At 37.6% G+C, this 48,760-nt stretch carries 48 protein-coding genes, 14 tRNA genes and 1 rRNA gene; 60 read left to right on the top strand and 3 right to left on the bottom strand.

Annotated elements, in window-relative coordinates:
- The first annotated feature begins 54 nt into the window (after positions 1 to 54).
- From EPL02_RS20410 to rocF, 4 genes are all read left to right on the top strand, one after another.
- A tRNA-Lys gene (locus EPL02_RS20410) sits at positions 55 to 127 on the top strand.
- A gap of 9 nt (positions 128 to 136) precedes the next feature.
- A tRNA-Gly gene (locus EPL02_RS20405) sits at positions 137 to 211 on the top strand.
- 22 nt (positions 212 to 233) lie between these two features.
- A tRNA-Ala gene (locus EPL02_RS20400) sits at positions 234 to 309 on the top strand.
- 151 nt (positions 310 to 460) lie between these two features.
- A complete protein-coding gene (gene rocF / locus EPL02_RS20395; RefSeq protein ID WP_094913149.1) occupies positions 461 to 1,360 on the top strand; it encodes an arginase in 900 nt (299 codons plus the stop codon).
- A 38-nt stretch (positions 1,361 to 1,398) separates the two neighbouring features.
- On the opposite strand, the gene EPL02_RS20390 is transcribed toward rocF, so the two are convergent.
- Complete coding sequence (locus tag EPL02_RS20390; RefSeq protein ID WP_131888589.1) at positions 1,399 to 1,548, bottom strand: aspartyl-phosphate phosphatase Spo0E family protein; 150 nt, start codon at positions 1,546 to 1,548, stop codon at positions 1,399 to 1,401.
- A 169-nt stretch (positions 1,549 to 1,717) separates the two neighbouring features.
- Between EPL02_RS20390 and sigW the strand changes: the two genes are divergently transcribed.
- The 29 genes from sigW (at position 1,718) to uvsE (ending at position 34,920) form a co-directional block, all read left to right on the top strand.
- Entirely contained in the window at positions 1,718 to 2,281 is a 564-nt protein-coding gene (sigW, locus tag EPL02_RS20385; RefSeq protein WP_094913151.1) for an RNA polymerase sigma factor SigW, read from the top strand.
- 12 nt (positions 2,282 to 2,293) lie between these two features.
- Complete coding sequence (locus tag EPL02_RS20380) at positions 2,294 to 2,911, top strand: anti-sigma factor family protein (protein ID WP_094913152.1); 618 nt, start codon at positions 2,294 to 2,296, stop codon at positions 2,909 to 2,911.
- A 191-nt stretch (positions 2,912 to 3,102) separates the two neighbouring features.
- Positions 3,103 to 3,924, top strand: a complete 822-nt coding sequence (gene cdaA, locus EPL02_RS20375; RefSeq protein ID WP_061786223.1) for a diadenylate cyclase CdaA — start codon at positions 3,103 to 3,105, stop codon at positions 3,922 to 3,924.
- Positions 3,917 to 5,383 carry a CdaR family protein gene (locus EPL02_RS20370; RefSeq protein ID WP_094913153.1) on the top strand — a complete coding sequence of 489 codons (1,467 nt, stop codon included), beginning with the start codon at positions 3,917 to 3,919 and terminating at the stop codon, positions 5,381 to 5,383. Before cdaA ends, EPL02_RS20370 begins: the two co-directional genes overlap by 8 nt.
- Before the next feature lie 33 nt (positions 5,384 to 5,416).
- On the top strand, positions 5,417 to 6,763 hold the full coding sequence (gene glmM / locus EPL02_RS20365; RefSeq protein ID WP_094913154.1) for a phosphoglucosamine mutase: 1,347 nt from the start codon (positions 5,417 to 5,419) through the stop codon (positions 6,761 to 6,763).
- A 426-nt stretch (positions 6,764 to 7,189) separates the two neighbouring features.
- Positions 7,190 to 8,992 (top strand): glutamine--fructose-6-phosphate transaminase (isomerizing), encoded by a 1,803-nt coding sequence (gene glmS / locus EPL02_RS20360; RefSeq protein WP_094913155.1) that lies wholly within the window; start codon positions 7,190 to 7,192, stop codon positions 8,990 to 8,992.
- Positions 8,993 to 9,422: 430 nt separating this feature from the next.
- The gene (locus tag EPL02_RS20355) at positions 9,423 to 9,977 is read left to right on the top strand and encodes a hypothetical protein (protein ID WP_131888588.1); all 555 of its coding nucleotides are present in this window, start codon (positions 9,423 to 9,425) and stop codon (positions 9,975 to 9,977) included.
- A gap of 249 nt (positions 9,978 to 10,226) precedes the next feature.
- Positions 10,227 to 11,807: an L-lactate permease gene (locus EPL02_RS20350; RefSeq protein WP_131888587.1), complete on the top strand. Its 1,581-nt coding sequence runs from the start codon at positions 10,227 to 10,229 to the stop codon at positions 11,805 to 11,807.
- A 79-nt stretch (positions 11,808 to 11,886) separates the two neighbouring features.
- Positions 11,887 to 12,594, top strand: a complete 708-nt coding sequence (locus tag EPL02_RS20345) for a FadR/GntR family transcriptional regulator (RefSeq protein WP_131888586.1) — start codon at positions 11,887 to 11,889, stop codon at positions 12,592 to 12,594.
- 41 nt (positions 12,595 to 12,635) lie between these two features.
- Positions 12,636 to 13,352, top strand: coding sequence for a (Fe-S)-binding protein (locus EPL02_RS20340; protein WP_094913160.1), 717 nt, complete (start codon positions 12,636 to 12,638; stop codon positions 13,350 to 13,352).
- Positions 13,353 to 13,369: 17 nt separating this feature from the next.
- On the top strand, positions 13,370 to 14,800 hold the full coding sequence (locus tag EPL02_RS20335) for a LutB/LldF family L-lactate oxidation iron-sulfur protein (protein WP_094913161.1): 1,431 nt from the start codon (positions 13,370 to 13,372) through the stop codon (positions 14,798 to 14,800).
- Complete coding sequence (locus EPL02_RS20330) at positions 14,794 to 15,495, top strand: LutC/YkgG family protein (RefSeq protein ID WP_205687737.1); 702 nt, start codon at positions 14,794 to 14,796, stop codon at positions 15,493 to 15,495. Before EPL02_RS20335 ends, EPL02_RS20330 begins: the two co-directional genes overlap by 7 nt.
- A 98-nt stretch (positions 15,496 to 15,593) precedes the next feature.
- Complete coding sequence (locus EPL02_RS20325) at positions 15,594 to 16,001, top strand: GNAT family N-acetyltransferase (protein WP_094913163.1); 408 nt, start codon at positions 15,594 to 15,596, stop codon at positions 15,999 to 16,001.
- Between the two features lie 109 nt (positions 16,002 to 16,110).
- Positions 16,111 to 16,728 carry an HAD family hydrolase gene (locus EPL02_RS20320; RefSeq protein WP_094913164.1) on the top strand — a complete coding sequence of 206 codons (618 nt, stop codon included), beginning with the start codon at positions 16,111 to 16,113 and terminating at the stop codon, positions 16,726 to 16,728.
- A 177-nt stretch (positions 16,729 to 16,905) separates the two neighbouring features.
- Positions 16,906 to 18,801 carry a PTS mannitol transporter subunit IICBA gene (locus EPL02_RS20315; protein WP_094913165.1) on the top strand — a complete coding sequence of 632 codons (1,896 nt, stop codon included), beginning with the start codon at positions 16,906 to 16,908 and terminating at the stop codon, positions 18,799 to 18,801.
- A gap of 88 nt (positions 18,802 to 18,889) precedes the next feature.
- A complete protein-coding gene (locus EPL02_RS20310) occupies positions 18,890 to 20,977 on the top strand; it encodes a BglG family transcription antiterminator (protein ID WP_094913166.1) in 2,088 nt (695 codons plus the stop codon).
- Between the two features lie 5 nt (positions 20,978 to 20,982).
- On the top strand, positions 20,983 to 22,125 hold the full coding sequence (locus EPL02_RS20305; protein WP_131888584.1) for a mannitol-1-phosphate 5-dehydrogenase: 1,143 nt from the start codon (positions 20,983 to 20,985) through the stop codon (positions 22,123 to 22,125).
- Positions 22,126 to 22,200: 75 nt separating this feature from the next.
- The gene (locus EPL02_RS20300) at positions 22,201 to 22,746 is read left to right on the top strand and encodes a GNAT family N-acetyltransferase (RefSeq protein ID WP_131888583.1); all 546 of its coding nucleotides are present in this window, start codon (positions 22,201 to 22,203) and stop codon (positions 22,744 to 22,746) included.
- Between the two features lie 77 nt (positions 22,747 to 22,823).
- Positions 22,824 to 23,525, top strand: coding sequence for an acetolactate decarboxylase (gene budA / locus EPL02_RS20295; protein WP_131888582.1), 702 nt, complete (start codon positions 22,824 to 22,826; stop codon positions 23,523 to 23,525).
- Positions 23,526 to 23,725: 200 nt separating this feature from the next.
- On the top strand, positions 23,726 to 24,268 hold the full coding sequence (locus tag EPL02_RS20290; protein WP_094913170.1) for a helix-turn-helix domain-containing protein: 543 nt from the start codon (positions 23,726 to 23,728) through the stop codon (positions 24,266 to 24,268).
- 26 nt (positions 24,269 to 24,294) lie between these two features.
- Complete coding sequence (locus EPL02_RS20285) at positions 24,295 to 25,404, top strand: ABC transporter ATP-binding protein (RefSeq protein WP_094913171.1); 1,110 nt, start codon at positions 24,295 to 24,297, stop codon at positions 25,402 to 25,404.
- Positions 25,394 to 26,194 (top strand): ABC transporter permease, encoded by an 801-nt coding sequence (locus EPL02_RS20280; protein WP_094913172.1) that lies wholly within the window; start codon positions 25,394 to 25,396, stop codon positions 26,192 to 26,194. The genes EPL02_RS20285 and EPL02_RS20280 overlap by 11 nt, the downstream gene beginning before the upstream one ends.
- Before the next feature lies 1 nt (position 26,195).
- Positions 26,196 to 26,999, top strand: a complete 804-nt coding sequence (locus EPL02_RS20275) for an ABC transporter permease (RefSeq protein WP_131888581.1) — start codon at positions 26,196 to 26,198, stop codon at positions 26,997 to 26,999.
- Positions 26,996 to 28,069: an ABC transporter substrate-binding protein gene (locus tag EPL02_RS20270; protein ID WP_094913174.1), complete on the top strand. Its 1,074-nt coding sequence runs from the start codon at positions 26,996 to 26,998 to the stop codon at positions 28,067 to 28,069. Before EPL02_RS20275 ends, EPL02_RS20270 begins: the two co-directional genes overlap by 4 nt.
- 247 nt (positions 28,070 to 28,316) lie before the next feature.
- On the top strand, positions 28,317 to 29,417 hold the full coding sequence (locus EPL02_RS20265; RefSeq protein WP_094913175.1) for an acyltransferase: 1,101 nt from the start codon (positions 28,317 to 28,319) through the stop codon (positions 29,415 to 29,417).
- Between the two features lie 231 nt (positions 29,418 to 29,648).
- Positions 29,649 to 30,734, top strand: coding sequence for a D-alanine--D-alanine ligase (locus tag EPL02_RS20260; RefSeq protein WP_094913176.1), 1,086 nt, complete (start codon positions 29,649 to 29,651; stop codon positions 30,732 to 30,734).
- A 66-nt stretch (positions 30,735 to 30,800) separates the two neighbouring features.
- Positions 30,801 to 32,174: a UDP-N-acetylmuramoyl-tripeptide--D-alanyl-D-alanine ligase gene (locus tag EPL02_RS20255; protein ID WP_094913177.1), complete on the top strand. Its 1,374-nt coding sequence runs from the start codon at positions 30,801 to 30,803 to the stop codon at positions 32,172 to 32,174.
- 193 nt (positions 32,175 to 32,367) lie between these two features.
- Positions 32,368 to 33,876, top strand: a complete 1,509-nt coding sequence (gene cshA, locus EPL02_RS20250; protein WP_094913178.1) for a degradosome RNA helicase CshA — start codon at positions 32,368 to 32,370, stop codon at positions 33,874 to 33,876.
- A gap of 75 nt (positions 33,877 to 33,951) precedes the next feature.
- Complete coding sequence (gene uvsE / locus EPL02_RS20245; RefSeq protein WP_131888580.1) at positions 33,952 to 34,920, top strand: UV DNA damage repair endonuclease UvsE; 969 nt, start codon at positions 33,952 to 33,954, stop codon at positions 34,918 to 34,920.
- Positions 34,921 to 34,955: 35 nt separating this feature from the next.
- Here the strand turns inward: uvsE and EPL02_RS20240 are convergent, their stop codons facing one another.
- The gene (locus EPL02_RS20240) at positions 34,956 to 35,543 is read right to left on the bottom strand and encodes a rhomboid family intramembrane serine protease (protein ID WP_222582624.1); all 588 of its coding nucleotides are present in this window, start codon (positions 35,541 to 35,543) and stop codon (positions 34,956 to 34,958) included.
- A 96-nt stretch (positions 35,544 to 35,639) separates the two neighbouring features.
- Between EPL02_RS20240 and acpS the strand changes: the two genes are divergently transcribed.
- The 14 genes from acpS to EPL02_RS20170 all read left to right on the top strand — a co-directional run bounded on the left by acpS (position 35,640) and on the right by EPL02_RS20170 (position 46,621).
- The gene (gene acpS, locus EPL02_RS20235) at positions 35,640 to 36,008 is read left to right on the top strand and encodes a holo-ACP synthase (protein WP_131888579.1); all 369 of its coding nucleotides are present in this window, start codon (positions 35,640 to 35,642) and stop codon (positions 36,006 to 36,008) included.
- Between the two features lie 113 nt (positions 36,009 to 36,121).
- On the top strand, positions 36,122 to 37,138 hold the full coding sequence (locus EPL02_RS20230) for a LolA family protein (RefSeq protein WP_094913181.1): 1,017 nt from the start codon (positions 36,122 to 36,124) through the stop codon (positions 37,136 to 37,138).
- Between the two features lie 188 nt (positions 37,139 to 37,326).
- On the top strand, positions 37,327 to 38,499 hold the full coding sequence (gene alr / locus EPL02_RS20225) for an alanine racemase (protein WP_094913182.1): 1,173 nt from the start codon (positions 37,327 to 37,329) through the stop codon (positions 38,497 to 38,499).
- A gap of 175 nt (positions 38,500 to 38,674) precedes the next feature.
- A complete protein-coding gene (locus EPL02_RS20220; protein WP_025910605.1) occupies positions 38,675 to 38,956 on the top strand; it encodes a CopG family ribbon-helix-helix protein in 282 nt (93 codons plus the stop codon).
- Between the two features lie 4 nt (positions 38,957 to 38,960).
- Positions 38,961 to 39,311, top strand: coding sequence for a type II toxin-antitoxin system PemK/MazF family toxin (locus EPL02_RS20215; protein ID WP_025910606.1), 351 nt, complete (start codon positions 38,961 to 38,963; stop codon positions 39,309 to 39,311).
- Positions 39,312 to 39,484: 173 nt separating this feature from the next.
- Positions 39,485 to 40,321, top strand: a complete 837-nt coding sequence (locus EPL02_RS20210; RefSeq protein ID WP_094913183.1) for an RsbT co-antagonist protein RsbRA — start codon at positions 39,485 to 39,487, stop codon at positions 40,319 to 40,321.
- Positions 40,318 to 40,680, top strand: a complete 363-nt coding sequence (locus EPL02_RS20205) for an STAS domain-containing protein (RefSeq protein ID WP_094913184.1) — start codon at positions 40,318 to 40,320, stop codon at positions 40,678 to 40,680. The genes EPL02_RS20210 and EPL02_RS20205 overlap by 4 nt, the downstream gene beginning before the upstream one ends.
- Positions 40,681 to 40,683: 3 nt before the next feature.
- Positions 40,684 to 41,085: an anti-sigma regulatory factor gene (locus EPL02_RS20200; protein ID WP_094913185.1), complete on the top strand. Its 402-nt coding sequence runs from the start codon at positions 40,684 to 40,686 to the stop codon at positions 41,083 to 41,085.
- An 11-nt stretch (positions 41,086 to 41,096) separates the two neighbouring features.
- Positions 41,097 to 42,110, top strand: a complete 1,014-nt coding sequence (locus EPL02_RS20195) for a PP2C family protein-serine/threonine phosphatase (protein WP_094913186.1) — start codon at positions 41,097 to 41,099, stop codon at positions 42,108 to 42,110.
- A 62-nt stretch (positions 42,111 to 42,172) separates the two neighbouring features.
- Positions 42,173 to 42,505, top strand: coding sequence for an anti-sigma factor antagonist (locus EPL02_RS20190; RefSeq protein ID WP_094913187.1), 333 nt, complete (start codon positions 42,173 to 42,175; stop codon positions 42,503 to 42,505).
- Positions 42,502 to 42,987, top strand: a complete 486-nt coding sequence (gene rsbW / locus EPL02_RS20185) for an anti-sigma B factor RsbW (protein ID WP_094913188.1) — start codon at positions 42,502 to 42,504, stop codon at positions 42,985 to 42,987. The genes EPL02_RS20190 and rsbW overlap by 4 nt, the downstream gene beginning before the upstream one ends.
- Positions 42,953 to 43,747: an RNA polymerase sigma factor SigB gene (gene sigB / locus EPL02_RS20180; RefSeq protein WP_094913189.1), complete on the top strand. Its 795-nt coding sequence runs from the start codon at positions 42,953 to 42,955 to the stop codon at positions 43,745 to 43,747. The genes rsbW and sigB overlap by 35 nt, the downstream gene beginning before the upstream one ends.
- Positions 43,744 to 44,355 carry a PP2C family serine/threonine-protein phosphatase gene (locus EPL02_RS20175; protein ID WP_222582626.1) on the top strand — a complete coding sequence of 204 codons (612 nt, stop codon included), beginning with the start codon at positions 43,744 to 43,746 and terminating at the stop codon, positions 44,353 to 44,355. Before sigB ends, EPL02_RS20175 begins: the two co-directional genes overlap by 4 nt.
- 118 nt (positions 44,356 to 44,473) lie before the next feature.
- Positions 44,474 to 46,621 (top strand): Tex family protein, encoded by a 2,148-nt coding sequence (locus tag EPL02_RS20170; protein ID WP_094913193.1) that lies wholly within the window; start codon positions 44,474 to 44,476, stop codon positions 46,619 to 46,621.
- 60 nt (positions 46,622 to 46,681) lie between these two features.
- Here the strand turns inward: EPL02_RS20170 and cmpA are convergent, their stop codons facing one another.
- Positions 46,682 to 46,801, bottom strand: a complete 120-nt coding sequence (gene cmpA, locus EPL02_RS20165; protein WP_090752704.1) for a cortex morphogenetic protein CmpA — start codon at positions 46,799 to 46,801, stop codon at positions 46,682 to 46,684.
- A 96-nt stretch (positions 46,802 to 46,897) separates the two neighbouring features.
- Between cmpA and EPL02_RS20160 the strand changes: the two genes are divergently transcribed.
- The 13 genes from EPL02_RS20160 to EPL02_RS20100 form a co-directional block, all read left to right on the top strand.
- On the top strand, positions 46,898 to 47,356 hold the full coding sequence (locus EPL02_RS20160) for a SprT family protein (RefSeq protein WP_094913190.1): 459 nt from the start codon (positions 46,898 to 46,900) through the stop codon (positions 47,354 to 47,356).
- A 127-nt stretch (positions 47,357 to 47,483) separates the two neighbouring features.
- Positions 47,484 to 47,558: transfer RNA gene (locus tag EPL02_RS20155), tRNA-Asn, on the top strand.
- A 7-nt stretch (positions 47,559 to 47,565) separates the two neighbouring features.
- A tRNA-Ser gene (locus EPL02_RS20150) sits at positions 47,566 to 47,656 on the top strand.
- Between the two features lie 9 nt (positions 47,657 to 47,665).
- A tRNA-Glu gene (locus EPL02_RS20145) sits at positions 47,666 to 47,737 on the top strand.
- Positions 47,738 to 47,768: 31 nt separating this feature from the next.
- A tRNA-Val gene (locus EPL02_RS20140) sits at positions 47,769 to 47,841 on the top strand.
- A 29-nt stretch (positions 47,842 to 47,870) separates the two neighbouring features.
- A tRNA-Asp gene (locus tag EPL02_RS20135) sits at positions 47,871 to 47,946 on the top strand.
- Between the two features lie 13 nt (positions 47,947 to 47,959).
- A tRNA-Gln gene (locus EPL02_RS20130) sits at positions 47,960 to 48,034 on the top strand.
- Positions 48,035 to 48,038: 4 nt separating this feature from the next.
- A tRNA-Lys gene (locus EPL02_RS20125) sits at positions 48,039 to 48,114 on the top strand.
- A gap of 18 nt (positions 48,115 to 48,132) precedes the next feature.
- Positions 48,133 to 48,215: transfer RNA gene (locus EPL02_RS20120), tRNA-Leu, on the top strand.
- A gap of 27 nt (positions 48,216 to 48,242) precedes the next feature.
- A tRNA-Leu gene (locus EPL02_RS20115) sits at positions 48,243 to 48,329 on the top strand.
- Between the two features lie 89 nt (positions 48,330 to 48,418).
- Positions 48,419 to 48,495, top strand: a tRNA-Arg gene (locus EPL02_RS20110).
- A 3-nt stretch (positions 48,496 to 48,498) separates the two neighbouring features.
- Positions 48,499 to 48,572: transfer RNA gene (locus EPL02_RS20105), tRNA-Gly, on the top strand.
- Positions 48,573 to 48,659: 87 nt separating this feature from the next.
- Positions 48,660 to 48,760: ribosomal RNA gene (locus tag EPL02_RS20100) — 16S ribosomal RNA — on the top strand; the annotation flags it as partial.

The following is a 48,760-nucleotide window of genomic DNA, read 5'->3' as shown; positions in this document are numbered from 1 at the left end:
ACGGACTTTGACTCCGTCATGCGTTGGTTCGAATCCAGCTAGCCCAGCCATTAAGAGCCATTAGCTCAGTTGGTAGAGCATCTGACTTTTAATCAGAGGGTCGAAGGTTCGAGTCCTTCATGGCTCACTCTTATATGCGGAAGTAGTTCAGTGGTAGAACACCACCTTGCCAAGGTGGGGGTCGCGAGTTCGAACCTCGTCTTCCGCTCCAATTATTATTATTTGCTTTTGTTGGGGCCTTAGCTCAGCTGGGAGAGCGCCTGCCTTGCACGCAGGAGGTCAGCGGTTCGATCCCGCTAGGCTCCACCAATTACATAAATCATTCACCTCTAAACTATCGTTTAGAGGTTTTTTTGTCCCTTTTAAATTTGTATATATATTCAGAAAAATGTCGAGTTGAGCCATTCATACTTTTAGCTATACAATAGAAGTATAAAAGGTAAAAAGGGGAGAAAGAGAAATGAAAAATGTATCAATTATTGGTGTACCAATGGATTTAGGGCAAACACGTCGAGGGGTAGACATGGGGCCAAGTGCTATTCGTTATGCTGGTGTAGTAGAGCGTATTGAAAGCATTGGATATGTTGTGGAAGATGAAGGCAACATTGAGATTGCTCCTGCAGAAAGAGTACATAATGATGTAAAAACTAACTTAAAAAATCTAACGGCCGTAGCAGATGCTAGTGAGCGGCTAGCTTCTAAAGTAGATCATGTAATTACAAACGGTAATTTTCCACTTGTACTTGGTGGTGACCATAGTATTGCTATTGGAACGTTAGCTGGTGTGAGCAAGCATTATGAGAATCTAGGAGTTATTTGGTATGATGCACATGGAGATTTGAATACAGCTGATACTTCTCCATCAGGAAACATACATGGAATGCCATTAGCAGCTAGCTTAGGAATTGGACACCCAACACTAATCAATATTTTTGGATATATGCCAAAAATTAAACCTGAAAATGTTGTAATTATTGGTGCACGTTCTTTAGATGAAGGAGAAAGGGCTTTAATTAAAGAGATTGGTATTAAGGTATACACAATGCATGAGGTTGATCGTCTTGGAATGGCACACGTTATGGAAGAAACAATTGCTTATCTAAAAGATAAAACAGATGGGGTACATTTGTCACTTGATTTAGATGGTTTAGATCCTCATGACGCACCTGGAGTAGGAACACCTGTTATTGGAGGAATCAGCTACAGAGAAAGCCATTTAGCTATGGAAATGCTAGCTGAATCTAACGTCATTACTTCCGCTGAATTTGTAGAAGTAAATCCTATTTTAGATGAGCGCAATAAAACAGCAACGGTGGCTGTTGCATTAATGGGCTCCTTATTTGGTGAAAAATTATTATAAAAAAGAATCAGCTCTTGTTTGTAAAAGCAAGAGCTGATTTAGTTTGATTGTTTTGTGTATTGATTTAATAGTGTGTCTAACTCTGAACTTAGCCTCAGTACCTCTTTAGAACATAGAGAAGTTTGTTGTGCGGTACTTAACATCATGTGACGATGTTCTTCAATTCTTTCCAGTAAATTTTTCTCCATCAGCGACATTCCTCCACTTTATAATAGTCTTTTTCTTCATAAATAACCCAATTTGCAAAATCTTAAACATAGGCAGCAAATTTTTGTTAAAATAATTAAGCATGAATGAAACTTTAACTAGAAGTAAACGTATATATACTATCCCGCAATGGGCGGAGGTCACTGTTACATGGATTTATTATTAAAACGGAAAATAAAAAAAGTAAAAAAAGGCGATCAAGATGCGTTTGCTGATATTGTAGAATATCATAAAGATAAGCTCTATCAGCTGTGTTATCGAATGTTAGGGAATCGTGAAGAAGCGCAAGATGCGGCTCAGGAAGCTTTTATTAGAGCCTATGTTAATATTCATAGTTATGATTCATCCAAGAAATTTTCCACATGGCTATATCGGATTGCCACAAACCTTTGTATCGATAAAATTCGTAAAAAGAAGCCAGATTACTATTTAGATGCAGAAGTAGCTGGAACGGAAGGTCTGAATATGTACTCACAGATTGCTGCAGATCAAGCACTTCCTGAAGATGAATTAGAAAGAGGAGAGTTGCAAGATTTAATTCAATCTGAAATTCTAAAGCTACCTGAGAAATATCGTACAGTTATTGTGCTGAAATATATTGATGAGCTTTCTTTGAAGGAAATTAGTGAAATCTTAGAGCTACCGATTGGTACTGTAAAGACAAGAATTCATAGAGGACGGGAAGCCTTAAGAAACAGACTTCGCCATTTGTAAGGAGTGAAAATAATGAAATGCTCAAGTTCCTATGTAAATCTAATCCATGAATACTTAGATGGAGATCTTACAAAAGAGAATGAACAATTACTGAAGCAGCATTTACAGGAATGTGATGCATGCCAAGAACATTTTAAACAATTAAAGCGAACAATTGCTTTTGTTCAAAGCACTTCTCATATTGATACACCTATGAACTTTACGGCTAATATTATGGCGGGTCTTCCTAAAGAGAAGAACGCTGTAAGAATGAATCGTTGGTTTACCAATCACCCATTTTTAACGGCAGCTGCTGTATTTACGTTATTAATGTCTGGAGCGACTTTTTCAGCTTGGAATACAAATGAAGAGTTTGCAGTCTCTAAGCAAGATAATCTTGTAATTGAAAATAAGACTGTTATTGTGCCAGCTGGCGAAGTAGTTAAAGGAGATGTTACTGTACGTAATGGTGATATAAAGGTAGAAGGAAAGGTCGATGGAAATATTACTATTATTAATGGTGATCAGTATCTTGCATCTGCGGGAGAGGTTACCGGTGATATTGAAGAATTAGACCAAATGTTTGAATGGATTTGGTACAACGTAAAGAATGGTGTTAAAGACGCAGTTAACCTATCAAATCATCAATAAAAAGAAGTTTGGTTGACGGTAACAACATAGATTTGCTAAAGAATCGTCCTCGGTCATCAAGACTATTGGACGATTCTTTTTGTAAATGAAAACCAATTGTTATTATGTCTAGCTAGTAGGAAATTTTAAATTTGTGATATAATAAAAAAGTTATGTTTAATTGACTACATATAAATAGAGGAAGTGAGACGATGCCTTTTGGAGAGCTACCGATCTTTGCATATTTAGGAAATATAATCGATGTTCTCCTTGTTTGGTTTGTTATATATAAATTGATAATGGTCATCAGAGGTACGAAAGCTGTACAGTTACTCAAAGGAATAATCGTCATCGTTGTTGTACGCTTTATTAGTAACTTCCTGGGCCTAAACACATTACAATGGTTAATGGATCAAGCCTTAACATGGGGATTTTTAGCAGTTATTATTATTTTCCAACCTGAAGTTCGCAGAGCGTTGGAACAGTTAGGAAGAGGAAGTTTGTTTTCTAAAGCTAGTCTTCCTGAAGAGGATGAACGCGCATTAACAATCGAAGCTATTACAAAAGCTACACATTATATGGCAAAGCGTCGTATAGGAGCTTTAATCTCGATTGAGCGAGAAACAGGAATGAATGATTATATTGAAACCGGCATTCCGTTAAATGCCAATGTGTCATCAGAACTATTGATTAATTTATTTATTCCTAATACGCCATTGCATGATGGAGCCGTTATTTTACAGCGCAATCAAGTTTCAGCTGCCGCTTGCTACTTGCCACTTTCCGAAAGCCCTTTTATTTCAAAGGAGCTAGGGACTCGTCACCGAGCAGCTGTTGGTATTAGTGAAGTAACAGATAGTATAACGGTTATAGTATCTGAAGAAACAGGTGGTATTTCTGTGACAAAGAATGGTGAGTTATACCGTGAGTTAACAATCGATACGTTAAAAGAAATGCTTGAGAAAGAGTTGGTTAATACTTCAAGAGCATCTTCTTCAGCTCGTTGGCAATGGAGGTCGAAGAAGAATGGATAGATTATTAAACAATCCTTGGATCATGAAAATAATTGCGCTTCTTTTAGCCTTAATGCTTTATTTATCTGTTAGCATCGATAATCAAGATACAAATACAATTCTTGGCACAAGTAAATCGTCAGGAACAGGTACAGAAACCATTACAAATGTTCCTGTAGAAGTTTCTTATGATCAAGATAATATGATCATTAGCGGTGTTCCAGATACGGTTAACGTTACTTTAGAAGGTTCTAAGAGTGCCCTTCAACAAGAAAAGCTAAAGCAAGACTTGGAAGTGTATGTGGATTTAAATAACTATGGTTTGGGAGAGCACCAAGTAGAGTTGCAGCACCGAAACATTTCAGATCGTTTGGATGTCAAAATTGATCCACAAGTTGTAACGGTCAGTATTGAAAATCAACAATCACAAGAATTTCCGGTAGAAGCAAGCTTTGATAAAAATCAGGTGAAAAAAGGCTATAAAGCGGGATCAGCACAAATTAGCCCAGAGACGGTAACGGTTACTGGAGCGAAGAGTCAGCTATCACAAGTAGCCTATGTAAAAGCACTTGTTGAATTAGATAATGTAAGTAAAGATGTAAATGAACAAGCAGAGGTAGTAGCATTTGATAAAAATCTGAATAAGCTAGATGTATCTATCGAACCAGAAGTAGTTAATGTTACAATCCCAATTGAAAATAGAAGTAAAAAGGTACCAATTAGCCTTGAGCAAACTGGTACCCTAGGCGAAGGTATTGAAATTACAGGTATTTCTTTAGATAGAGATGAAGTAACTGTTATTGGTGAGAAAGACGTATTAGATTCTATCTCATCAATTGATAATATTCCGGTCGACGTAACGGGGATTTCTAAAACGTCCGATATAAAAGTTGATGTGCCTGTTCCAGAAGGTGTAGATAGTGTTCAGCCTAAGCAGGTGACAGTAAGTGTAAAAGTCAAAAAGCTGGATGAGGAAGCAGAAGAAGAAACTGACGCAGAAGAAACCTCTGTAGCCGAAGAAGAGAAAGATGGAAAAAAGTCGTTTGAAAGCTTGTCAGTGACACTAAATGGGCAAAACTCAAAATATAGATATGAAATTTTATCTCCTAAAAACGGAGTGGTGGGGGTTGACCTGTTAGGACCACAACAACAGCTAAGAAACGTTACCCGAAGTGATATTAGTATAACTGCTAATGTTGCAAGGCTAACACCTGGTGAGTTTTCGGTTCCTATTTCTCTAACGGTTCCAAATGGTGTTGAAGGCACCCTTTCTACAAAGACACTAAGAGTAAAAGTTAGTGAAAAAAATCCTTCAAATGAAGAAGAACAAAACCCTTCTGAACCACCAGAAGAAGGTGGTAATAATAATCCGGACGAGCCTTCTGATCCATCTGATAACACGGGGTCTAACGAAGAGGATGAAGGTAATGGCGACAACAGTACAAATAATGAAGAAAATGATTCATCATCGGCAAACTAATATACACAATGGATATAAAAGGAGAGAACAAGAATGGGTAAGTATTTTGGAACAGACGGTGTAAGGGGTGTTGCAAACAGTGAATTAACACCTGAGCTTGCATTTAAAATTGGTCGTTTTGGCGGGTACGTATTAACAAAAGACACTGAAAGACCAAAAGTCCTAATAGGTCGCGATACTCGTGTATCAGGTCATATGTTGGAGGGAGCTTTAGTAGCGGGTCTTCTATCAATTGGAGCTGAGGTGATGCGCTTAGGTGTAATTTCAACGCCAGGTGTTTCCTACTTAACGAAAGCGTTAGGTGCGCAAGCAGGTGTTATGATTTCTGCGTCACACAACCCAGTGCAAGATAACGGTATTAAATTTTTTGGACCGGATGGATTCAAGCTATCTGATGCTCAAGAAAATGAGATTGAAGCATTAATTGATGCTTCAAAAGATGAACTACCAAGACCTGCAGGTAAAGACCTTGGACAAGTAAATGACTACTTTGAAGGTGGTCAAAAGTACCTTCAGTACCTCAAGCAAACAATTGATGAAGATTTTTCTGGTTTGCACGTTGCGCTAGACTGTGCGCATGGTGCCACTTCATCTTTAGCAGCACATTTATTTGCAGACTTAGATGCTGATATTTCAACAATGGGTGCATCTCCAAATGGATTAAATATTAACGAAGGTGTGGGTTCTACTCATCCGGAAGCATTAGCAGCATTTGTAAAAGAAAAAAATGCAGACGTAGGGTTAGCCTTTGATGGTGATGGGGATCGACTAATTGCAATCGATGAAAATGGCGACATTGTAGATGGTGATCAAATTATGTTCATCTGTGCAAAGTATCTATTCGAACAAGGTCGTTTAAAGCATAATACGCTTGTTTCTACGGTGATGAGTAACCTTGGGTTTTACAAAGCTCTTGAGGCAAACGGAATTCAAAGTGCTCAGACAGCGGTGGGTGACCGCTACGTAGTAGAAGAAATGAAAGCACATCAATATAATTTAGGTGGAGAGCAATCAGGCCATATTATTTTCCTTGACTACAATACAACAGGAGATGGTATGTTGTCTGCGATTCAGCTTGTAAACATTATGAAAGCAACAAATAAAAAGTTATCTGAATTAGCGAGTGAAATGAAAAAGTTCCCGCAGCTTCTTGTGAACGTGAGAGTAACGGATAAGCATCACGTAACTGAAAATGAAAAGGTAAAAGAAGTAATTACAGAGGTAGAAAAAGAAATGGCTGGAAACGGTCGTGTTCTTGTTCGTCCTTCAGGTACAGAGCCACTTGTGCGCGTAATGGTTGAAGCACCAAGCCAAAATGAGTGTGATGTGTACGTAAATCGTATTGTTGAAGTAGTAAAAGCAGAAATGGGACTAGAGTAATTCATCATTCTATGCATAAGCAGTGACCACAAGGGCTGCTTATGCATATTTTTATATTATGCCAATTGTACACAGCGGCACGCAAAAAGCCCTGTTTTTACTATTGGTAATAAAGATAATTGACGATTTCTTATGCTTTGTTGTAAGATTAAATCTGTTCGTCTCTAATTTACAAAAGGAGGGAATGTTAAAAGCAGTTTATAATTTAAATAAAAGCGCCTGAACTAGGTCTGAGACGACAGTGACTTAGTTGACGAGGAGGAGGTTTATCGAAGTATCGGCGGATGCCTCCCGGTTGTTGATTATCACAATCGAAAGCTTGATGTGAAAAACAAAGGGGTGACTTTTTGGACAAACGCATTAAGAAGATAATCGTTATTGTGAAGAAGGTAACGTTCTTCATTACTTTAAGGAGGATTACAATCTATGTGCGGAATTGTAGGTTATATTGGAACTCAAGATTCAAAGGAAATTTTATTACGAGGTCTTGAAAAATTAGAATATCGTGGATATGACTCAGCAGGTATTGCAGTTGTTAATGACGGTGGCGTACACGTATTTAAAGAAAAAGGACGTATTGCTGAACTACGTCAATCAGTGGATAACAATGTTGTAGCACCAGCTGGTATCGGTCACACGCGCTGGGCAACACACGGTGTTCCAAGCCGTGAAAATGCTCACCCACATCAAAGTAATAACGGGCGCTTTACGTTAGTTCACAATGGAGTTATTGAGAACTACGCAATTTTAAAGCGTGAGTATTTACAAGGTGTTGAATTCAAAAGTGAAACGGATACAGAAGTAATCGTTCATTTAATTGAAAAAATCGCAAGCGAAGGATTAGGAGTAGAAGAAGCATTCCGTAAAGCGGTAAGCTTACTACACGGTTCTTATGCACTAGCATTAATTGATAATGAAGATAAAAATACAATTTATGTTGCTAAAAATAAAAGTCCATTACTTGTTGGTTTAGGCGAAGGCTTTAACGTTGTAGCAAGTGATGCAATGGCGATGCTGCAAGTAACAAACCAATATGTAGAGTTAATGGATAAAGAAACAGTAATTGTAACAAAAGAAGCAGTTACAATTAAAACATTAGATGGTCAAGTAGTAGAGCGTGAACCTTACACTGCTGAATTAGATGCAAGTGATATCGAAAAGGGTACGTATCCTCACTACATGCTAAAAGAAATTGACGAGCAGCCTCTAGTAATGCGTAAAATCATTCAGCAATACCAAGGTGATGACAATGAGCTTCACGTGGATGAGGACATTGTAAAAGCTATGAATAACTCTGATCGCGTATACATCGTTGCTTGTGGAACAAGTTACCATGCTGGACTAGTAGGAAAACAATTCATTGAAACATGGGCGAAAGTACCTGTTGAAGTGCACGTAGCAAGTGAATTCTCTTACAACATGCCGCTTTTATCTGAAAAACCACTATTCATCTTTATTTCTCAAAGTGGTGAAACAGCAGATAGCCGTGCAGTCCTTGTTCAAATTAAAGAGCTTGGCCATAAAGCATTAACAATTACAAACGTTCCTGGTTCAACTTTATCTCGTGAGTCAGACTACACGCTGTTATTACACGCTGGTCCAGAGATTGCTGTTGCTTCTACAAAAGCATATACAGCTCAGTTAGCAGTGCTTTCAATTTTAGCAGCAGTAACTGCACAAGCACGCGGCATTAAGCTTGATTTCGACTTAATGCAAGAACTAGCAATCGTTGCTAATACAATGGAAGTTCTATGTGATGATAAGGAAGAAATGGAAAGCATTGCTCTTCAGTTCTTAGCAACAACGCGTAACGCATTCTTTATCGGGCGTTCTGTAGACTATTACGTTGGATTAGAAGGTGCATTAAAGCTTAAAGAAATCTCTTACATCCAAGCAGAAGGATTTGCTGGTGGAGAGCTGAAGCACGGAACAATTGCTTTAATTGAAAACAATACGCCTGTTATTGCCCTTGCAACACAAGAGCACGTAAATTTAAGCATTCGCGGAAACGTAAAAGAAGTAGTAGCGCGCGGAGCGAATCCTTGCATTATCTCTATGAAGGGCTTAGAAACGGAAGAAGATCGCTATGTAATTCCAAAGGTACACGAAACATTAGCACCTTTAGCAGCGGTTATTCCATTACAATTAATTTCCTACTACGCAGCTCTACACCGTGATTGTGACGTAGATAAACCACGTAACTTAGCTAAGTCTGTTACGGTTGAGTAATAGTAAATCGGGTTTTTAAATCATATAAAAAGAGAGTAACCTGTTGGTTGCTCTCTTTCTTTTTGTGTTTATGTTAGTGAAATTTACAAAAAAGTAAATTTATTCTATGTTAAAATTAAGATAAATATAAAGGAAGTTGAGAATGAAGATATTTGCCTGGTTTTTAATTTTATTTCATATAGGTGTTGTACTATTCTAGATAGGAAATTCTTCTTACCTCTTTTCAAAAAGTGGGCTTTTCTGTTGGGATTTCTCCATTGTAGTAGGTTATTTAATGTATAAAAAACAAAAAGAAAAAAATTTCACAAGGAAAATCTTATTGAGTCCTAGCACCTTTATGGTGTTTTTAATCATTTTCACAGGCTTAATAGAAGTTGCAGTATCTTCTATTCCTTAAATGTAAAAATAATTCAAGTATGAGGGAGTAAATATGTCATTTGTAATTTTTATTATTTTACTGCTTATGATAGCAGGAATCTTTTTTTGGAAAATAAACCGCTGGCTTTCTCTTTTACTTTTAGCACCTATGTTGGTTCTATTTGGTTTTGCTAGTTATGTTCTTTTTAATCTGTGGTATGAAACAACCCCTGAATCTTTAAACTTTAGCGTGCAGCATGAAGGGTCTGAATACATAATTGAAAACAGTTGGGAAAAGCCTTTAGATGTGTATCGGTTTCCAACTGATTTTATCGTTTTCTATGTACCAAATACTAGCACAGTAACAAATGTGAAAAGAGAACGAGTAAAAGATTATAAGGAAATGGCAGAATTAGAAGACTCGGTTAAAGGATGGGTAGAAGAAAAATATCCGTCAAACTTAGCAACACAAGTTTTTGATATAAAAGCAAGTAAGAACGGTCGCTTTACTTTTTCTTTACCGCAGGGAATAAAAGAAAAAGAGGTGGAAGTATATTACGTGCATTTACGTTCAGAACCAATGGATACAATTGAATACTGGATAAAAGAAATTGAAATAAAGCCATAAAGAGCAATGGAAGCTAGTATGATAAACAAATATATATTCGAGGGTCAAGCTTAGGAACTCCATAAGTTTGGCTTTTTTTGTTCTAATAAAGCTGAAGATATGTAGTTGTTATAAAATAAATTAGATGAAAATTCAAAATTCCCCATTGTCTATTTATGAAATTTATGTAACTATATTAATGAGGTCATCAGATGACCTCATTAGATATGAGTGCTCAATACTATAAGTCAACTAGGGGGAAGGGTTTATATGTTATTGTTCATTGCGCTAAGTGCGATTATTGCGCCATTTTTATTTCTTGTAGTTCTGAGGATGTCAGCTGCTAAAGGAATGGCATTGAGTTCAATTATCGTCATATTGTTAGCGCTTACTATCTGGGGGATGGAAGGGAAAGTAATTTTAGCATCAATTTTTCAAGGAATACATAAAACTTTTACGATTTTGTGGATTTTATTCGGTGCATTGGTATTGTTGAATACCCTTCGCAATACGGGTGGAGTTGTTCGAATCAATCAAGGCTTTCAAAGCATTTCAGGTGATATGCGTGTCCAAGTAGTCATTGTAGCTTTTTTATTTGGCTCACTTATTGAAGGAGCCGCTGGTTTTGGGACACCGGCGATGGTGACAGGACCGCTATTATTGGCTCTGGGTTTTCAACCACTGGTGGCCGCCACCATTGCGTTAATTGCTGATAGTACAGCCGTTATGTTTGGAGCAGTGGGGACGCCAGTAGCAGTCGGACTCAGTAATATTCCAAGCGCAGATATTAATTTCTTTAAAGAAATTGCGGTGCAAGTCACAAGCTTAGACTTATTGGCGGGTGTCTTTATTCCATTTATTTTAATGGTTGTATTAACCACATTTAGTCGCAGTGGTATAAAAGATGCGCTGCAAATGTTTCCGTGGACGTTCCTCATTGGAATTGTATATACAGTAAGCGCATTTCTGATTGCTAATTTCTTTGGACATGAATTTGTCTCCATTTTAGCCTCTCTTATTACGTTAATTGTAGCAACTTTGACAGCAAAGAGAGGAATCTTATTACCTAAGGGAGAATGGAGAAAGGTAATGAGGAAAGATTTCAAGATAGCGGAAGACAAAGCGGAAATGGGTATTTTAACAGCATGGGCACCGTATATTAGCGTTGTAGTCTTATTGCTGTTGACTAGAGTTATCCCAGGACTTAAGCACTTTGCGCTAACCGCTATTGACTTAACCTGGACGGATATTTTAGGAGTACAAGGTATTGTTTCTAAATGGGAGTTTTTATATTCTCCAGGAACGATTCTAACTTTGGCAGCTGTGTTTGCTTTTCTTATTCAAAGAAAGTCTTATAAAACATTTTTGCAAGCATCAAAAGAGTCACTAGGTACAATGAAAATCACAGCGATTTCACTTATTGCAACGCTGGCGATGGTACAGGTGTTTGTTAATTCTGGATTGAACCTAAACAATTTAAATAGCATGCCCGAATACATTGCCGAATCATTGGCGAGCTCTTTAGGATCAGTATGGATTTTTGTAGCGCCATTCCTTGGAAAACTTGGAGCGTTCATCACTGGAAGTGCAACGGTATCCACATTAACCTTTTCACCAATCCAGTATAATGTTGCCCAGGCAATTGGGTTAAACTTAAACACTGTTTTAGCAGTTCAACTCATTGGTGCTGCAGCGGGAAATATGATTTGCGTTCACAATGTTGTGGCTGCTAGTGCTGTCGTTGGTTTATCTGGTAAAGAGGGAGAAATTATTCGCAAAACGTTAGGGACAGCAGTTGTATATGGAGTATTAGCAGGTATAGCAGGGTTTCTCTTTTTAAATGTTTTTTAAATAAGAAAAGCGGGGTTTCCCATTGTATTCTCTTGTAAGTAAATCGATATAATAGAGAGATAGATGGGAGTTGAATGAAATGAACTATAAACGTGTTCGTGGAAAAAAAGCATATGAGGAAGTAGCTGAAACATTAATTGAATTAATTAAAGCAGGAGATTTAAAGCCTGGTGATAAATTAGAGTCTGTTGAAAAATTAGCAAAAAGTTTTGATGTAGGAACGTCAACTATTCGCGAGGCTTTAAGTGGCTTACGTACAATGGGGCTAGTCGCAGCGAGGCATGGAGAAGGTACGTTTGTAAATAACTTTGATCCTTCTAAATTTCAGTTACCTGTCAACATTGCTTTTTTAATGAAGATTGAAGATATTAAAGAACTTTACAAAGTTCGTGAAATTTTAGAGTTAGGTACGGTGGCTCAAGCAGCAGCAGTGCACGAAGAAGAGGATCTTTTAGCGCTTGAGAAAGCATTGATTGTGATGGAGAATGCAAGCGGAAATGAAGAGTTAGCCTCAAGCGCGGATTTAGACTTCCATTTGGCCATTGCGAACGCGACACATAATAAATTACTTATTAATTTAATGAGCAGCGTGTCGTCGTTAATCTCTGAAACGATTCAAGAAACAAGAAAAGTATTCTTATATTCAGGTAATACGGTCGAAGATTTAAAAGTAGAGCATCGAAGAATCTTTGAAGCTATTAAAAATAGGCAGCCAAATGAGGCGAGTGAAGCGATGCTTGAACATTTGCAAAATGTTCAAAGCCGTCTTTTTACATATATTGAATGATGTAGCCGGCTGTTTACCAATTTTCTGAGAGGTGAGCAAGTATGAGAGTTTCCTTATTTAGTACATGCCTAAGTGATATTCTTTTTGCCAATGTAGCAAAAGACACGCTTGAAATCCTGGAACGATGCGGCTGTAAAGTTGATTATCCTATGGAGCAAACGTGCTGTGGCCAACCAGCGTATAACAGTGGATACCTACAGGAAGCAAAGCAGTCTATGAAGCAAATGATGAAAGCTTTTCGTCATTCTGAATATATAGTGGGACCATCAGGATCATGCATCAGTATGTTGAAGGAGTATCCCGCGGTGTTTAGAGGAGATGTAGAATGGGAGAAAGAAGCGGAAGCTTTTGCAGATAAGTGCTATGAAATTACTGAATTCCTTGTAGATGTATTAAACGTTACAGACTTAAATTCTTCGTTTAAGGGAAAAGTCACTTTTCATTCCTCTTGTCATATGAAACGACTGTTAGGAGTAAAGGAACAGCCTAAAGTACTGTTGAAAAACGTAAAAGGTGTAGAACTAGTTGATTTACCGTGTGAAGAAGATTGCTGTGGATTTGGTGGTACGTTCGCCGTGAAAAACTCTGTTATTTCACAAGAGATGGTCAGTGAAAAGTCACGTCATGTCTCAGAAACAAAAGCCGAATATTTAGTGGGTGCTGATATGGGGTGCTTAATGAATATCGGCGGTCGCATGAGTCGTGAAGGGAAAGAAGTTAAAGTTGTTCATATTACTGAGATTCTAAACACCCATTAAGAAACGGAGGAACGAAAATGAGCGTCAAAATTGGTGAAATTCCATACAAAGAACGAATTCAAAAAGGAATTGCAGACGACTTTATGAGGCAAGCCGTTTCCTCCGCTCAAGGAAGACTTCGAAATGGGCGGTTAAATCAGGCAGAAGCATGGGGAAATTGGGAAGAGTGGCGACAGCTCGGTTCTGAAATTCGTTCACATACATTAGAGAATCTAGACTACTATTTACATCAACTGAGCGAACAAGTAGCTAGACGAGGAGGAAATGTCTTTTTTGCAGAAACAGCAGAAGAAGCAAATGAGTATGTTAAAAATGTGATAAAAAAGAAGGAAGCGAAAAAAGTTGTTAAATCAAAATCGATGGTAACTGAAGAAATTGGTTTAAATAAAGCGCTTGAAGAAGTAGGTGCTGAGGTTGTGGAATCTGATTTGGGTGAATGGATTTTGCAACTGGATGAAGATCCACCTTCTCACATCGTAGCTCCTGCTCTTCATAAAAATAAAGGACAAATACGAGAAACGTTTGCTAATAAAAAAGGATACGGTGGCTCAGATACTCCCGAAGAGCTGGCAGCGTTTGCTCGAGAACAACTTCGTCAAGATTTCTTAGCGGCTGACGTAGGAGTTACAGGGTGTAATTTCGCTATTGCAGAATCAGGTGCTATCACCCTTGTTACCAATGAGGGAAACGCAGAAATGGTTACAAGTCTACCGGACACTGTTATTACGGTGATGGGAATGGAGAGAATTGTTCCCACTTGGGAAGAGATGGAGGTGCTTGTTAGTTTACTAACCCGAGCAGCGGTTGGACAAAAACTAACGAGCTATATTACGGCTATTACAGGAACAAGGCTCGAAGAAGAAATAGATGGTCCAGATGAGTTTCATTTAGTCATTGTAGACAATGGTCGTTCAAAAATTTTAGGAACAGAATTTCAATCAGCACTTCACTGTATTCGCTGTGCCGCCTGTATTAACGCATGTCCTGTTTATCGTCATATTGGAGGGCATGCTTACAACTCAATTTATCCAGGGCCAATCGGTGCAGTCATCACGCCACTTTTAGAAGGCTATGACGATCATAAAGAGCTTCCGTATGCATCTACGCTATGTGCAGCGTGCTCAGAAGCATGTCCTGTTAAAATACCACTGCACGAGCATTTAGTTCGCCATCGTCAAATCATTGTGGAACGAGAAAAGAAAGCACCCCTGACTGAAAAGCTCATGATGAAGGGATTCGCGAAGTGGTCGGCCAATCCATCTCTTTATAACTTAAGTGCAAATCTCGCTAAGCCTGCTCTTAGACCATGGACAAAAGAGGGTATGATTGAAAATGGGCCAGGTCCCCTGAAGGATTGGACGAATGTACGTGATTTCTATGCTCCGGAAGGTCAGTCATTCCGTTCTTGGTTTAAACAACGGCAGGAGGAGAGTGAATCGTCATCATGATACAGAATCGAGAGGCTTTTTTAGATAAATTAGCTGCTACTTTAGGTAGAGAACGAAAAGTCGAAGGTGTACAGCGCCCAAGCTGGAGCGTTACGCCACAGTATGATGTATTCAAAGATAGGACACAGGATGAACTTGTCGATATTTTACAAGAGCATTGTAAAGTAATTCATACAACTTTTAAGCGAACAGATCGTGAAGGATTGGTTGGTGTTCTTGCAGAAACGATTAAAGGTTACGAGGGAAAGTCGTTAATCACTTCAAATGATCTGCGAAATAAAGAATATGGGTTAACCGGCTTTTTTGAGAGAAATGCTGAAGACCTCCAAGTTCATATCTGGGATGCAGAGAAAAAAAAGGTAAATCAACAAATTGCAGAAGCAGCCGACGTAGGGCTTGTTTTTAGCGATGTGACGCTTGCAGAGTCAGGAACGGTAACGCTCTTTCATAATAAAGATCACGGTAGGTCAATCAGTTTGTTACCGAAAACGTTTGTTGCAATTATTCCTAAAAGCACGCTAGTTCCACGGATGACACAAGCAGCTTCGCTTATACACAAAAAGCAGCTAGAGGGTGAAGATGTCCCTTCTTATGTGAGTTTTATCACTGGACCAAGCAACAGCGCTGATATTGAGATGAACTTGATTGTTGGAGTGCATGGACCTGTAAAAGCAACTTATATTGTAGTAGACTAACTTCTAGTAAAAATAGCCTTTTCGTATAATAGTTACGAAAAGGCTATTTTTATAGAAAGACCCAAGTAGCGGAGATAGATGAAATAGGAGGGGAAAGATTGAATCAACGTATATGTTATACAATTAAGGGACCCAAAGATTTTAATCAGATGCGAGTTTTATATGACTCTTTAGGTTGGAATTCAATCAATCTAACAACAGATGAACTAAAGAAAATGTGCGAGCAGAGCTGGTATACACTATATGCATTTGATGCAGACGAGCTAGTTGGTACAGCGAGAGTTATATCTGATGGTATTATTACAGCTACAATCTGTGGTGTGGGTGTCGCTCCTGCATATCAATCAAAGGGAATTGGTAAAGAGCTTATGAACCGCATTATTAAGTACTGTGAGAAGCAAAGAGTCATTCCTCAACTTATGTGTGTAGATAGTCTTAAGCCCTATTATGAATCCTTGGGATTTGAAGAATTTGCAACTGCCATGGTTAAGCGAATAAATAGATAAAATTTTGTAATGGTGTATATAAGCTTTTATAAGGCTTCCTTTGATAATTGAAAAAGGAAGCTTTGTTATGTTTATAATGACGGTAAGACAAATTAAAGGGGATGACTAGATGGATAGTATAATCTTTGACTTAGACGGAACACTCTGGAATTCAATTGGGACGGTAACCGTCGCTTGGAACGAAGTCATTAAAAGAAGCAAGTATGTGAAAAAAGAAGTAACGGAAAGAGACTTTGAACAAACCATGGGTCTTCCATTTCAAGAGATTGCTCAAAAGCTATTTCCAGAGTTAGATGAACAAAAGCAAAAGCAGATTCTAGCAGAATGTTGTGAAGTAGAGAATGCTTATTTAGAAAAAAGTGGCGGTCTTTTGTACCCACAAGTAGAGAGAACACTAAAAGAGCTTTCTAAAAAATATAAATTGTATATTGTAAGTAATTGTCAAGAAGGGTATATTGAAGCTTTTTATAACTATCACAAGCTAGACGCACATTTTATTGACTTTGAAAACCCTGGGCGTACAGGTTTATCAAAAGGTGAGAATATTAAGCTCATTATCGAGCGTAATAACTTAAAAGAACCAGTATATGTAGGGGATACACAAGGAGATTACGAAGCAGCTCGATATGCAGGTATTCCATTTGTTTATGCATCGTATGGATTTGGAAAAGTAGATGACCCAGACTATACAATTGGTGCGTTTAAAGAACTAAACGAACTGTTCTAGAATTTCTCTTTCAATAAGATATACGTATGCAAATATACTTCTCTTCAAAGCCTATATACATAAATATACCTTTGTCTCGTTAAGGTGTGACAAAGTTAGTTTTCTTCTTCATTGAATGTAAGCGGTTCATATCCTAACATTATAAGTGTAATTATGATATAGAAAGGGAGAGAGCATATGGCTCAATCAAATATAAAAGTAGGCGTTCAAAAGTTTGGTAACTTTCTAAGCTCAATGGTTATGCCAAATATCGGGGCATTTATTGCCTGGGGTCTAATTACAGCACTATTTATTGAAAAAGGCTTTTTTCCAAATGAAGAGCTTGCTAAGCTTGTTGGACCAATGGTTACGTACTTATTACCGCTATTGATTGGTTATACCGGCGGTAAGCTAGTTCATGACCAGCGTGGTGCAGTCGTTGGTGCCATTGCTACAATGGGGGTTATCGTTGGAGCAGATATTCCAATGTTCCTTGGAGCGATGATTGTAGGTCCACTTGGTGGATACGTTATTAAGAAATTTGATCAGTTAATTGACGGTAAAATTAAAACAGGCTTTGAAATGCTTGTAAATAACTTTTCGGCAGGTATTTTAGGTGGCATATTAGCTATTTTAGCTTTCTTAGGTATTAGTCCTGCAGTAGACGCGTTTACACAAGCACTAATTGTTGGGGTAGATTGGTTAGTAGGTGCTGGATTACTCCCACTAACAAGTATTTTAATTGAACCAGCAAAAATCCTATTCTTAAATAATGCAATCAACCATGGAATCTTATCACCAATTGGTGCAGAGCAAATTCGTACTACTGGTCAGTCTGTTTTGCTACTTCTTGAAGCAAACCCAGGTCCTGGTCTAGGAGTACTATTAGCTTATTGGTTCTTTGGACGTGGAACAGCAAAGCAATCTGCTCCAGGTGCAGCCGTTATTCACTTTATTGGGGGTATTCACGAAATCTATTTCCCGTACGTGTTAATGCGTCCAATGCTTATTATTGCGACAATTTTAGGAGGTATGAGTGGTGTATTCACGCTTGTACTCCTAGGTGGAGGACTTCAAGCTGTTGCATCTCCAGGTAGTATCTTAGCTATTTTAGCTGCAACACCAGGTAATGCAGGAAGTTACATTGCAAACATTGCAGGCGTTCTGGTAGCGACAGTTGTATCATTTGTTGTTTCAGCGTTTATCTTAAAAACAGGTAAGCAAACAGAGGATCTAGATGAGGCAACGCGCAAGATGCAAGAGATGAAGGGGAAGAAGAGTTCGGTAGCTGGCTCAATTGTGACAAATAAAGGAGCGTTACCAAAAGAAGTTAACAAAGTTGTATTCGCTTGTGACGCTGGAATGGGATCAAGTGCAATGGGAGCATCATTACTTCGTAAAAAAGTAAAAGAAGCTGGTTTAGATATCTTTGTTACAAATACAGCAATCAGCAATATTCCAAGTGATGCTCAAATCGTTATTACACAAGAAGAACTTACTCCACGTGCTCAAAATAAAATTCCAGAAGCATATCATATTTCAGTAGATAATTTCTTATCGAGCCCTGAATATGACAAGCTTATTAATAAGCTTAAAAATGATTCTTCAGCGGAAGGAAGAATTCCTCAAGTAGAGGAAGTAGTAGAATCAAGTCCAGAAGATGATAGCTTGCTGCGCGAAGAGAATATTTTTCTTAATCAAGAATTTAGCAACAAAGAAGAAGCAATTCGATTTGCAGGAGAAGTTCTTGTAAAAGGTGGTTATGTGGAAGAGAGTTATATTGAAGCTATGATTGAACGTGACAATATAACATCTACTTATATGGGAAATGATGTTGCTATTCCGCATGGTACAGAAGAAGCAAAAAAGAACGTATTAAAATCTGGATTTACGGTGCTGCAAGTTCCAAATGGTGTTGATTTCGATGGAGAACAAGTACGTTTAATCTTTGGTATTGCAGGCAAAGATGGTACGCATCTCGAAATCCTGTCGGGTATCGCCGTAACATGTTCTGATATGGATAACATTGAAAAAATGGTTCAAGCTACATCAGCTAAAGAACTTAAAGCAATTATTCAAGGTGAGTTGAACTAAAAAAGTAAAAGTGTAGAAAGGCATGTAAAGTGCCTTTCTATTCGTTCTTTCTGCAAGGCGTTAATTTCTTTAGATAAGAAATGAGTTGATGCATGTGTTTATTACATCCAGGGAAAAAAACATTATTGAATTAATCATTAAAACATCAGGAAAACATACGGCTTTATCCATTGCTAGTTTTTTGAAGGTAAGTGCTAGAACCGTACATCGGGATTTGAAAACAATTGAATCCTTACTGAAGCAATTTAATTTGCAATTAGTTCGTACACCAGATGAAGGATTGATAATTAGCGGTAAAGATGAACAGATTTTCAAGTTGATCCAAGAGCTTATGAAAGTTCAACCTACCGATCAGTCTCCGAAAGAACGTAAGCTATTATTGGTTATTAAGCTATTGGAAGAAGCATCTTTTAAGCTCCAAACGCTAGCTAAAGACTTAGGTGTTAGCATCACTACCTTAACTTCGTACTTGGATGAATTAACAGATTGGCTTGAACATTACAGTGTAACCCTTGTTCGAAGAAGAGGAGTTGGGTTAGAGGTCGTTTCAACTGAAATCAACAAACGAAAAGCACTTGCTAATTACTTTCTTGTTTATTTTGGAGAAGAGCTAATCGAACAGCTTTTTTTGCTTCAAAACAATAAATTAAAGCAAGAAAAGGTTTTATATTATTTTAATGCTGCTTATTTGGCGGAAGTGGATCGTATTGTTAATTTAAAGATAAATAAAGGCCAATCGAGGTTAGCAGACAGCGATTATATGGGGTTAATCATTCATACATGTATCATGCTACAAAGGTCTGAGAAAGGCTTTCAGTTAGAAGAATCAGTGTTAATTAAGGAAGCGTCAAATGAGTACCAATTAATCGAAAGTCTGTGCAAAGAGCTAGAGGAACAGTTTTCTCTCAGCATTAACACTAATGATATTACATTCCTAGCGGTTGTACTACGAGCATCTAAACTTCAAGTAGCCAACGCAGTAGATTACGATAGTATAGTTTTAGGACGCATGATTAAGAGAGTTATTCAAGATGTTTCCATTCAGCTGCATATCGACTTAACAAATGACTTTTCACTATTTCAAGGGTTATTAGCGCACATGGAGCCATCTATCTTTCGCATTCAACAGCAGCTAGAAGCATTTAATCCATTAACGGAAGAGATTAAAAAGAAGTATCCACTACTCTTTATGGCGGTACGAAACAGCATGGAAAAAGAGTTTAACGAGTTATCTTTTTCAGATGATGAAATTGCGTATGTAGTTCTTCATTTTGGCTCTTCTTTAGTAGTGCGAGAAGAAAATGTTGTAATCAAAGCATTAGTGGTATGTCCAACAGGTATCGGTACATCTAAGATGCTAGCGAGTCGAATAAAGAAAGAATTTATTGAAATTGACTCTGTTGATGTAAAATCGATTAAAGAAATTCATGAAACAAATATAGAAAAGTACGACCTTATTATTTCAACCGTCCGTTTACCGTTTTTAGCATGTGAATACATCTTAGTTAATCCGCTCCTTAGCGATGAGGATATTCATGCTATTCGAACCTTTCTTCAAAAAAATGTGGAGGAGTTAACACAAAAGAATCGATATACAGCAAAAAGCAGCATAACTGCTACTTCAAATGCAAATGATAGACCACCTTTTCAACAAGTAATGAAAGAAATAAAAGAAGTGTATACAAGTATTGATTCCATTTTTGACAACCTAAGGATTTACCGAGAAGGTTCAATTTTAGATCATGAGCAAATCATTGCTCGTATGGTTGCGGCTGCAGGTCGTGAAGGTTTGGTTAAAAACACACAAAGCATTATTCAAAAGCTCAAGGAGCGAGAAGAAAAAGGTGGGCTTGGTATTCCAGAAACAAGCATGGCTCTTTTTCACTGTCGACATGAAGGGATAGGGCAACTATTGTTTCAAATTTCTCATTTGCACAATCCTTGTCAGGTGAAAGGGATGGATGGAAAAATGATGGAAACACGAAACCTACTGCTGATGTTGGCCCCAGAAAAGCTTACAATCCGTGAGCAAGAGATTTTAAGCCTAATTAGTACAAGCTTGATTGAAGATAAAGAGGCGATGATGATTTTTTCGTCCTCTAATGAAGAGATGATTCGAAAAAAACTGGAAGATACATTTTATGAATACTTACAAAATAATTTGATAAAGGAATGATAAGTGTGAAAACAGTTGTACATTTTGGTGCAGGCAACATTGGAAGAGGGTTTATCGGTGCGCTTTTTGCTCAGTCGGGATATCATGTTACGTTTGTGGATATTGCCCAACCAATTATTGATAAATTAAACGAAGATAAAAGGTACCATGTGAAAACGGCAGCGGAAGATACGGAAATAATTGAAGTGAATAATGTGTCTGGCTTAAATAATATGACGCAAGAGCAAGAAGTGTTAGAAGCTTTAAAAACTGCTACTTACATCACAACAGCTATCGGCCCGACAATTTTACCTCGTATTGCACCATTGATTGCAAAAGGCTTAGCAGCTCGCGTAAAAGAAAACGATGAGAAAGTATATGTTATCGCATGTGAGAATCAAATTTCTGCAACGGAGCTCTTAAAAGGCTACATTCTAGAGAGCCTAGATGAGGAAACAAAGGAACAGCTTAGTGGGAAAGTGTCGTTCTTTAATTCAGCAGTCGATCGTATTGTACCGATTCAATCGAATCCAGAATCTATCGATGTATTGGTTGAGCCATATTATGAGTGGGTGGTAGAAACAAAAGAACATATTCCAACAGTTGAAGGAATGAAAATTGTTCCGGACTTAGCACCATTTATTGAACGTAAACTTTTTACGGTTAACACAGGACATGCCGTCATTGCCTATTTAGGTTACTTGCAAAGAAAAGAGACGATTGATCAGACATTAGAGGATGCTGCGATTTACGAACAGGTAAAAAAGACATTGCAGGAAACAGGGGCGTACCTTGTTCATCGATATGGTCTTGATCAAAATGAACATGAAGCATATATTAAGAAAATTATTGAGCGCTTCAAAAATGCGTACTTAAACGATTCTGTCAATCGCGTAGGTCGTTCACCTCTTCGTAAGCTAGGGCCGCAAGATCGATTAGTTCGTCCAGCTGTAGAAGCAAAGCAAGCAGGTTTATCATATACAAACTTAGCCAAGGCAATCGCTGCAGCATTGCTGTTTGACCCTTCGGAGGATGAAGAAGCTGTTCAGCTCCAAACAATGCTTGAAGAGCATGGTATTTTATATGTGCTAAGTAAAGTGAGCGACCTACATGAAAATGATGACCTAACCCAGGAAATTATTGAGCACTACTCTCAATTACAGAAATAAAAATATCTTTTTCTAAACGAGCCTTATAATAAAACAAAGGCTCGTTTTTTAATGGGTTAAAAGAGGGAGAGAAGATTGGTGGTAAAATCAAAAACATTTCAAGTCAAGGGAATAGAGTATACCATTCGTGTTGCTGCGATCAGCGATGCATCTGCACTTGCTGAATTACGATTACAAATTGATGGTGAAACAGAACATCTCGATCGTGTAAAAGGAGAGGGGATAATTGATGAAGAGGGATTCAGGGAACTGATTTTAATAGATACGTCGACACCTAATCATTTATTTCTCGTCGCGGAAGTAGAAAACAACCTTGTGGGATTCTCTAGGTGTGCAGGCAGTCAACTTCAGCGTCTCATGCATCAAGTTGAATTTGGTGTAGGGGTTAAAAGAGATTTTTGGGGACTAAAGGTTGGTCAGGAATTATTAAATCAATCGCTTCTTTGGGCTGGCTATCAAGGCTTCGTTAAGGTAACCCTAAAGGTTATTGAAACGAATAAAAGTGCTATACATGTTTATAAGAAGTATAAATTTGAAGTAGAAGGTGTACTGAAAAAAGATAAGAAATTATCTGATGGCAACTATTACAGCACGCTTATTATGAGTCGATTCTTTAAATAGCTCCGTTGTTTCAGCTTCTTTTCAGAGGGAATAATTGTTATATCAATAGTTATCTGTAACGGAAGGGGAAACGAATAATGACCTCTAGTATTTATCAAAAATCTACGATGGTAGCACTCTTAGAGGGTGTTTACGATGGAACAATTACAAAAGAAGAGCTTTCTCAAAAAGGAGATTTTGGCCTTGGGACATTCCAGGCGCTAGATGGTGAAATGTTAGCGGTGGATGGGGATTTTTATCATTTAAGAGAAGGAGAAGCGGTAAAGGTCCATTCAAAAGATATACTGCCATTTGCCGTGATGACGTATTTTAAAGGGCGAACAGAAATTAATCTTGATAAGGTGTTAACTCAGAAAGAGCTTGAGCAGCAGCTAGAGGCTAATATGAGTAGTCAAAATGTCTTTTATGCAATAAAGGTGGAGGGGGCTTTTCAACAAGTAAAAACAAGAACGGTAGCTAAACAAAACAAGCCCTATCCACCAATGACGAAAGTTGCTGAAAGCCAGCCTGTTTTTGAGCTGGAAAATGTTAAGGGAACTATGGTTGGATTTTTCACTCCAGCTTATGTAGCAGGTATAGGTGTGCCAGGGTACCATTTTCATTTTATTGATGAATACAAAACGGCAGGTGGTCACGTTTTAGATGTGACCGTTGAGCATGTAAAGATAAGTTTAGAAGAAAAAACATCGTTGGAGCTGGACCTTGATAAAACCCAACGTTTTCGTAACGCAGATTTAGATAAAGAAGATATTCAAAAAGAAATTGAAGAAGTAGAATAGAGCAAAGCATCGTTTAAGCGGTGCTTTTTTTAATGCAACCAAGCTGCAACTTTTAAGTACCATAATTGCTAAAAAAACTTCTTGTGCTTAGCTTTAAAACATGTATAATAATACGAGTTGAAAGTAAACTTTAAGTTAAGTATTATAAAACTTTATTTACTAGAAGTTTACTTATTTTAAACATGTCGAGGTTTAAATAAATGGAGATAGGTAAGAAGATTAAGAACTTACGTTTAAAAAAGGGATTAACGCAAGAAGAGCTTGGAGAACGGACGGACCTTAGCAAAGGTTATATTTCACAGTTAGAGCGAGATTTAAGCTCGCCTTCTCTTGAAACGTTTTTTAGTATTTTAGAAGTGTTAGGTTGCCAACCAAAAGAGTTTTTTGATCAAGATACAACGGTGCAAAAAGTTGTATATAAAAAAGAAGACTACACAAATTATTGTGATGAAGAAAAAGGCTATCATATTGAATGGTTAGTTCATGAATCGAATGAAAAAGAAATGGAGCCTATTCGGTTAATTTTAGAACGAAAAGGTGAATTTAAAGAATTTGAGCCTTCCCTATCTGAGACCTTTGGCTATGTGCTAAAAGGAGCTGTTATTGTTCAAATTGGTCAGCGAACGTATGAAGCGAAAGAAGGAGAAACAATTTATTTTCAAGCTGCTGAAGAGCACAAAATGTTTAATGCCTACGACGGCGTCACTGAGCTTATTGTGGTAGCGACAGAGTCATATTTATAAAGAGATTAAGAGGAGAGAAGATTGAAATGAACGATAATCAAGCGATTATTCGCTTTGAAAATGTAACAAAGCAATACGATAACGATTCAATAGTGCTTGATAGCGTAAGCTTTGAAATTGAGAGAGGGAAATTTTACACGTTACTAGGTCCATCAGGGTGTGGTAAAACAACTATTTTACGTTTAATTGCAGGGTTTACAGAGGCTTCAAGCGGAGATATTTATTTCAACGGTAAGAAAATCAATTCCGTACCAGCTAACAAACGTCAGGTTAATACCGTTTTTCAGGATTATGCATTATTTCCGCATCTTAATGTATTTGAAAACATTGCATTTGGATTACGAATAAAAAAAGTAAAGAATGCCGAAGTCAAAGAGCGGGTGAGTGAAGCACTTCGATTCGTCAATCTAGAAGGATATGAAAATCGTGAAATTAAAGAGATGTCTGGAGGCCAACGTCAACGCGTGGCAATTGCTCGAGCAATTGTAAATCAACCGGAGGTCATTTTACTTGATGAACCACTATCAGCATTGGATTTAAAGCTGCGTACGGAAATGCAGTATGAACTAAGAGAGCTTCAGCGCCGATTAGGCATTACATTTATTTTTGTTACGCATGATCAAGAAGAAGCATTAGCGATGTCCGATGAAATCTTTGTACTTAACAAAGGGAATATCCAGCAAAGCGGTGCACCAACAGATATTTATGATGAACCTATTAATCGTTTCGTAGCAGATTTCATTGGAGAGTCAAATATTATTCCAGGAAGTATGGTTGAAGACTTTGTCGTAGAGTTTGCAGGTGAACGTTTTGAATGTGTGGATAAAGGCTTCAATCCAAATGAAAAAGTAGAAATTGTCATCCGTCCAGAGGATTTAGAAATTACGGATCCAGAAAAGGGTAAAATTCAAGTGAAAGTTGACTCTCAGCTGTTTAGAGGGGTCCACTATGAAATTTGTGGATACGATAAGGATGGAAACGAGTGGCTTGTGCATTCAACAAAAAAAGCAACAGTAGACGAAGAGATCGGTCTTTACTTTGATCCTGAAGCAATTCACGTTATGCGCTTTGGTGAAACAGAGGAAGAGTTTGATAAAAGGCTAGAAGCATATGGTGACGAGACTCATGCAAACTAAGTCACGTAATATTTATTTAATACCTTATCTGCTTTTTATTGCTTTGTTTGTTATTGCACCGATTGCCTTAGTTGTTTATTATTCGTTCTTTGATATTCATAATGAGTTTACCTTCGCTAACTATGAGAAATTTTTTACACCAGTTTATTTAAAAATGACGCTCAGCTCGTTTTGGTATGCTTTTTTGATTACGCTATTTTCGTTACTAATTGCTTATCCTACAGCGTACTTACTAACCAAAACAAGACATAAGCAGCTATGGCTGTTGTTAATTATTTTACCGACTTGGATTAACTTACTGCTAAAAGCGTATGCATTTTTAGGGATTTTCGGTACGTACGGAACAATTAATAGTTTTAGTGAGTTTTTAGGGTTTGGCACTCATCAAATATTATTTACTGATTTTAGTTTTGTTTTTGTATCTGTTTATATCTTTATTCCATTTATGATTTTACCTATTTTCAACTCGTTAGAAGAGCTGAACCCTTCTTTAATATACGCATCCAGAGATCTAGGGGCTTCTTCATGGACAACATTCCGTCGCGTTGTATTTCCGCTCACATTAAATGGTGTGAAGTCCGGATGCCAAGCAGTCTTTATTCCTGCATTATCACTCTTCATGATTACTCGTCTAATTGCCGGGAACCGAGTAATTACGCTTGGTACAGCAATTGAACAGCATTTCTTAGTAACACAAGACTGGGGAATGGGAGCGACGATTGCGGTCTTCTTAATTATTGCGATGGCAATTATGATGATTGCAACTGGAACTAGAAAGAGAGGGCTATAAAATGATGAAGAAATGGAAATGGAGCAATATATATTTAATTTTGGTTTTTGTCATTTTATATGCGCCAATTTTTTACCTTATGTATTACTCATTTAATAGTGGGGGCTCAATGAGGGAGTTTGAAGGCTTTACATTGCAGTGGTATAAGGAAGTCTTCCAAGATACAAGACTATTAATTATTGTATTAAACACGCTTATTATTGCATTGCTTTCATCGGTGATTTCAACCATTCTTGGAATCATTGGAGCGCTTGCAATTATTTATGTAAAAAGAAGAAGAATTCAAAATACGCTGTTGACGTTAAATAATGTTCTCATTGTTAGTCCAGATGTCATCATAGGAGCTTCTTTTCTTATTTTATTTACGATTGTTGGGATTAAGCTGGGCTTTACATCTGTTCTGCTTGCCCACATTGCTTTTAGTGTACCAATTGTTGTCATTATGATTCTCCCGAAGCTTCAAGAAATGAGTTCAACTTTGATTGATGCAGCAAGGGATTTAGGTGCAAGTCGTTTTCAAGTATTGTCAAAAGTCATTTTACCGTTTATTGCACCAGGAATCTTTGCAGGCTTCTTTTTAGCACTAACTTATTCATTAGATGATTTTGCAGTTACGTTCTTTGTAACGGGAAATGGGTTTTCTACACTGTCAGTTGAAATTTATTCACTAGCAAGACGTGGCGTATCATTAACAATTAATGCATTGTCTACTCTGATTTTCTTATTCACTGTGCTGTTGGTAGTGGGCTACTACTTTGTTAGTCAACGCAATCTTCGTACGAAAGGAGGCGGGGGTGAGAAATGAAGCAACTAATGCGGTCATTTATTGTTATTGTAGCCATTTCACTCGTCTTAATGTACGTTGTATCTCAGTTAAACTCTGCCCAAGGATATTCAGGAGACAATACTCTGACTGTTTATAACTGGGGGGACTATATTGATCCAGAAATTATTGATGAGTTTGAGGAAGAGACAGGGATTAAAGTTATCTATCAAACGTTTGATTCCAACGAGGCAATGATGACAAAAATTGAACAAGGTGGCACTACGTTTGATATTGCGGTACCATCAGAGTATGCCATTAGTAAAATGAAGGAAGAAGATTTACTACTTCCTGTAGACCATAAGCAGCTACCTAACTTAAAGCATATTAATCCACGCTTTCTGAACTTATCGTTTGATGAAGGAAATAGATATTCTATTCCTTACTTCTGGGGAACAGTAGGTGTTGTCTATAACAAAGAAATGCTAAACGGCAAGGAAATTACGAGTTGGGACGATCTATGGGATCCAAAGTTGAAAAATCAAATCCTTTTAGCTGATGGGGCACGAGAAGTGATAGGGATGGGACTTAATAGCTTAGACTATTCGCTAAATGACACGGATAAAAAGCATTTAAGAGAAGCGAAAGAAAAGTTAGATACGTTAACACCCAACGTGAAAGCAATTGTTGGAGACGAAATTAAAATGTTGCTAGCAAATGAAGAGGCAGCGGTAGGGTTAGTTTGGTCTGGTGATGCTTCAGAGATTATGAGTGAAAATGAGAATCTGGATTATGTAGTTCCAGAAGAAGGATCGAACCTGTGGTTTGACAATATGGTGATTCCTAAAACGGCAAACAATATTGAGGGAGCTCATCAATTTATGAACTTTATGTTAGATCCGAAAATTGCAGCTCGAAACGCTGAATACGTGGGGTACTCAACACCAAATGAAAAAGCGTTAGATTACTTACCTGAGGAAGTTGCAAAAGATGAACGTTTCTATCCAGATGAAGCATTAACTGAAAAGTTAGAGGTTTACGATAATCTAGGAAAAGAAATGTTAGGTTACTACAACGAATTGTTTTTAGAATTTAAAATGCATAGAAAATAGGTCTGGTTTTTTGTTGCTTTATGTTGATATCAAGGATAATTGTGTAAAATAAATAGGTTTTACTGCCTGTTGAAAAGATAAAAATAGACCTTTAATATAGAGATAAGGAAGCTAATGACATGATTTATCATGTCATTAGCTTTTTTTATGAAACTTTTTTTAAAATAGGGGAAAAGTAAAGCGTAACACTTATGGCATAGGGGAATAGAGATGACGTGTTAAATTTTTTCATAATAGGAGACAGAATGTGAAGAAACAACAAATTGAATCAATTTACTTTTTAAGATTATTTGCCATGATGATGGTTGTACTTGTACACGTAACGGCAGCGTATGCAAGCGTCCTTCCATATAGCGGAGATGCGTACCAAAAGTATCACTTTATCAATCGCATTATTCGGATAGAAGCGGGAATCTTTATTGTAATTACAGGACTCGTATTCTTTTATAGCTATATTAAGAAGCCGTTAACAAAAGAGTTGTGGAAAAGTTATTATACGAGACGAGTTACATATATCCTTATACCATATATTATCTGGGCATTGATTTATGAAGCATATTCAATTTATGTAGGTGCAAGAGAGTTTAACGCGACAGAAATTTTGCTACGCATTTTAAAAGGTGAATCGTACTATCAACTGCACTTTATTTTCTTAATTGTGCAAATTTATCTTTTTTTACCTGTTTTTGTATGGGTTGCTCAAAAGTTTACTTTTTTTCGCCGCTATATGTGGTTATTCGGAGTCGTCCTACAGTTAGTTTATCTGCAATTAAATTCAATGTACGGCCTGGTATCATTTACTTTATTCATTAGTTCGTTATCTACCTTCTTATTAGGAGCATGGATTGGCGTTTACTATAATGAACAGAAAGCAAAAAGCGCAAATAAATCTACGATTGTGTTTCTAATTGTTGCGCTAATTGCAGGAGCAGTCGTCTCTTCTTTACATTATTATGTGTATACAGTTAAGACACTTTACCTATCGGGAGTTATGTACGAAGTCATCAATACATTTTATCTCGTATTAGGTAGCTATGTAGCCTTCCGTATCGGAGAGATTTTGGCCGCAAAACTTCCTAGAAGAGCAGTTATTACAGTTCGAAATATTGCGATGTACTCTTTTGGTTTTTATTTAATTCATCCTTTGGTGTTAAATATCGTCTCTGGATTTGTACCAGCACATAGTAATCAATTATTTCATATTGAAATGCTAATTCGTTATATACTAACTTTAACTCTATGTTACCTTATTATCTGGGCTTGTCATCGGTTTTTACCGTTTGCAAATTTATTGTATGGAAAGCTTCCAAAGAAAGCTGTATTCTTATATAAGCGTGAAGCACAATAATTATTAAAGTGGTAAAAAGACCAACTCTTTTTACCACTTTTTTATTGGAGTCGGAAGTCCCTTACTGATTGGAGTAGAAGCTGTTATGATTACAAGTAAGTCAAAAATAAATTATAATTTGACTCACATCTGCCCACTTTTTACATAAGTAATAAAGAAAGAAACTGTTTCCTATAAGGATAGAGAAAGTGATAAAATAGAAAAGATGAAATTGTGTTAGGAGGAACACTTGTGAAAATTAAGCTTGGTCTTTTATACGGGGGAAAATCCGCTGAACATAAAGTATCTCTACAAACAGCTTTAGCAGTAACAAAAGCAATTAACCATGATAAATACGAAGTGCATCCAATTTATATTACTGAAACAGGCGAATGGGTTCGCGGTACAAAATTGATGGGTCCACTTGAAACAGTCAACGAACTTGAGATTAGTAACAGTGGTACGGTTATTTCACCCGTATCTTTAAATACAAATATGTTCGCTTTATCCGATGTGAAAAATGAAGAAACGCTTGATGTAATCTTCCCACTTCTACACGGTCCAAACGGTGAAGATGGAACAGTCCAAGGGCTGTTAGAACTATTAAACCTACCTTATGTAGGGAACGGAGTTTTAGCATCTGCAGCAGGGATGGATAAAGTCGTGATGAAACAACTTTTCTCTCAAGCAGGTTTAAAGCAAGTAAAATACGAATATTTCATTCGCAAAGAGTGGGATGAGAACCGTGAAGCATCATATGAAGCTGTTGAGAAAAACTTAGGGTATCCATGTTTTGTCAAGCCAGCGAACTTAGGTTCAAGCGTTGGTATTAGTAAATGTGATAATCGTAACGAATTAGAAGCAGCATTTGAAGAAGCCTTCCAATTTGACCGTAAAATTATTATTGAAGAAGCGGCAATTGGACGCGAAGTGGAAATTGGTGTATTAGGTAATGATGATCCATCTTGCTCAGTTGTTGGAGAAATTTTACCAAAGGCTGCTTTCTATGACTATAAAGCAAAGTACGAAGATGGTAGCACGGGTCTTGCTATTCCGGCTGAAATTAGCCAAGAAACGTATTTAGAAATGAAAGAATTGGCAATTAAAGCATTTAAAGCAATTGATGGCTCAGGGCTTGTTCGTGCTGATTTCTTCTTAACAAAAGAAGGCGAGTTAATTATTAATGAAGTAAATACAATGCCAGGTTTTACACCGTTTAGCATGTTCCCGTTACTATGGAAGCATGCAGGTGTTGAATATCCAGTGTTAATTGAAACATTAGTAGATTTAGCGCTTCAGCGTCATGATGAAAAGCAAAAAATTAAACATACGATGTGAGAAAAAAGCTAACACTATTCAAAATGAATAGTGTTTCTGCTTTTTGCGAAAGGAGCTATAAACATTATGATTAATCGAAAGCTAAAAGATGTAGTGAAGATGATTCCAAACAGCAGCTTAGCTCATGGTGACGAACAGGTTCATATTAAAGGGGTTTCAATTGATACAAGAACATTGCAACCAGAGAATTTATATGTACCAATTAAAGGTGATCGATTTAATGGCCATGACTTTGTTGAAAAAGCAATTGAAGCAGGTGCTGTGGCAACTTTATGGAATAAAAATGAAAAAGATATTCCGCAAAATGTACCTGTCATTTTGGTAGACGATACGCTTGAAGCCCTACAGAAATTAGCAAAAGCATATCGTCATGAACTAGCTGTAAAAGTTGTAGGAATTACGGGAAGTAACGGGAAAACAACAACAAAAGACATGGTCGATGCCGTTTTATCGACAACGTATAAAGTTTTAAAAACAGCAGGGAATTTTAACAATCACATCGGCATGCCATTAACGATCTTACGCTTAGAAGAAGATACGGATATTGCTGTTCTGGAAATGGGAATGAGTAGCCGCGGTGAAATTGAGTTTTTATCGAATTTGGCTGAGCCTGATGTTGCGGTCATTACAAACATCGGGGAATCTCACCTCCAGGATTTAGGTAGCCGAGAAGGAATTGCTGAAGCAAAACTTGAAATTACAAGTGGTCTATCAGAGCAAGGACAATTTATCTTTAATGGTGATGAACCTCTTTTAACAAGTCGAGTAAACAATCCAAAGTTTAAAGTTATTACGTTTGGAAGTTCACCAAATAATGACCTTTCTTTAACGGATATGACAAGAGAAGAACATGGAACGACATTTTTCGTTTCACGTGAAACACAAAAGTTTTTCATTCCTGTATTAGGTGAGCATAATGCACATAATGCGATGGCTGCTATTGCTGTGGGTCGCTACTTTAACCTGAGTGATGAAATAATTGCACAAGGGTTAGCTGAATTAAAGCTGACAAATATGCGAATGGAATTAGTGAAAGCTAAGAGTGGCTTAACGTTTATTAACGATGCGTATAATGCAAGTCCAACATCAATGAGAGCAGCGATTAAGCTAATCCATGAGATTAATGGTTATAATAAAAAAATCTTAGTGTTAGGAGATATGCTCGAACTTGGTGATCAAGAAATACAATTTCATAAAGAGATTGGGAAATTTATTGATCCTGCTGCAGTGGAATATGTATTTACATACGGTCCGCTAAGTAAAGAGATTGCTTCAGGAGCACAAGAGAATTTTCAAGAAGGAAAAGTTCTTCATTTTGACGATAAAGATACGTTAGCAGATCATTTACAATCTGTTAGCTCTTCAAATGATATTGTATTGGTGAAAGCATCTCGAGGTATGAAGCTTGAAGAAGTAATTACTAAAGTCATGTCGAAATAAGAAGAGGAATAATAGAATAAGCTCTATTGCAAATAAAAACTCATAGTGTTATGATGTAATTTGAGTGTCTTGAGATGCTTATTCTCTAAACGTTGATTTCATTAAGTAATCGTTTAGAGCATTTTCCGGGTATCGGGGAATGCTTTTTTTTGTAAAATATAGATAGTCTAAATATAGAAGGAGTTTGAAAAATTTGGCATTATTTCAAGAGTTAGGTTTAAGTCAACAGCTAAACAATGCTGTTAGTAAAATGGGTTTTGAGGAAGCTACACCAATCCAATCTGAAACAATTCCTTTAGCGTTACAAGGCCATGATTTAATTGGACAAGCACAAACAGGAACTGGTAAAACAGCTGCATTCGGTATTCCTCTTATTGAAAAAGTAGATGCAAACGTTGATGCAATTCAAGGTTTAATTATTGCACCTACACGTGAACTTGCGGTACAGGTATCTGAAGAACTTTATAAAATTGGACAAACAAAACGCGTTCGCGTTTTACCAATCTACGGTGGTCAAGATATCAGCCGTCAAATTCGCGCTCTAAAGAAACGCCCTCACATTATCGTTGGAACACCAGGACGTATGTTAGATCATATTAACCGTCGTACACTTCGCTTACAAGATGTTCACACTGTTGTATTAGATGAAGCGGATGAAATGTTAAACATGGGATTCATTGAAGATATTGAAAAAATCTTATCTAATGTTCCTGAAAGTCATCAAACGCTATTATTCTCAGCAACAATGCCTGACCCAATCCGCCGCATTGCTGAAAAATTCATGAGCGAACCTAAAGTTGTAAAAGTAAAAGCAAAAGAAGTAACGGTTCCAAACATTCAACAGTACTACATTGAAGTACAAGAAAAACGTAAATTTGATGTATTAACACGTCTTTTAGATATGCAATCACCAGAATTAGCTATTATCTTTGGTCGTACAAAGCGTCGTGTGGATGAGTTGTCAGAAGCTCTAAACGTACGTGGTTATTCTGCTCAAGGAATCCATGGTGATTTAACACAAGCGAAACGTCTATCTGTTTTACGTCAATTTAAAGAAGGTTCTATTGACGTGTTAGTTGCTACAGATGTAGCTGCTCGTGGATTAGATATCTCAGGCGTAACTCACGTTTATAACTTTGATATTCCACAAGATCCAGAAAGCTATGTTCACCGTATTGGACGTACAGGTCGTGCGGGCAAAATGGGTGCAGCGATGACGTTTGTAACACCAAGAGAATCTGGTCAATTACACAACATTGAGCGTACAACTAAGCGTAAAATGGATCGTATGACGCCTCCAACATTGGATGAGGCATTAGAAGGTCAACAGCGTATTGCTGCAGATAAGTTAGTTGAAACAGTAAAAACAGGCAACTTATCTTACTATAAGCAATTAGCTGAAGAGCTGTTAGAAGAAAATGAATCTGTAGCATTAGTAGCAGCAGCACTTAAGTTAGCGACAAAAGAGCCAAACGATGTGCCTGTAAACTTAACAGCTGAGCCACCTGTTGTTGGAAAAGGTGATAAGAAAAGACGCGGTGGTAATAACGGCAGTGGTCGTTCACGCTCTAATTCTAAAAACTATTCACAACAAAACCGTCGTGGAAACTCTAAGCGATTTGGAGATAAGCGCCGTAGCAATAACAGCGGTGGTCAAGGAAATCGTCAAAATAACCGCAAAGATTCACGTACAAAAGCATAAAATAAAAGCGAGCCAATTGGCTCGCTTATTTTTTTTGCCGTTAGGAAATACTAAAAGGAAAGTGAGGTGTTTTCAATGTCCACGTTAGTGCGTTTAGGGTATGTAGCAATGAGTGTGCAATTACAGAATGCATCGCCTTCTCAGACGATGACATTTGCACAGTTTGGGCGAATTCGAGACCGAGCAGCTGCCATTTCCAAACTAGAGCGTATTGCTATTTCAAACTTAGAAAATTGTTTGAGGTTATTAAAGCATAATGCTTGGAGTGAAGTGGAATTTTTTCGACTTAGTTCAAAGCTTATTCCCCTTGCTAACCATCCCGAACTTAGTGATTGGAACTACATAAACGCTTTAAAACCTGTCATGTTCAAGATTCGTCAGTTTCTAGAAGAAAATCCAATGCGCGTTGATTTTCATCCCGATCATTTTGTTGTGCTAAACTCTACAGATAAAGATATTTTCAAGCACTCTCTTGAAACGCTTCAAATGCATAAAAAGTTATTAAAAGGAATGGGGATACTACCCAAAAACCGTTGTGTTTTACATGTTGGCGGGGCTTATAATGACAAAGAAAAAGCGCTTGAACAGTTTATTCATAACTGGGGGTTAGTACCTCATTCTATTCAAGAAATGATTATGCTTGAAAATGATGATACAACATTCTCTGTTCAGGATGCGTTATATCTTTGTGAAAAACTAAACATTCCTTTAATATTTGATTTGCATCATCATCAAGCAAATCATGAAAACCCCGATTGGAAAGAATATTGGCCTAGGATTGTTGCTACGTGGGAACAGGAAAAGCTCCCATTGAAAATGCACATTTCAAGTCCCAAAAGCTCAAAAGAATTTCGTGCCCATGCGGATTACATTAATGCAGAAGAGTTTTATTCATTCCTACAATCAATTTCTGGGACAATACCACAGATTGACTGTATGATTGAAGCAAAACAAAAGGATGCAGCACTTTTTAAACTAATGAATGATTTAAAAATGTATAAAGGAATCGAAATAGTAAATGGATCCACGTTTATTGTAAAATAACAAGAGAACAGTTCTTTGAACGAACTGTTCTCTTGTTATTTACGAGCAAACAAAATGGTTAATAGATAGCCGCTTATAAATCCACCTATATGAGCAACGTTATTTACTCCACTATTTAAAAATCCAGATAGTAATCCTATAATCAGGAGCACAATAACAATTTGTTGATCGCTTTTTGTAAAATAGATCGTTTTGTTTCGAATGAAATAAATGTAGGCACCGAAAATGCCAAAGATTGCACCTGATGCGCCTACATGACTATAATAAGCAGGCTGAATGATAAAGGTAAGTACATTTGCTAATATGCCACATGCCATATAAAAGCCTAGAAATTTATAGCGTGAAAGCTCCCTTTCTAGACGTGGTGCAAATAAAAATAGTGAAAATGAGTTAAACAGCAAATGACCAAAGCTATTGTGTAGGAACATGGATGTTGCCAAGCGCCAGTATTCTCCTTGGCTAATGGCACCGTTATAACCAATAAAGTTATAAAATAAGGATTGGATAGATTGGACAGGAATCAAAAATAAAATCCATAAAATTATATGAATACAAAGTAGTAGAAATGTAATTGGGTAGTAGGTTCTGAATTCACGAAAGCTTTCAGTTCGCACAAAGATCATAAACACTTCCTTTCGTAGGGAACTTAGTATAAGTGTTCTAGGTGCATTTCTTTATTTTATGCAGTGTACAAAAAGATAGAAGGATGTGAAGAACAATTGATTAAAGGAATCGGACTAGATATTACAGAGCTAGATCGAATTGAAAAGCTTGTAAAAAGACAGCCTTCATTTGTTACTCGTATTTTAACAAAAAATGAAAAGGTGAGCTACGATAAACTCCAAGGGAAAAGACAGATTGAGTTTCTAGCAGGACGTTTTTCAGCGAAAGAGGCCTATTCTAAAGCATTGGGAACAGGAATAGGAAAAGATTTAAGCTTTCAAGATATTGAAGTTTTAAATGAACACAGTGGAAAACCAGTGCTTTATGTGCTAAACAGAAACGATAACAAGGACATTCATGTCTCTATTTCACACAGTCAACATTATGTTGTAACACAGGTAATTATTGAAAGCTCGTCAAGCTAGTCTGCATATTCATATTCCCAACTTCATATATTCATATTGCGGACAAGGGAGACAGGGAATATCTTGTTTCTCTCTACATGTAGGTATGACATGATATAAAAGGAGTTGGGGAGATGCATAAAAAGTTTATTGGGTTATTCGCATGCGCTTTTTTACTATTACTATTGGCTGCTTGTGGAGAAAAAAGCCAGCAAGATGTAACGGATGCATTAGATGCTAAGATTGAAGATATGAAAGGGTATAAAGCTGAAGCAGAAATGAAGCTAAATACAGGAAAGGATGCGCAGGTATATGACGTTGAGATTTGGCACAGTAAGCCAACGTATTATCGTGTAAATTTAAAAAATACGAAGAAAGACCAAAGTCAAATGATTTTGCGCAACGATGAAGGTGTCTTTGTCTTAACACCGGCTTTGAACAAAAGCTTCCGTTTCCAAAGCGACTGGCCACAGAACAGTAGCCAAGCTTACTTGTACGAGTCGTTAGTACAAGACATTGTGCAGGATGAGAGTGCCGAATTTAAATCAAACGACAAACATTATGTATTTAAGACAAAGACAAATTATCAAAATAGCACGATGTTACCGAAGCAAGAAATTACGCTGAATAAAAAGGATTTAACACCTGTATCTGTAAAAATTATGGATACAGATAATAAGGTACTGATTGAAGTAGATTTTTCAAAAGTACAATTTGATTCAAAGTTTGATAAAGGTGCATTTGATACAAAGCGTAACATGACCGGGGCAAAAATTGATGTTCCGACAATGGCTACAGAAAAATCTGATGAGTTTGGTGTGCTTTATCCAGAAATTCTACCAAAGGGAGTTAAATTAGCAGAAGAGAAAAAAGTTGAAGGTGAAAATGGTGAGCGAGTTGTCTTAAAATATGAAGGCAAAAAGTCGTTTACGCTTGTGCAAGAGAAAGCAAAAGTAGCGGAAACAGCGGTATCTACAGCTACTTTAACAGCAGGGGAGCCGTTTGATTTGGGATTTACAGTTGGAGCGCTAACAGATAAGACACTTTCTTGGTCTTATGATGGAATTGACTTTATGATTGCTTCGGAAAACTTAACGCCTGAAGAAATGAGTAAAGTAGCAAACTCAGTTCAAACTCAGCTTGGTAAATAACTGCTTTTAATACAGGCTCGCGAATAGCGAGCCTTTTTGTTTTCTTCTTTGAATGCGATTGCATTTGTGAGAAAATTCAAATCCGTTTAGGCTGATTTTTATTTCCTGCTAATGAACTTTAATTTTGGATGTATTATACTAGCAAAGTAGCATATGTTTATAATGGTTCTGAAAAAGGAAGTGTCACAATGGTTAAAGCATTTTACCGAGAAACATGGGCAGAAATTAATGCGGATGCAATCTTGTATAATGTTGAAGAAATTAAAAAGTTCTTAAAGTCAGGTCAAAAGCTTATGGCTGTAGTGAAAGCAAATGCATATGGGCATGGAGATGTAGAAGTAGCAGATTTAGCACTACAAGCAGGTGCTAACATGTTGGCAGTTGCATTTTTGGATGAAGCAATCTCACTTCGTCAGAAAGGGATTAAAGCCCCCATTTTAGTACTAGGAGCTGTGCCACCTCTCTACGTTAAAGAGGCAATTAAATGGAATATTATAATAACAGCTTATAGTAAGCAATGGATAGAAGAAGTAATGGCAGACCAAGCTAATAATGGAAAGTTAACTATTCATTTGAAAATAGATACTGGAATGGGAAGGCTAGGCTTACGAAGTGATGATGAGATTAAGGAAGTAGCAACACTTTTGAAGTCACAATCCTTTATGGAGGTAGAGGGGGTATTTACTCACTTTGCAACGGCAGATGAACTAAATTCAACGTACTTTCAAAATCAATATAACCGATTTCAAAACGTAGTTCAGCTCATTCAATCTCTAGGAATTAATCCTCCTTTAATTCACTGTGCAAACAGTGCGGCTATTTTTCAGCAGCCAGAAAATTTGTTTACGGCTGCTAGACTAGGCATTTCAATGTATGGATTAAGGCCTTCACCAGAGATGAAGGAGATCATTTCGATCCCTTTAAAAGAGGCTTTTTCATTGCATAGTACACTTGTACATGTTAAAAAAGTAGAGCCGGGTAGTGGAATCAGCTATGGTATTACGTATGAATCGGAGAAAGAAGAATGGATTGGAACGATTCCAATCGGTTATGCGGACGGATGGATTCGAAAGCTTCATAACTTCAATATTCTCGTTGAAGGAAAAAAAGTTCCTGTGGTGGGGCGTATTTGTATGGATCAACTAATGGTACGTCTTCCAGAGCGTTATCCAGTAGGCACAAAAGTGACGCTTATTGGTAAGCAGGGTGACGAAAAAATATCGATTGATCAAGTAGCACAGCACTTAGAAACAATTAACTATGAAATTCCTTGTATGATTTCAGCTCGCGTACCAAGGGTAATTGTGAAGAATCAAGAACAAGTGAATATTACGAACTACTTGTTGAACAAGCACGATTGACGTAGAATTTAATAAATATTCAGCTTAAAAATTAAATTTATGCATAAAACAATACGTCGATTGACAATAATAGTGTAGAAATTGACAGAATTAACTTTCCATTAATACGTATGAGTGTTATGATAAGGAAAGATGAGACTATTGGTGTGTGTATTGATGTTGGAGGTGTATGTTTGTGTCTGAAGCGAGCGCAACTACAGAAATCCTGGTAAGATTGCCGAAAAATTTAGTATCGGAACTTGATCTTATGGTGAAACAAGAAAATGGTAACAGAAGCGAATTTATTTACCAAGCAACGAAATTATACCTTCGTGAGCGAAAAAAACGCCATATTCGCGAGTCTATGCGTCGCGGATATATGGAGATGGCAAAGATAAATTTAAACATTGCTTCTGAAGCTTTCTTAGCTGAGTCTGAAGCAAACCACACAGTGGATCGTTTAGTCAGCGGGGGTTAATGTCTTGGTAGTCAAACGCGGCGACGTTTATTTTGCTGACCTATCTCCTGTTGTTGGCTCAGAACAAGGAGGCGTTCGCCCTGTACTTGTCATCCAAAATGATATTGGAAATCGATTTAGTCCGACTGTCATTGTTGCTGCAATTACTGCTCAAATTCAAAAGGCAAAGTTGCCTACGCATGTAGAAATTAATGCGAAAAAATATGGGTTTGAGCGCGATTCAGTTATTTTGCTAGAGCAAATTCGAACAATTGACAAACAGCGACTAACTGATAAGATTACCCATTTAGATGATGAAATGATGGACAGAGTGGATGATGCCTTGCAAATCAGTGTAGGACTTATCGACTTTTAGAATTATACTTCCATTTATACTAAGTTGCTCCTTTAAGGGCAACTTTTTTAATTTGACGAAGAATAACTAGTAAACGTATATTGAAAGAAGAAATTTATTTAATAGGTTTATTAAATAGGATAAAAAATGGCGAAATAGCATAAAGAAATGTGATTTCTTACAAGGAGGAGCCCATGAATCAAAAAGAGTTATTTGATTATATTCAACAATCTAAAGCGGATATATTTGAACGTTGGCTTGTTACAATGAATGATATTGAAACAGGTCGAATTAAAAGCGTTGTATCGGAACAAGTCTATGTAAACGTTAGTTCAGATTTTGTGAATGTAGTTTTATCAAATGCATTTCGTTCTTTAAAAGAGTTTTCAAATGAACTCGAAGATATCGTAGAGAAAGTGGTCAAGCTAGGATGGCCGCTTGGATACCTAACCCAAGGCTTGCGCGAATTAGGACATGTTGTTGTAGAAGGATATTTGAACGAAGGAAACCCAAACAAAGAAGCACACTCAGAGCTTTTTTATCATTTTGATAAATGGCTTAGTCCAGTTTATAACAAGGTAGTAGAGCAGTATTCAAGTTCATGGGAAAATACGGTGATGCTACAAAAAGTAGCTTTACAAGAATTGTCAGCACCGCTAATTCCGGTATTTGATAAAATAACAGTTATGCCACTTGTGGGAACAATTGATACAGAGCGTGCAAGAAAAATTATGGAAAACCTTCTGCAAGGCGTTGTTAAGCATCGCTCAGAAGTGGTTTTAATTGATATTACAGGAGTGCCGGTAGTTGATACAATGGTAGCTCACCATATTATACAAGCAGCTGAGGCTGTACGATTAGTAGGAGCAAAATGCTTATTAGTAGGGATTCGTCCTGAAATTGCACAAACCATTGTTAATTTAGGAATTAATTTAAATGAGCTAATTACGAAGAACTCATTAAAGAAAGGAATCGAATTTGCGTTAGAAATGACTAACCGTCAAATTGTCGATATGGAGTCGGGGGAATGAGCGTGAGAATACCGATCTTAAAACTATATGACTACTTACTAGTCTCGATTCAATGGGAGCTTGATGATCAAACAGCTATTCAATTTCAAGAAGACTTACTAAGCAAAATACACCAAACTGGAGCAAAAGGCGTAGTAATCGATTTAACATCCATTGATATGATTGACTCATTTATTGCTAAAGTGTTAGGTGATGTAGTTAGCATGTCTAGTTTAATGGGAGCGCGTGTTGTGTTAACAGGAATTCAACCTGCTGTTGCTATTACCTTAGTGGAGCTAGGTATTGGGTTAAATGATGTTTTCACTGCGCTTGACTTGGAAAAAGGTCTTGAGAAACTCCAATCGGAACTGGGGGAATAATAGATGGAATTCCAATCCAGTGTAAAAATTGTAACGGAGTGGGATATTGTAGCTGCGCGCCAACTAGGTAGGAATGTTTCCAAAGATTTAGGGTTTGGAACCGTAGACCAAGCGCGTATTACAACAGCCATCTCTGAGTTAGCACGTAACATTTATTTGTACGCAGGGAAAGGGCAGATTCATATTGAAAAGCTGGACCGTTCAACTACACGAGGGCTTTTAATCATTGCTAAAGATGAAGGACCAGGTATTCCTGATATCCGCAAAGTGATGGAAGATGGATATTCAACATCTGGGGGACTAGGTGCAGGTTTACCCGGAGTAAAGCGACTCATGGACGAATTTTCAATTGACTCAAATGTGGGAGACGGTACTGAAATCAAAGCAATTAAGTGGCTCCGCTAGGAGGAGAATAAATGTCTTTTGATAAAGAAATGAAACAACTATATAGAGATATTTTGGGGAACTATATTCAAACACAAGATGAGCAAGTTTTATACCAAGGACAAAAGTTAAGTCGCAAATCTTTAGAAAATGAAATATCGCCAGAAGACATCGTTAGTATTCATAAAGAGGTAATCGAGGAAATTTATTCTGATATTCCAGAGAAAGTATTGCATTCATTAGATTTTTTATTAGAAGTTATGATTAGCTATGGACTAGCCTTACGTGAACATCAAACGTTAAAAAGTAAGCAGAGGGAACTTCGGTCAGAGATTGAAGTAGCTGCAAACGTTCAGCAAAATTTATTGGGAACAAACATTCCCGACCATGTGGATACTTTAGAGATTGGCGCAGTGAGCGTACCAGCTAAGCAGATGAATGGCGATTATTTTCATTTTGTGGATGAAGATAAAGGCGGTGTTAGCATTGCCGTTGCAGACGTAATCGGTAAAGGAATACCAGCAGCAATGTGTATGTCGATGATTAAGTATGCGATGGATAGCTTACCAGATTCTCGGAAAAATCCAGGCTATGTGCTTGAAAATTTGAATAATATTGTAGAGCGTAATGTCGACCCGAGCATGTTTATTACAATGTTTTATGGGACGTACCACCCTACAACCAACTTGTTCACCTACGCATCAGCAGGTCATGAACCAGGGTTCTACTATGAAGCTTCAACTGATACATTTCATGATTTAGAAGCAAGAGGTCTAGTTTTAGGTGTAGATCGCCACGTGAAGTACGCACAGTATGAAAAAGAGCTTCACGAAGGTGATATGATTATCTTATTAACGGATGGTGTAACAGAATGTCGAACTGAAGAAGGATTTTTGGAAAGGTTGGACATCATAAAATTAATTCGTAAATACATGCATTTGACACCTCAAGAAATTGTTGAGGCGGTTTTTAAAGAATTAGAAAAGTTACAAGAGTTTCAGCTTAGAGATGATTTTACCCTAATTATTTTAAAAAAAGCGGTTTAATTCAAAAGAATAAAGGGTAAAGAATGTATAGTTTATGAAATCTGAGGGGGTTTATAGATACGATGAATTTAAAGATTGATGTTCAAGATGCTGGTCAGGAGTATCGTATTACATTGGCTGGCGAAATTGATGCATATACAGCTCCAAATTTAAAAGAGAAATTTATGGAAATAGCGGAACAAGACGGTGTTAAAATTACAATTGATTTAACAGACGTTTCATATATGGACAGTACAGGTCTTGGCGTTTTTATTGCGCTGTTAAAAGCGAGTAAAAAGCATAACGGTTCATTGAGGTTTGTTGGCGTGTCTGAGCGATTAAAGAGACTATTTGATATTACAGGATTGACGGATATTTTAAATGTGAATTCACAGGTAGAAGGTGGCGTGAAATGAAGCAACCGTATGATTTTGTTGAGATGAAGATTCCAGCCAAGCCAGATTATGTCGCAATCATTCGTCTAACTTTGTCAGGAGTAGCAAACCGTATGGGCTTCTCTTATGACGATATTGAAGATATGAAGATTGCTATAAGCGAAGCGTGTACGAATGCCGTTCAGCATGCTTATAAAGAAAATGAAAACGGTGAAGTTAAAGTAGGTTTTGGCCTTTTTTCTGACCGCTTAGAAATTATGGTGGTTGATAAAGGTGAAAGCTTTGATTTTGAAGAGTTAAAAGAAAAAATCGGTCCTTACGAGACAGCAGAAGAAGTTGAGATGCTGCCAGAAGGTGGATTAGGCTTATATTTAATTGAAACGCTCATGGATGAAGTGAAAATGATGAATTCTAAAGGTGTTACCCTCATGATGACAAAGTATTTGCAAAGAGAGCAGGTGGAGAGTGATGAAAACACAGTCTCAACCTATGAAATTAACTAAAGAGCAGGTTCAGGAACGAATTGAGCGTTTCCAAAAATTCCAAGATGAAGAAGCACAAAGTGAACTCGTTATTCATTATAAAAATCTTGTTGAATCAATTGCACGTCGTTATTCAAAAGGTCGCAGCTTGCATGAGGATATTGTCCAAGTAGGAATGCTCGGTCTTTTAGGTGCAATTCGCAGATATGATCCTTCGTTTGGAAGAAGCTTTGAGTCGTTTGCTGTTCCGACAATCATTGGTGAGATAAAACGATTCTTACGTGACAAAACGTGGAGCGTACATGTTCCTCGTCGAATTAAAGAGCTAGGTCCTAAAATTAAAGCAGCTGTTGAAGAGTTGACAACTCAGTTACAGCGCTCTCCTCAGGTGCAAGAGATTGCTGATTATATCGGATTCACGGAAGAAGAAGTTTTAGAGACGATGGAAATGGGGCAAAGCTACCAAGCGCTCTCTGTTGACCACTCCATTGAAGCGGATTCTGATGGCAGTACCGTAACTATTCTAGATTTAGTTGGAGAAAAAGAAGCAGGCTATGAAAAAACCGACCAAAGGTTGGTCTTAGAGAAGATTTTACATGTTTTAAGCGAGCGAGAAAGAGAAGTTATTCGTTATACATTTATTGAGAACTTAAGTCAAAAAGAAGCTGGAGAGAAATTAGGTATTTCTCAAATGCATGTCTCTCGTCTTCAAAGAAGAGCTCTTGATAAGCTTCGAAATGCTGCCCGAACCGATCTTAGCGAAGCGGAGTATAAAAAGTGACGAATCGTATATCTGCCAATCAATCTTTTATAAAAACAGCCACTTATCAAACACCCAAAGATGGAAATGCGTGTTGTGGTGATGGCTTTTATATCAAAGAAACTAGCGATTATTTCTTATGCGCTATTGCAGATGGGTTAGGAAGCGGTGAACATGCGAAAATAGCGTCCGATGCTGTCATTGAAACTGCAAAGCAAAATTATAATCTTGAGCTCGATGATTTAATGATGCTGTGTAATGATGTGACTAAAGGAACAAGAGGCGCCGCTGTTGCTCTATTGAAATTTGATAAGCGCAGTAGGCAGTTTTCATACACAAACGTAGGCAATATTCGATTTTATCTATATGCCCCAGACGGAAAGCTTACGTATCCTTTACCTGTAAAAGGATTTTTATCAGGTCGAAAACAAAAAATCCAGGTTCAGACTTTTTCATATGAACCTAGCTCACAGTTTTTAATTCATACAGATGGATTAGATTTAAAAGAAGTTAGAGCTTTCTTTGGTTCTCGAATGAACATTGAACAACTATCTGCTCAGCTCAAAGCAAAATTATCCTCTCATAAAGACGATGTAACGTTCATATTGGGAGAGCTACCGACAAGCTAATGATGTAAAAATTTAACTCACATGTGCTAATACATGTGAGTTTTGTTACAATTAAAAGAAAACATTGCTAGGAGAGATTGAGTTGACGGCCATAGCAAAAGTGCAAACAATTGATGTAATGAAGCATGTAAGTAATCAAATAAACCTGTCCTTAAAACAAGTAAAGAATGTAATCGACTTAATTGAAGAGGGAAATACAGTTCCATTTATTGCTCGGTATCGCAAGGAGCAAACAGGCTCTCTTGATGAAGTGCAAATTCGAACAATTTTAGATGAGTGGACCTACTTAACAAACTTAAATAACCGAAAAGAAGAGGTTATTCGTTTAATTGAAGAACAAGGGAAATTAACCGATGAGCTTGCTACAAGAATTGTGAAAGCAACAAAGTTACAGCAAGTAGAAGATCTATATAGACCTTACAAACAAAAGCGAAGAACGAAAGCAACTGTTGCAAAAGAAAAAGGATTAGAACCATTTGCTCAATGGATTTTAACATTTCCTTTAGAAACAGTTAAGGAGAAAGCAAAGCTATACGTATCTAAGGAAAAAGGCGTCGATAACGTCGAAGATGCTATTCAAGGTGCTCTAGATATCATCGCAGAGATTATATCCGATGAACCTTCCTATCGTCAGTGGATTCGAGACTATACCTTTAAACATGGCGTGATTGAAACTGAAGCTAAAGCCCATGAAAAAGATGAAAAAAACGTCTATGAAATGTATTACGATTATAAGGAATCTGTAACCAAGATTGTTCCTCATCGCGTGTTAGCCATGAATAGAGGAGAAAAAGATGGGGTATTAAAAGTATCTATTAATGTATCTCCAGAAGGTATTCTTAGATATATCCAAACAGGGTTTATTAAAAATACGAAGTCACCTGTTGTCTTATTAGTAGAAGAAGCTATTGCGGATGCGTATAAGCGCCTAATTGCTCCTGCTATTGAACGAGAAATTCGAAAAGACCTAACAGAGAGAGCTGAAGCACAAGCTATACATATCTTTTCTGAAAATTTGAGAAAGCTACTTCTTCAACCTCCTCTAAAAGGAAAGGTTGTCTTAGCTGTAGATCCTGCATATCGAACTGGATGTAAGTTGGCAGCTATTGATGAAACAGGAAAAGTACTCAAAATTGATGTTGTTTACCCGCATCCTCCCGTTAACAAAAAAGAAGAAAGTGTAAAGCGAATCATTGAAATTATTGAAAAGTTTTCAATTGAGATGGTAGCAATCGGAAACGGTACAGCTTCTAGAGAAACAGAGCAGTTCATCGCAGAGATTCTACAGCAGCAGCCTAGAAATATCTTTTATTTAATTGTGAATGAAGCGGGCGCTAGCGTTTACTCTGCCTCAGACATTGCTAGAGATGAATTTCCGAACTTTCAGGTAGAAGAAAGAAGCGCAGTCTCAATTGGGCGAAGGTTACAAGACCCGCTTGCTGAGCTTGTCAAAATAGATCCGAAATCCGTTGGCGTTGGACAATATCAGCATGATGTTTCTCAAAAACAGCTAAATGATTCATTAACGTTCGTTGTGGAGACAGTAGTAAATCAAGTAGGAGTCAATGTAAATACAGCTTCTTCTTCTTTGCTTCAATATGTGTCAGGTTTGAATAAGACGGTTGCTCAAAACATCATTCGCTATCGAGAAGAGAACGGAAAGCTTAAAAGTCGAAAAGAGTTAAAGAAGATTCCGAGATTAGGGGCTAAAACATATGAACAATGTATTGGCTTCTTGCGAATTATTGATGGTCAAGAGCCGTTAGATCAAACAAGTATTCACCCTGAGAGTTATGGCTACGTTAACGAATTGTTAGGTAAATTGAATTTGACTTATGATGCTCTTGGAACAGATGAATTAAAACAAGCATTAAATAGCTTATCTGTCTCAGATCTTTCAAAAGAGCTAGGAGTTGGAGAGTTTACTTTAAAAGATATTATTCAAGCTTTGGTACAGCCGGGTAGAGACCCCAGAGACGATTTGCCAAAACCACTCCTAAAGAAAGATATTTTACAGCTTGAAGATTTATCAAAAGGTCTTCAACTTGAAGGAACAGTGCGTAACGTAGTAGATTTTGGCGCGTTTATAGATATCGGTGTAAAGCAGGACGGTCTTGTTCATATTTCAAAATTAACAACTAAGTATGTAAAGCATCCGTTAGACGTAATTTCTGTCGGAGATGTAGTAACTGTTTGGGTAGAAGATGTAGATGTGGCTAAAGGAAGAGTTTCATTGACAATGATTTCTCCAAAAGCTACTTCGTAAATCCATCAGAAAAATCGCTCTGGCATTAAAGTCAGGGCGATTTCTCTATTGTTGTAGAAGTTAGTCCATTGAAGAGTGGTTTTTACGGTAAAAAAACCAGCATTGGTTTAATAATCGAATTTGTGCACAATCTTTCTGTAAGTAAGCACGCTGCATTTGTCTTTGTAACCACATCGGCATCACAGCATTCGCTCCTTTTATATAAGTGTATAAAAATAATGTAATATTAAATGTATGCAAGGCATGCTAGTCAGGTGATACCAAGGGGGGAAGAAAATGGAGAACAATGAATTGCAGCAATTAGTAGAAGAAATATCAATGAAGTTTTTCCAAAAACCTTTTTTCCATAAAGCTTATTTTAATAGACGTTTAAGAGCAACGGGTGGGAGGTATCTGGTTCATAACTCTAATATTGAAATCAACTATGGTCACTATGAAGAACATGGTCAAGAAGAAGTTGTTAATATTATTAAACATGAGCTATGTCATTACCATTTGCACTTAGAAGGTAAAGGATATCGACATCGGGATCGAGATTTCCGTCAATTAATGAAAGAAGTAAACGCTCCAAGATTTTGCCAACCGCTTGCGAAAAACATAGAAAAGAAGCAAAATAGTCCAATACATCTTTATCAGTGCACTGGTTGCAAGATTAAATATACGAGAAAGCGAAAGATTCAGCTACAAAAATATCGCTGCGGTTATTGTAATGGAATGTTAAAAAAAATAGAGTAAGTCCTTGACTATGGAAAATTCATATGATAAATTTATAAAGCACTCAAAAGTGCTTAAATATTTCTTCGAAAACATATTGACAAAACCGTCAAAATATAGTAAATTTTAATGAGTCTGATAACATTATTCCACAGTAGCTCAGTGGTAGAGCAATCGGCTGTTAACCGATCGGTCGTAGGTTCGAGTCCTACCTGTGGAGCCATGAAAATGGGGAAGTACTCAAGAGGCTGAAGAGGCGCCCCTGCTAAGGGTGTAGGTCGCGTAAGCGGCGCGAGGGTTCAAATCCCTCCTTCTCCGCCATTTTATAATGGCCCGTTGGTCAAGTGGTTAAGACACCGCCCTTTCACGGCGGTAACACGGGTTCGAATCCCGTACGGGTCATACTTGTTTGAAGAATTCATGATTTAATTCCGGAGGATTAGCTCAGCTGGGAGAGCACCTGCCTTACAAGCAGGGGGTCGGCGGTTCGATCCCGTCATCCTCCATATTTTAGTTGTATATCATCTATATGGATGGTCCCGTGGTGTAGCGGTTAACATGCCTGCCTGTCACGCAGGAGATCGCGGGTTCGATTCCCGTCGGGACCGCCATTTCTTTCTTGATTGGGCTATAGCCAAGCGGTAAGGCAACGGACTTTGACTCCGTCATGCGTTGGTTCGAATCCAGCTAGCCCAGCCATCAAGAGCCATTAGCTCAGTTGGTAGAGCATCTGACTTTTAATCAGAGGGTCGAAGGTTCGAGTCCTTCATGGCTCACCATTTTAAATACACACACATGCGGGTGTGGCGGAATTGGCAGACGCGCTAGACTTAGGATCTAGTGTCTTTATGACGTGGGGGTTCAAGTCCCTTCACCCGCACTTTTATCTTTAACCTTTTTTATTTAAGCGGTCGTGGCGGAATGGCAGACGCGCTAGGTTGAGGGCCTAGTGGGTGAATAACCCGTGGAGGTTCAAGTCCTCTCGGCCGCACCAAAAAAAATAAAAAAAGGTGTTGACACTTGAGAGTGAAGATGATAAGATAGTTAAGTCGCTAACGAAGCGGTGAATGAAATTAAAAAAATGCGCCCGTAGCTCAATTGGATAGAGCGTTTGACTACGGATCAAAAGGTTAGGGGTTCGACTCCTCTCGGGCGCGCCATATGCGGGTGTAGTTTAATGGTAAAACCTCAGCCTTCCAAGCTGATGTCGTGAGTTCGATTCTCATCACCCGCTCCATTATTATTAATTTGAACTTTGAAAACTGAACAAAGCGACAAACGTCAACGTTAATTTTTTAAAACTTTTATGAGCAAGTCAAACATTTCTTCGGAGAGTTTGATCCTGGCTCAGGATGAACGCTGGCGGCGTGCCTAATACATGCAAGTCGAGCGAACTGATTAGAAGCTTGCTTCTATGACGTTAGC

Origin of the sequence: Bacillus sp. CBEL-1 (assembly GCF_004348885.1) — a bacterium.
In the GTDB taxonomy this organism is placed as follows: domain Bacteria; phylum Bacillota; class Bacilli; order Bacillales; family Bacillaceae_H; genus Priestia; species Priestia aryabhattai_A.
The sequence above is the reverse complement of the archived record's forward strand: the minus strand, read 5'-3'. Positions and strand labels throughout refer to the sequence as shown.

Excerpts from the sequence above, each read along its gene's own strand:
- rocF (WP_094913149.1), top strand. The coding sequence starts at position 461 with ATGAAAAATGTATCAATTATTGGTGTACCAATGGATTTAGGGCAAACA.
- EPL02_RS20390 (WP_131888589.1), bottom strand. The coding sequence starts at position 1,548 with ATGGAGAAAAATTTACTGGAAAGAATTGAAGAACATCGTCACATGATG.
- sigW (WP_094913151.1), top strand. The coding sequence starts at position 1,718 with ATGGATTTATTATTAAAACGGAAAATAAAAAAAGTAAAAAAAGGCGAT.
- EPL02_RS20380 (WP_094913152.1), top strand. The coding sequence starts at position 2,294 with ATGAAATGCTCAAGTTCCTATGTAAATCTAATCCATGAATACTTAGAT.
- cdaA (WP_061786223.1), top strand. The coding sequence starts at position 3,103 with ATGCCTTTTGGAGAGCTACCGATCTTTGCATATTTAGGAAATATAATC.
- EPL02_RS20370 (WP_094913153.1), top strand. The coding sequence starts at position 3,917 with ATGGATAGATTATTAAACAATCCTTGGATCATGAAAATAATTGCGCTT.
- glmM (WP_094913154.1), top strand. The coding sequence starts at position 5,417 with ATGGGTAAGTATTTTGGAACAGACGGTGTAAGGGGTGTTGCAAACAGT.
- glmS (WP_094913155.1), top strand. The coding sequence starts at position 7,190 with ATGTGCGGAATTGTAGGTTATATTGGAACTCAAGATTCAAAGGAAATT.
- EPL02_RS20355 (WP_131888588.1), top strand. The coding sequence starts at position 9,423 with ATGTCATTTGTAATTTTTATTATTTTACTGCTTATGATAGCAGGAATC.
- EPL02_RS20350 (WP_131888587.1), top strand. The coding sequence starts at position 10,227 with ATGTTATTGTTCATTGCGCTAAGTGCGATTATTGCGCCATTTTTATTT.
- EPL02_RS20345 (WP_131888586.1), top strand. The coding sequence starts at position 11,887 with ATGAACTATAAACGTGTTCGTGGAAAAAAAGCATATGAGGAAGTAGCT.
- EPL02_RS20340 (WP_094913160.1), top strand. The coding sequence starts at position 12,636 with ATGAGAGTTTCCTTATTTAGTACATGCCTAAGTGATATTCTTTTTGCC.
- EPL02_RS20335 (WP_094913161.1), top strand. The coding sequence starts at position 13,370 with ATGAGCGTCAAAATTGGTGAAATTCCATACAAAGAACGAATTCAAAAA.
- EPL02_RS20320 (WP_094913164.1), top strand. The coding sequence starts at position 16,111 with ATGGATAGTATAATCTTTGACTTAGACGGAACACTCTGGAATTCAATT.
- EPL02_RS20315 (WP_094913165.1), top strand. The coding sequence starts at position 16,906 with ATGGCTCAATCAAATATAAAAGTAGGCGTTCAAAAGTTTGGTAACTTT.
- EPL02_RS20310 (WP_094913166.1), top strand. The coding sequence starts at position 18,890 with ATGCATGTGTTTATTACATCCAGGGAAAAAAACATTATTGAATTAATC.
- budA (WP_131888582.1), top strand. The coding sequence starts at position 22,824 with ATGACCTCTAGTATTTATCAAAAATCTACGATGGTAGCACTCTTAGAG.
- EPL02_RS20290 (WP_094913170.1), top strand. The coding sequence starts at position 23,726 with ATGGAGATAGGTAAGAAGATTAAGAACTTACGTTTAAAAAAGGGATTA.
- EPL02_RS20285 (WP_094913171.1), top strand. The coding sequence starts at position 24,295 with ATGAACGATAATCAAGCGATTATTCGCTTTGAAAATGTAACAAAGCAA.
- EPL02_RS20280 (WP_094913172.1), top strand. The coding sequence starts at position 25,394 with ATGCAAACTAAGTCACGTAATATTTATTTAATACCTTATCTGCTTTTT.
- EPL02_RS20275 (WP_131888581.1), top strand. The coding sequence starts at position 26,196 with ATGATGAAGAAATGGAAATGGAGCAATATATATTTAATTTTGGTTTTT.
- EPL02_RS20270 (WP_094913174.1), top strand. The coding sequence starts at position 26,996 with ATGAAGCAACTAATGCGGTCATTTATTGTTATTGTAGCCATTTCACTC.
- EPL02_RS20255 (WP_094913177.1), top strand. The coding sequence starts at position 30,801 with ATGATTAATCGAAAGCTAAAAGATGTAGTGAAGATGATTCCAAACAGC.
- uvsE (WP_131888580.1), top strand. The coding sequence starts at position 33,952 with ATGTCCACGTTAGTGCGTTTAGGGTATGTAGCAATGAGTGTGCAATTA.
- EPL02_RS20240 (WP_222582624.1), bottom strand. The coding sequence starts at position 35,543 with ATGATCTTTGTGCGAACTGAAAGCTTTCGTGAATTCAGAACCTACTAC.
- EPL02_RS20230 (WP_094913181.1), top strand. The coding sequence starts at position 36,122 with ATGCATAAAAAGTTTATTGGGTTATTCGCATGCGCTTTTTTACTATTA.
- alr (WP_094913182.1), top strand. The coding sequence starts at position 37,327 with ATGGTTAAAGCATTTTACCGAGAAACATGGGCAGAAATTAATGCGGAT.
- EPL02_RS20210 (WP_094913183.1), top strand. The coding sequence starts at position 39,485 with ATGAATCAAAAAGAGTTATTTGATTATATTCAACAATCTAAAGCGGAT.
- EPL02_RS20205 (WP_094913184.1), top strand. The coding sequence starts at position 40,318 with ATGAGCGTGAGAATACCGATCTTAAAACTATATGACTACTTACTAGTC.
- EPL02_RS20200 (WP_094913185.1), top strand. The coding sequence starts at position 40,684 with ATGGAATTCCAATCCAGTGTAAAAATTGTAACGGAGTGGGATATTGTA.
- EPL02_RS20195 (WP_094913186.1), top strand. The coding sequence starts at position 41,097 with ATGTCTTTTGATAAAGAAATGAAACAACTATATAGAGATATTTTGGGG.
- EPL02_RS20190 (WP_094913187.1), top strand. The coding sequence starts at position 42,173 with ATGAATTTAAAGATTGATGTTCAAGATGCTGGTCAGGAGTATCGTATT.
- rsbW (WP_094913188.1), top strand. The coding sequence starts at position 42,502 with ATGAAGCAACCGTATGATTTTGTTGAGATGAAGATTCCAGCCAAGCCA.
- sigB (WP_094913189.1), top strand. The coding sequence starts at position 42,953 with ATGAAAACACAGTCTCAACCTATGAAATTAACTAAAGAGCAGGTTCAG.
- EPL02_RS20170 (WP_094913193.1), top strand. The coding sequence starts at position 44,474 with ATGAAGCATGTAAGTAATCAAATAAACCTGTCCTTAAAACAAGTAAAG.
- cmpA (WP_090752704.1), bottom strand. The coding sequence starts at position 46,801 with ATGCCGATGTGGTTACAAAGACAAATGCAGCGTGCTTACTTACAGAAA.
- EPL02_RS20160 (WP_094913190.1), top strand. The coding sequence starts at position 46,898 with ATGGAGAACAATGAATTGCAGCAATTAGTAGAAGAAATATCAATGAAG.